The 43,708-nt window shown below is 58.4% G+C and carries 38 protein-coding genes and 1 pseudogene (1 of these 39 running past the window's edge); 28 read left to right on the top strand and 11 right to left on the bottom strand.

The annotated features are described in order from the left end of the window. Positions 1–204: 204 nt before the first annotated feature. From ACFSYH_RS14925 to ACFSYH_RS03810, 14 genes and pseudogenes are all read left to right on the top strand, one after another. A pseudogene (locus ACFSYH_RS14925) lies at positions 205–1,059 on the top strand (hypothetical protein); the annotation flags it as partial. A 111-nt stretch (positions 1,060–1,170) separates the two neighbouring features. Beyond that, entirely contained in the window at positions 1,171–2,022 is an 852-nt protein-coding gene (locus ACFSYH_RS03870) for a hypothetical protein (protein ID WP_377465212.1), read from the top strand. 1 nt (position 2,023) lies between these two features. Continuing rightward, positions 2,024–3,040 carry an HAD-IIA family hydrolase gene (locus tag ACFSYH_RS03865; RefSeq protein WP_377465211.1) on the top strand — a complete coding sequence of 339 codons (1,017 nt, stop codon included), beginning with the start codon at positions 2,024–2,026 and terminating at the stop codon, positions 3,038–3,040. 76 nt (positions 3,041–3,116) lie between these two features. Continuing rightward, positions 3,117–3,266: a hypothetical protein gene (locus ACFSYH_RS03860; RefSeq protein ID WP_377465210.1), complete on the top strand. Its 150-nt coding sequence runs from the start codon at positions 3,117–3,119 to the stop codon at positions 3,264–3,266. Positions 3,267–3,284: 18 nt separating this feature from the next. Next, positions 3,285–4,283 (top strand): TlyA family RNA methyltransferase, encoded by a 999-nt coding sequence (locus ACFSYH_RS03855; protein ID WP_377465208.1) that lies wholly within the window; start codon positions 3,285–3,287, stop codon positions 4,281–4,283. A gap of 15 nt (positions 4,284–4,298) precedes the next feature. Beyond that, a complete protein-coding gene (locus ACFSYH_RS03850; RefSeq protein ID WP_377465206.1) occupies positions 4,299–5,267 on the top strand; it encodes an NAD kinase in 969 nt (322 codons plus the stop codon). Positions 5,268–5,269: 2 nt separating this feature from the next. Beyond that, on the top strand, positions 5,270–7,006 hold the full coding sequence (gene recN, locus ACFSYH_RS03845; RefSeq protein ID WP_377465205.1) for a DNA repair protein RecN: 1,737 nt from the start codon (positions 5,270–5,272) through the stop codon (positions 7,004–7,006). A gap of 5 nt (positions 7,007–7,011) precedes the next feature. Continuing rightward, complete coding sequence (gene steA, locus ACFSYH_RS03840; protein WP_377465204.1) at positions 7,012–8,199, top strand: putative cytokinetic ring protein SteA; 1,188 nt, start codon at positions 7,012–7,014, stop codon at positions 8,197–8,199. Between the two features lie 48 nt (positions 8,200–8,247). Continuing rightward, positions 8,248–9,297, top strand: coding sequence for a copper transporter (locus tag ACFSYH_RS03835; RefSeq protein WP_377465202.1), 1,050 nt, complete (start codon positions 8,248–8,250; stop codon positions 9,295–9,297). Next, positions 9,294–10,151 carry a hypothetical protein gene (locus tag ACFSYH_RS03830; RefSeq protein ID WP_377465201.1) on the top strand — a complete coding sequence of 286 codons (858 nt, stop codon included), beginning with the start codon at positions 9,294–9,296 and terminating at the stop codon, positions 10,149–10,151. Before ACFSYH_RS03835 ends, ACFSYH_RS03830 begins: the two co-directional genes overlap by 4 nt. Positions 10,152–10,153: 2 nt before the next feature. Next, entirely contained in the window at positions 10,154–11,845 is a 1,692-nt protein-coding gene (murJ, locus tag ACFSYH_RS03825; protein ID WP_377465200.1) for a murein biosynthesis integral membrane protein MurJ, read from the top strand. 9 nt (positions 11,846–11,854) lie between these two features. Beyond that, a complete protein-coding gene (locus ACFSYH_RS03820) occupies positions 11,855–12,940 on the top strand; it encodes a glycosyltransferase (RefSeq protein ID WP_377465199.1) in 1,086 nt (361 codons plus the stop codon). Positions 12,941–13,000: 60 nt separating this feature from the next. Continuing rightward, positions 13,001–14,707 carry a CTP synthase gene (locus ACFSYH_RS03815; RefSeq protein ID WP_377465197.1) on the top strand — a complete coding sequence of 569 codons (1,707 nt, stop codon included), beginning with the start codon at positions 13,001–13,003 and terminating at the stop codon, positions 14,705–14,707. 9 nt (positions 14,708–14,716) lie between these two features. Continuing rightward, positions 14,717–15,355 (top strand): NUDIX domain-containing protein, encoded by a 639-nt coding sequence (locus ACFSYH_RS03810; RefSeq protein WP_377465196.1) that lies wholly within the window; start codon positions 14,717–14,719, stop codon positions 15,353–15,355. A 495-nt stretch (positions 15,356–15,850) separates the two neighbouring features. Here ACFSYH_RS03810 and ACFSYH_RS03805 read toward each other — a convergent pair whose 3' ends face one another. The 5 genes from ACFSYH_RS03805 to ACFSYH_RS03785 all read right to left on the bottom strand — a co-directional run bounded on the left by ACFSYH_RS03805 (position 15,851) and on the right by ACFSYH_RS03785 (position 21,355). Next, the gene (locus ACFSYH_RS03805; RefSeq protein ID WP_377465195.1) at positions 15,851–17,392 is read right to left on the bottom strand and encodes a choice-of-anchor A family protein; all 1,542 of its coding nucleotides are present in this window, start codon (positions 17,390–17,392) and stop codon (positions 15,851–15,853) included. A gap of 383 nt (positions 17,393–17,775) precedes the next feature. Next, a complete protein-coding gene (locus tag ACFSYH_RS03800) occupies positions 17,776–18,366 on the bottom strand; it encodes a DNA-3-methyladenine glycosylase I (RefSeq protein WP_377465194.1) in 591 nt (196 codons plus the stop codon). Between the two features lie 227 nt (positions 18,367–18,593). Then, positions 18,594–19,523 (bottom strand): COX15/CtaA family protein, encoded by a 930-nt coding sequence (locus ACFSYH_RS03795; RefSeq protein WP_377465193.1) that lies wholly within the window; start codon positions 19,521–19,523, stop codon positions 18,594–18,596. A 75-nt stretch (positions 19,524–19,598) separates the two neighbouring features. Next, positions 19,599–20,372, bottom strand: coding sequence for an ABC transporter permease (locus ACFSYH_RS03790; protein ID WP_377465192.1), 774 nt, complete (start codon positions 20,370–20,372; stop codon positions 19,599–19,601). 5 nt (positions 20,373–20,377) lie between these two features. Next, entirely contained in the window at positions 20,378–21,355 is a 978-nt protein-coding gene (locus tag ACFSYH_RS03785; RefSeq protein ID WP_377465191.1) for an ABC transporter ATP-binding protein, read from the bottom strand. A 328-nt stretch (positions 21,356–21,683) separates the two neighbouring features. Here ACFSYH_RS03785 and ACFSYH_RS03780 point away from each other — a divergent pair, with 328 nt between their 5' ends. The 8 genes from ACFSYH_RS03780 to ACFSYH_RS03745 all read left to right on the top strand — a co-directional run bounded on the left by ACFSYH_RS03780 (position 21,684) and on the right by ACFSYH_RS03745 (position 28,749). Then, positions 21,684–22,505 (top strand): helix-turn-helix transcriptional regulator, encoded by an 822-nt coding sequence (locus ACFSYH_RS03780; protein ID WP_377465190.1) that lies wholly within the window; start codon positions 21,684–21,686, stop codon positions 22,503–22,505. A gap of 24 nt (positions 22,506–22,529) precedes the next feature. Continuing rightward, positions 22,530–23,975: a Fe-S cluster assembly protein SufB gene (gene sufB / locus ACFSYH_RS03775; RefSeq protein ID WP_377465189.1), complete on the top strand. Its 1,446-nt coding sequence runs from the start codon at positions 22,530–22,532 to the stop codon at positions 23,973–23,975. Next, the gene (gene sufD / locus ACFSYH_RS03770) at positions 23,975–25,210 is read left to right on the top strand and encodes a Fe-S cluster assembly protein SufD (RefSeq protein WP_377465188.1); all 1,236 of its coding nucleotides are present in this window, start codon (positions 23,975–23,977) and stop codon (positions 25,208–25,210) included. Before sufB ends, sufD begins: the two co-directional genes overlap by 1 nt. Beyond that, positions 25,207–25,548, top strand: a complete 342-nt coding sequence (locus ACFSYH_RS03765) for a non-heme iron oxygenase ferredoxin subunit (protein WP_377465187.1) — start codon at positions 25,207–25,209, stop codon at positions 25,546–25,548. Before sufD ends, ACFSYH_RS03765 begins: the two co-directional genes overlap by 4 nt. Positions 25,549–25,562: 14 nt before the next feature. Then, positions 25,563–26,324, top strand: a complete 762-nt coding sequence (gene sufC / locus ACFSYH_RS03760; protein ID WP_377465185.1) for a Fe-S cluster assembly ATPase SufC — start codon at positions 25,563–25,565, stop codon at positions 26,322–26,324. Positions 26,325–26,477: 153 nt separating this feature from the next. Further along, positions 26,478–27,800, top strand: coding sequence for a SufS family cysteine desulfurase (locus ACFSYH_RS03755; RefSeq protein WP_377465183.1), 1,323 nt, complete (start codon positions 26,478–26,480; stop codon positions 27,798–27,800). A gap of 33 nt (positions 27,801–27,833) precedes the next feature. Next, positions 27,834–28,328, top strand: coding sequence for a Fe-S cluster assembly sulfur transfer protein SufU (gene sufU / locus ACFSYH_RS03750; RefSeq protein WP_377465182.1), 495 nt, complete (start codon positions 27,834–27,836; stop codon positions 28,326–28,328). Positions 28,329–28,413: 85 nt separating this feature from the next. After that, on the top strand, positions 28,414–28,749 hold the full coding sequence (locus ACFSYH_RS03745; RefSeq protein WP_377465181.1) for a metal-sulfur cluster assembly factor: 336 nt from the start codon (positions 28,414–28,416) through the stop codon (positions 28,747–28,749). 180 nt (positions 28,750–28,929) lie between these two features. Here ACFSYH_RS03745 and ACFSYH_RS03740 read toward each other — a convergent pair whose 3' ends face one another. The 3 genes from ACFSYH_RS03740 to ACFSYH_RS03730 all read right to left on the bottom strand — a co-directional run bounded on the left by ACFSYH_RS03740 (position 28,930) and on the right by ACFSYH_RS03730 (position 31,997). Continuing rightward, positions 28,930–29,340: a hypothetical protein gene (locus tag ACFSYH_RS03740; protein ID WP_377465180.1), complete on the bottom strand. Its 411-nt coding sequence runs from the start codon at positions 29,338–29,340 to the stop codon at positions 28,930–28,932. A gap of 639 nt (positions 29,341–29,979) precedes the next feature. After that, the gene (locus tag ACFSYH_RS03735) at positions 29,980–30,690 is read right to left on the bottom strand and encodes a hypothetical protein (RefSeq protein ID WP_377465179.1); all 711 of its coding nucleotides are present in this window, start codon (positions 30,688–30,690) and stop codon (positions 29,980–29,982) included. 224 nt (positions 30,691–30,914) lie between these two features. Further along, positions 30,915–31,997: an NYN domain-containing protein gene (locus ACFSYH_RS03730; RefSeq protein WP_377465177.1), complete on the bottom strand. Its 1,083-nt coding sequence runs from the start codon at positions 31,995–31,997 to the stop codon at positions 30,915–30,917. Positions 31,998–32,148: 151 nt separating this feature from the next. Between ACFSYH_RS03730 and ACFSYH_RS03725 the strand changes: the two genes are divergently transcribed. The 5 genes from ACFSYH_RS03725 (at position 32,149) to ACFSYH_RS03705 (ending at position 39,429) form a co-directional block, all read left to right on the top strand. Then, complete coding sequence (locus tag ACFSYH_RS03725; RefSeq protein WP_377465176.1) at positions 32,149–33,600, top strand: hypothetical protein; 1,452 nt, start codon at positions 32,149–32,151, stop codon at positions 33,598–33,600. Between the two features lie 73 nt (positions 33,601–33,673). Continuing rightward, positions 33,674–35,128, top strand: coding sequence for an aspartate ammonia-lyase (locus tag ACFSYH_RS03720; protein WP_377465175.1), 1,455 nt, complete (start codon positions 33,674–33,676; stop codon positions 35,126–35,128). 237 nt (positions 35,129–35,365) lie between these two features. Beyond that, positions 35,366–36,331, top strand: a complete 966-nt coding sequence (locus ACFSYH_RS03715) for an asparaginase (RefSeq protein ID WP_377465174.1) — start codon at positions 35,366–35,368, stop codon at positions 36,329–36,331. A gap of 141 nt (positions 36,332–36,472) precedes the next feature. Continuing rightward, positions 36,473–37,135 (top strand): NrtR DNA-binding winged helix domain-containing protein, encoded by a 663-nt coding sequence (locus tag ACFSYH_RS03710; RefSeq protein ID WP_377465173.1) that lies wholly within the window; start codon positions 36,473–36,475, stop codon positions 37,133–37,135. 338 nt (positions 37,136–37,473) lie between these two features. Next, complete coding sequence (locus ACFSYH_RS03705) at positions 37,474–39,429, top strand: heavy metal translocating P-type ATPase (RefSeq protein WP_377465172.1); 1,956 nt, start codon at positions 37,474–37,476, stop codon at positions 39,427–39,429. Between the two features lie 39 nt (positions 39,430–39,468). Here the strand turns inward: ACFSYH_RS03705 and ACFSYH_RS03700 are convergent, their stop codons facing one another. After that, positions 39,469–40,146: a hypothetical protein gene (locus tag ACFSYH_RS03700; protein ID WP_377465171.1), complete on the bottom strand. Its 678-nt coding sequence runs from the start codon at positions 40,144–40,146 to the stop codon at positions 39,469–39,471. A 189-nt stretch (positions 40,147–40,335) separates the two neighbouring features. Beyond that, positions 40,336–41,295, bottom strand: coding sequence for a hypothetical protein (locus ACFSYH_RS03695; protein ID WP_377465170.1), 960 nt, complete (start codon positions 41,293–41,295; stop codon positions 40,336–40,338). Between the two features lie 307 nt (positions 41,296–41,602). Between ACFSYH_RS03695 and ACFSYH_RS03690 the strand changes: the two genes are divergently transcribed. Further along, positions 41,603–43,186, top strand: coding sequence for a replication-associated recombination protein A (locus tag ACFSYH_RS03690; RefSeq protein WP_377465168.1), 1,584 nt, complete (start codon positions 41,603–41,605; stop codon positions 43,184–43,186). Positions 43,187–43,191: 5 nt separating this feature from the next. Here ACFSYH_RS03690 and ACFSYH_RS03685 read toward each other — a convergent pair whose 3' ends face one another. Next, positions 43,192–43,708, bottom strand: the 3' portion of a protein-coding gene (locus tag ACFSYH_RS03685) for a carbohydrate kinase family protein (protein WP_377465167.1). The gene runs 347 nt beyond the window's last position; only the last 517 of its 864 coding nucleotides appear in the window; its start codon lies beyond the right edge, outside the window; its stop codon occupies positions 43,192–43,194.

Here is a 43,708-nt window from a genome sequence, read left to right as displayed (position 1 = left end):
GGGTCAGGCTCGTGCCAGGTTCACGGCCGTGGTCTTCAGAACGATCACATGTCTTTGAGGTGCTTTTGTCGAGGCTGACAAAAGGTAATGACATGCACTCCATCTATATCTGCTACACAATCCACCAACCTTGCGTCCACTCTCCTTTCGCTGTGTCCAAGGACATGACTGTATCCTTCGATTTTCTTAGCACAAGGTGCGAAAATGGGATGTACATTGACATCAAAAAAGGGAGCTCACGTGAGCGGCGAAGATTCACGACGCAACGGCGGTTACGGCCGGGACTTTAGGGAAAACGGCAGCAACAACGAGCGTCGTGACGACAACCGTGGCTACGGAAACGACCGACGCGATGACCGTCGGGACGGTGGGTTCCGTGGAAACCGCGATGACCGCGGACCACGCAACTTCGACCGACGCGACGATCGCCGCGATGACCGCGGACCACGCAACTTCGACCGACGCGACGATCGCCGCGATGACCGCGGACCACGCAACTTCGACCGACGCGATGACAACCGTGGCTACGGAAACGACCGACGCGACGATCGCCGTGATGGCGGCTTTCGTGGAAACCGCGATGACCGCGGACCACGCAACTTCGACCGACGCGATGACAACCGTGGCTACGGAAACGACCGACGCGACGATCGCCGTGATGGCGGCTTTCGTGGAAACCGCGATGACCGCGGACCACGCAACTTCGACCGACGCGATGACAACCGTGGCTACGGAAACGACCGACGCGATGACCGTCGGGACGGTGGGTTCCGTGGAAACCGCGATGACCGCGGACCACGCAACTTCGACCGACGCGACGATCGCCGCGATGACCGCGGACCACGCAACTTCGACCGACGCGATGACAACCGTGGCTACGGAAACGACCGACGCGATGACCGTCGGGACGGTGGGTTCCGTGGAAACCGCGATGACCGCGGACCACGCAACTTCGACCGACGCGACGATCGCCGCGATGACCGCGGACCACGCAACTTCGACCGACGCGACGATCGCCGCGATGACCGCGGACCACGCAACTTCGACCGACGCGACGATCGCCGTGATGGCGGCTTTCGTGGAAACCGTGACGATCGCGGACCACGTCCAGAACGTAGCGAAAGCACACGCTCGAATGCCCCAGAGGTTCCCGAGCACATTACTTACAACATGTTGGACCGCGAAGCCCGTGCACGCCTGCGTACGCTGAGCAAGGACAATGCGGAACTCGTTGGATTGCACCTAATCATGACGGGCAAACTTCTGGACACCGATCCAGAGTTGGCCTACAAGCACGCCCAGGAGGCACTGCGCCGTGGCGGACGTGTTGACATCGTCCGTGAGGCAGCAGGTCTGGCGGCCTACTACACCGAACGCTACGCGGAAGCTCTCCGCGAGTTCCGTACCGTTCGTCGTCTGAACGGTTCAAGCGAGCACCTGCCACTCATGGCTGACTGTGAGCGTGGTCTTGAACGTCCAGAGAAGGCAATCGCTCTGGCGCAGTCTGAAGAGGCCGCGACCCTATCGATTGACGGTCAACTTGAACTCGCCATCGTCGTGGCCGGAGCCAGGGTAGACCTCGGACAAAACGATGCGGCCCTAGCGCACTTGGAATCCATTGAGGTTCCAGCGAAGCGCCGTGACCTTGCCGTCCGTCTTATCGGTGCCCGCGTAGCGATCTTGGAACTACTTGGTCGATCGGAAGAAGCTGAAGAGCTTCTCTCGCACCTCTCTCCAGCGGAAATCGAGTCGATCGAGGAGCCTCTCGGCGAGGTTGATGAAGACGTACTCGTGTACGACCTCGTGGATGACTTCGTTGATGCTGATCCAGAAGACATCGACGACACCGAAGAAGACGCAGAAGCAGCCGAGGCTGACGACGCGGAAGATGATGAGCCAGAGGCAAACCAAGACGGCGCGGACAGCGCCGACGAAGGGCCAGAAGCCTCGGCTGAGGAATCCGTACACGAAGCAGTTGAGGATGTAGAGGATTCCGAACCAGAGAACTCGCAAGAGGACTGAGATGTCGGAACTGATCATCGGTAGTGAGCAGCCTCTGGCCGCAAGTTACCCTCTGGCTTTAGTCGACCTCGATGGAGTGGCCTATAAAGGTCCGCTTCCCATTGAATACGCTGCACACGGTCTGAACTCTGCACGCGCAACGGGCATGCAGTTGGTGTTTGTCACCAACAATGCATCGCGCGAACCTCAAGAGGTGGCAGACCAACTGACCGGCTTGGACATCCCAGCCGACTCGTCGGAAATCATGACCGCAGCGCAAGCCTGCGCGCGCCTCCTACAGGATCACGTGCCCGCAGGGGCACGCATCCTGGTCGTGGGAGGCGCAGGGCTTATCACCGCCGTGCGCGAAGCAGGCTATGAACCGGTGTTCTCAGCCAATGACGACCCGGTCGCGGTCGCGCAGGGCTTCCACCCGTCCCTTGGATGGGAGCACCTCGCGGAAGCTGCCTATGCCATCTCGAATGGTGCCCAGCACTTTGCGAGCAATCTCGATTTGTCGTTGCCAACTGCACGTGGATTCGCTCCGGGTAACGGTGCGCTCGTCGGTGCGGTGCAGAGCGCGACCGGAGTTGCTCCATTGAGCGCTGGTAAACCATCACCTGCTATGTATCGCATGGCAATGGAGAAAGCCGGAGTCACAGACGCTCTCGTTGTTGGAGATCGGCTCGACACAGACCTGGCGGGCGCGCGTGCGGGTGGATTGCATGGATTGCACGTCCTCACGGGGGTGAATTCTGCGCGAGATGACATTCTCGCTGCACCGGAAAATCGTCCTCACTTCATTGCGCGAGATCTGCGCGCATTGCAGGAGACCCAGCCTCGGCAGGGCCGGGAAGAAACGTGGTTTACCAGTGGAAACGCTGCCGTTACCGTGCGGGATAGCAGGCTTGTCATCGCGGAGCATGACGGCGTGGACGAACTCGATATCGTGCGTGCAGCATGCTGCGCAGTATGGTCCCACGTTGATGTGGGTGGTGAGTTCGACTCGTCCACAATCCCTAACTTTGTGACGCTGTAACCGTACACTTTGTTGACCAGCACGACCTCGAAGGTGCCCGTACTGCGGGCACCTTCATAGTTCTAAAGGCACACGCATGACTACGCACTTTGACCCTACCGTCCCACCAACTCCCACAGAAGACCTTCTTGGTCTGGGTGATGCCCTAGATGTGGCAGACGTTGAAGAACACACTCCGATCTTTGAATCCTTGATCGAAGAACTCAAGATCGAACTGGATCTCTAAAAGGAAAACTGAACTACTGTGAATAGGCTCGATAGCGAAGTCGTGGCTCGTGGACTAGCACGATCGCGAAACCGCGCGGCGAGTCTCATCCACGATGGCCGCATCACCGTCAACGGTGTGACTGCCCACAAGCCGTCCTTCAAGGTGAATGCAGTCGATGATGTCAAGGTAGTCGGCTCATCGGACCAACAGGATTATGCTTCGCGGGCCAGTTTCAAGCTGTTGCGAACTCTTGAAGCAATCGCACGAGAGACCGCGCCTTCACACGAGCGCGCGGATTCTCGTCCGCTCTTGGCGCTCGAAGGTAGCAAAGCTCTTGATGTTGGCGCGTCCACGGGAGGCTTCACCGACGTGTTGCTCCGTCATGGTGCACAACACGTTGTAGCACTCGATGTTGGACACGACCAGCTAGTTGACGAGTTACGCAGGGACACCCGCGTGAGCGTCGTGGAAGGTTACAACGCGCGCGAACTCAGACCGGAGGACCTGCCGTACACGCCGGACCTGGTGGTGTGTGATGTCTCGTTCATCTCGATCACTTTGATTCTCCCAGCATTGCGCTCGATCGTGGACGGGAAAACGAACCTGCTTCTTATGGTGAAACCGCAGTTTGAGGTTGGCAAGCACAACCTTGGTCATGGCGGAGTCGTCCGGAACAAGCAGGGTCATAGTGACGCACTGGTGCGCGTGCTCACTGCCGCACAGCAGTGCGGATTTCAACCGCAGGCGATCATCCCCAGCGCGTTACCGGGGCCGAACGGTAACCGGGAGTTCTTCGTATGGTTGACACTGGACGCTTTGCGCCAGCCGACACGACTGGGTGCGAGCGACGTGCTCATGAGCACCGAAGAACAGGAACTTGCCCTTGAAGTTGTGGCGGTCGTGCAAAGAGCTGTGGATAATACCCCTGATCTGTCGGTGGAAGGTGACATGATAGAGGAGCGGGGAAATACGCTGTTGGGTAAGGGGATTCCTGCCCCAGCGAATGTGCCCGCGACTAGCGTCTATTGGGTTTAGCTGGAGGTATCGAAGTTGTCGAGAAGTGTCCTGCTCGTTACCCACAGTGGACGTCAAGAAGCGCTTGACGGTCTGGCCGCGACGATTCCTGCTCTTCGAGAGTTCGGTTTCGCCGTCTATGTTGTGGATTTACCTGGGCGGTATGTCGAGCAGTTCGGTGTGGAGGTGTTCAATCCGCTTGAGTCTGGCGCGGGAATGCGCATCAGCGACTTCGAGATTGTTATCGTTCTGGGCGGCGATGGAACGATTCTGCGGGCTGCCGAACTCGTGTTCGGCACCGATGTTCCGGTAGTCGGAATCAATCTGGGCCACGTTGGTTTCCTTGCGGAGAGCGAACGAGAAGACCTGAATGAGGCTGTCCGACGTATCGCCATTGGTGACTATGGCGTTGAGGAACGCAGGGTCCTGCAGGTCTCCATCTTCCGCCCGGGTTTCTCCGAGCCGGTTCGCGACTGGGCCTTGAACGAGGCCGCCGTTGAGAAAGCGGAGGCGGCGAAGATGGTTGAGGTTGCCCTGTCGGTTGACAACCGTCCTGTGTCTTCTTTTGGATGCGACGCGATCATTACCTCTACGGCTACTGGCTCCACTGCACACGCATTTTCCGCAGGTGGTCCGGTGGTATGGCCGGATGTCGCCGCAAAGGTCGTGGTGCCCGTGGCTGCTCACGCGCTGTTCGCGCGCCCACTCGTGGTGGGTCCCAATTCAGATGTCCTCATTGATGTCTCGCCAAACTCATCAGTTGCGGCAATCCTCATCACGGATGGACGCAGGCAGACTGCGCTTCCTATTGGCTCGCGCGTTGAAATCAAAACGAGTTCCACCCCGATCATCTTCGCCCGTTTGAGTATTTCGACGTTCACAGATCGCCTGGTCAGCAAGTTCAGGTTGCCCGTTCAAGGCTTCCGAGACGGTAAGACGCCAAGCGCGATGGAGTCAGCCGATCTACATCCACGTGCCAGTGAACTTCCAAGCCCTAAGGAGTAATTGTGCTCGAGGAAATCTCAATCGAGAATCTCGGGGTCATTTCGCGAGCCTACGTTGACCTTGCAGGTGGGCTGACCGCTATCACCGGGGAGACCGGTGCGGGTAAGACGATGGTGTTGACGGGCCTCTCTTTGCTTCTCGGTGCGAAGGCAGATCCGGCCACTGTCCGTGCAGGTGCGAAGTCTGCAACCGTTGAGGGCAGGATATCTGCCATTAACTCGACGGTACTGGAGATGGTGGATGACGCCGGTGGGGTGCTTGACGACGATGGAGCGCTTATCGTGTCTCGTTCCGTTGCGTCGGCGGGGCGTTCGCGCACGTTTCTTGGGGGTCGTTCCGTTCCGCAGCAGGTTCTCAGCGATGTGGCGCGAGAGATTGTCACGATTCACGGGCAGTCAGAGCAGATTCGGTTGAAGACCGCTTCCAAGCAGCGAGCTGCCTTGGACGAGTTCGCCGGAGTTGAGCATGAGGATTTGGTGGCCACCTATCGTTCGGTGTGGGCGGAGCGGGCTGACGTTGAGGCCCGATTGGATAGATTGGTTTCGCAGCGGCAGGAACGCTCCCGCGAGGCTGAGTTGTTGAGGCTTGGTCTGGCTGAGGTTGAACGGGTGGAACCGCAGCCGCACGAGGATGCGGAACTTGCGGCTGAGGCACTGCGACTGAGCAACGTCGAGGAGTTGCGTGCTGGCGCGCAGGAGGCTCACACACGTTTGAGCGGCGGCGAGTTTGGCGATGGTGAGGTTCCAGCCTCGATCATTGAGTCGTTGGACGCCGCTGCTCGTGCGATTTCCGGTATTTCGCAGCACGATAGTTCACTCGATTCCGTGGCAACCAAAATGCGTGAGGCTCAATATGCACTGGAGGATATCGCAACGGAACTTGCGAGTTACATCGACGGGTTGGATGCGGATCCGGCTCGTCTTGAGGTTGTCGAGGCGCGTCGTGCAGAACTGTTTAACCTGAGACGCTCATACGGCGACACGATTGAGGCGGTTTTGGCGTGGGCCAGTGAAGCAGGCTTGCGCCTTATGGATCTTGAAGATGACAGTGCCACCGTTGAGCTTCTTTCCGACGAGTTGGATCGTCTGGGAGAACGCCTCACCCAGGTGGCCGCTCAGATTACGGCGAGCCGTCAGAGGGCGGCTCGGAATCTGGGCGAAGCCGTCAGCGCTGAACTTGCAGGTTTGGCCATGAAGGGCGCCTCGATTGAGGTGGTATTAGAACCGCTCGAAGAACTTGGTCCATGGGGAGCGGAATCGGTATCCATGCTGCTGGCCGCTCACCCGGGGGCACCTGCCCGCCCATTGGGCAAGGGCGCCTCTGGCGGAGAACTATCCCGTGTCATGCTCGCTCTCGAAGTTGCATTGGCCACAGCCTCACAATCTGGTGCTCGCAGCATCCCAACGATGATCTTCGATGAGGTGGATTCCGGGGTGGGTGGACAGGCCGCCATTGAAATCGGCAAACGCCTAGCTCTCCTGGCCAGAACCTTCCAGGTCATCGTCGTCACCCATCTGCCTCAGGTTGCTGCTTTCGCAGATCACCACCTTGTCGTGACCAAGGGCGTGCCTGAAGACGCGGCTGATGACAATGCGGGCATCACACAGTCTGGACTGTCCACCGTGACCGGTGATGAGCGAGTGTCAGAACTCGCTCGAATGCTTTCTGGACAGGTTGAATCCGCCTCAGCGCGAGAACACGCACAGGAACTGTTGAACCTAGCGGCTGTGAGATCATGAGATCGATGAAGTTTACGAGAAATAATAAGAACGCCTCGGAGAACGACGGAAGTCTGGCTGGTGTCGCAAAGGTCGATCGGCGAACGAAGGACCTGACCAAGCGGCTGGAACCGGGGGATATCGCGGTTATCAACCACACGGACATCGACCGCGTTGCTGCCGACTCACTGGTTGCAGCGAAACCCCGTGCTGTGTTGAATGCCGCAAAGTCGATTTCGGGGCGATACCCCAATCTCGGGCCGGGGATTTTGGTTGACGCTGGAATTCCGCTGATTGATGATCTGGGCCCTGACGTTATGTCCCTCAAGGAGGGAAAACGTATCCGGATCGACGGCAATGCCGTCTATCTGGGTGAGCAGTTGGTCGCAGAGGGCGAGATCCTGGATCAGGAGATTATTGACCTGCGGCTTGAAGAGGCTCGAGAAGGACTTTCCGTCCAACTTGAGTCGTTTGCCGCAAACACCATGGACTATCTGCGCCAAGAGCGTGAACTCCTCCTCGATGGCGTGGGCGTGCCAAAGATCAAAACCAAGATCGAGGGCCGCCAGGTACTGATCGTTGTGCGGGGCTACCACTACAAGGAAGACCTGAAGACCCTGCGCCCCTACATCAAGGAGTATCGTCCGATCCTGATCGGCGTTGACGGTGGGGCAGACGCAATCCTAGAGGCAGGCTGGCAGCCGGACCTCATCGTCGGTGACATGGACTCTGTCTCAGACAAGGCGCTGCGTAGTGGTGCCGAGATCGTTGTACACGCTTATCGCGATGGGCGCGCACCAGGTACAGAACGCCTGAGTGCGATAGGGGTTGAGCACATCGTGTTCCCCGCGACCGGAACGAGCGAGGACATCGCGATGCTCCTGGCAGACGATCTGGGCGCTGAACTGATCGTTGCCGTAGGCACGCATGCAACGCTCGTGGAGTTTCTGGACAAGGGGCGGGCTGGAATGGCATCGACGTTCTTGACTCGCCTCCGCGTTGGCGGAAAGTTGGTGGACGCCAAAGGCGTGTCGCGACTGTATCGCCAGCGTATCTCCAACGGACAACTCCTGCTTCTGGCGGGCGCTGGACTGATCGCCGTGATCGCCGCGCTCGCCTCAACGACCGTCGGTCAGGCACTGTTCGGTATCTTCGGAGCCCGCCTCGATGACCTCTGGTCATGGTTTGGCTCGCTCGCATGGTGGACCAACTAGTTTGCCGTTGAAAAGACTTATCTCGACACACAGAAAGCACACAGATCAGTGATTGACTTTCGGTACCACATCGTCTCCCTCATCTCAGTGTTCTTGGCACTGGCCGTGGGTATCATCCTGGGTGCTGGCCCGTTGAAGGAGACCATCGGTGACACCCTGACCGGACAGGTTGAGCAGTTGCGCGCAGAGAAAGAGGAGATGCGTGCTGCCCTTGACCGCGAGTCTCAGGAACGCGCACACGTTGACGAATACGTCTCTGCGGCTTCCAAACGTGTCGCAAAGGGCGCTCTCGACGGACGCCGCATTGGTGTGATTCAACTCGGGTCAGTCAGCGACGAGCGATTTGAGAGCATTGAGCAGCAGGTCACCTACGCGGGTGCCACCGTTTCGAGCCGAATCACGGTCAACGATCTGTGGACAGACGGCGAGCAGGCTGCGACTCGGGTTTCCCTTGCGAATACCTTGACCGACCTGCTCCCAGACGACAAAAAGGAACTTCCCTCCGAAAAAATTCTCGCAGCCGCGCTGATCGTTGCACTCGGAGAGAAAAACCCAACGGACGCCGACGACATGTCCGCAAACGCTGAACTTGCGCTGTCAATCCTGGAGGAGGCGAAGCTGATCGGCCTGGACCGCCACACGCCAACTCCCGTTGACGCGATCATCATCATTGACGGCTCGAACGATGTGACGGGCGTACCTGAAGGTGAGTCAGCGGATTTCACTGACGCGACCTCATTGCAGATGAACATCGCTGAGGAAGCCGCGCGCTCCACGGAAGGGGTCGTTGTCACGACCGAACACGTGGTTGACACGGATCTTGTGTCAGCTATCCGCGCAAGCGCCTCCCTGCTCAAACTCGTGGCCACCGTCTCCGATGCGGACACACCCGTTGGCCAACTGAACACGCCACTTGCCCTGTCGGCTGCGATTGGCCAGAAGATCGGCCACTTTGGATTCGAGTCGAACGCCACCGCACTCGTTCCTGCGGCAGTCGTTCTACCGGAACCTGACCGTTCAACCGTTGATCCCGAAACTGACGTTGACCTACCTGATACTGATGAGGGCGAGGCCGACGAGGACGGTTCCGAGCAGTGAACACGCTAGGCCGGGTAATACTTGGAACAGTTGCTGGCGCCGCAATAACCGCAGGTGTGCGTCGTCTCCTTGAAGACACGCAACCCGGTGGACGTGATCGCTGGACTCGGACCAATCACCGTGGTGAGCCGATCACGTTGCTTGAGGGCCCCGCTGTTGCTGCTGGCATTACGGCAGGATCGCTACTGTTTGGTGCCAAGCATCCACGACAGCGACTAGCACAGACAATTGCTAGCGCCGGAGCTGGTGCGTTTGGTGTCTATGACGACCTTGCTGAGGACACCTCCGTGCGGTCAAAAGGTTTGAAGGGGCACTTAGGCGCACTCGCACAGGGGCAGTTGACCACTGGTGGACTGAAGGTTATTGGTATCGGCGCAACGGCGTTTGCGTCTGCGCTGTTGAGTGCCCAGTCCCGTGAGCAGGCCAAAGCGTTCGATGTCTTACTCGACACAGTAGTAATAGCCGGCTGCGCAAACCTCATGAACCTCCTTGACCTGCGCCCAGGCAGAGCACTCAAAGTCTCGACAGCGGCAGCGACATTCGGGCTGCTCCAAGGTAACTCCGCAGGGGCGGTCATCGCAGGCAGCGCCGCAGTGTCATTTCCTGAAGACCTGGGGGAACGTGCGATGCTCGGCGACGGGGGAGCGAACGCCATGGGTGCACTTCTTGGTGCCTCGTTCGTCCAACATGCGCCGCGCTCGGCACGACTGGCATGCGCGGTGGGAATCGTAGGGTTGACGCTCGCAAGTGAGAAGGTAAGTTTCTCGCAGGTCATCGCGAACAATCACTATCTGAACACGGTCGATATGTGGGGTCGCAGGCCCGCACACGTCGAGTCCGAATCGGCCAGTTAGCCTTGAACACGAGGTTCTCCGCACGGGTCCAGTCCCTTGCAGGTGCAGCAATCCTCATCAGCGTGGTGACACTGCTGAGCAGACTACTAGGCTTTGCCCGCTCAATTGCCCAAGCTACGTGGGTTGGCACGGGGGGCGTTGCAGAGCCGTATGCGATCGCAAACCAACTTCCAAACGTTCTGTTTGAGGTCGCCGCCGGTGGTGCGCTTGCGGGGGCTGTTATCCCGCTCTTGGCGGGCGCGTTGTCTCGCGATTCCAAGGTTGATCTGTCTCGCATCTCATCCGCGTTACTGACCTGGACGCTTGCTGTTCTGGTGCCTATCGCACTCGTGGTATTCCTATTCGCTTCCCCTATCGTTTCCGCGATGGCGCACATGCGCACGGAGGAACTGCACACTACTGCGGTGTTCTTCCTTCGCGTCTTCGCACTGCAGATTCCGCTCTATGGTGTCGGCATTCTGTTCGGTGGCATCCTTCAAGCCCATAAGAGGTTCCTGTGGCCAGCGCTCGCGCCGCTGTTCTCCTCGCTCACCGTCATCGTGACCTATTTCGTGTTTGGTCTGCTCGCTGACGGCAATCAAAGTGACGTCTCGCAGTTAACCGTCCAAGCACTGCAGGTACTTGCCTGGGGTACGACGGCGGGTGTTGCGGCCATGGCGCTCACAATGGTGGGGCCTGTGCGAAGCCTGGGGCTCAAGTTCCGGCTGTCATTTCGTTTTCCGCATGGACAGGGTACTCGTGCACGTGCCCTCGCATTTGCCGGGGTTGGCGCTCTTGTCGCGCAGCAGTTCACGATGCTCGTGGTGATGCGTATGGCATCACACTACGGTCAACCGGAAACCTTCAATCTGTTCCAATACTCGCAGGCGGTCTACGTACTCCCGTATGCAGTTCTAGTTGTTCCCATCGCAACGAGTGCGTTCCCACGGATCGCAGAGTTTGCATCGCGCAAGATGCATGCCGATTTTGCGCGTATGGTGTCCTCGACAACACGAACGATCATTGCGCTTGCGGCATTGTCGAGCGCGATTCTGATCGCAGCTGCAGAACCGCTCGAAGCTTTCTTCGCGACCTTCACCCGCGGTTCGGTCGACTTCATGGCTGAGACCATCGCGAGCGCTGCTCCGGGACTCGTTGGATATGCACTGATTCTGCAACTCTCACGTGTGCTGTACTCCGTGGATCGTGGACGCGCAGCCGTGGGTTTCACCGCAGCAGGTTGGTTTGTTGCCGCCCTGTTCTCGGTCATCCTCCCGATAGTCGTGGGCCGCCCGCAGTGGACGGTTGCGTTGTTGGGAGCGGCGCAAGCGATCGGAATGTCCGTTGCCGGAATCGGACTGCTCTATGCAGTGCGTTCCTGCTGCGGTCCGCAGCCTGTTGCGGGAGTGCTACGCACCTCCTTGACGACGATAAGTGCGGCTGGTCTGGCGGGTGCAGCGGGATATCTGGTTGCCTACGCGGTACTTCCCGCAGGCGCATCGCTCCTCGTCTCGATTGCGGTCGGTGTGCTCGCAGCCTGCGTCGCGATCATTGTGTTTGCAACGCTCACTTATGTGTTGGATCGTGCAACGGTACGCTCAGCACTCGCCTCCCTGCGCAGGCGTGGCAATAGCGCCAAGGCAAACGAGGTTCCCAGCCCGGAACCTCAACCAACACAGCCGCCCGCATCCTCACACACCCCACAGGGTCACTAGGAGTCGCACATGCGCATCATGCAATTACTTGGTTCAAGCGCTGGGGGAGTATCCCAACATGTCGCTCAGGTGGCGCGTCTCCTAGACGACGCACCGGGTCTCGAGGTCATCGTCGCATCGCCTGGAAACCTCGCTGAGAAATTCAGCCCGATCACGCAGCATCGAACAGTTGAGATCACCGATAGGCCATCCCTGGGGGATGCACGGGTCCTTGGGCGTATCAAGCAGCTTGTCGCTGACGTGGACGTGGTACATGCGCACGGGTTGCGGGCGGGTGCCATGGCCGGAATCGCATTGGGCTCTATGGCCCGATCACACCGGCCAAAGCTGGTTGTCACCCTGCACAATCTCCCGGTGGGATCCTTCAAGGTCCAATCCGTCACCCAGGTACTTGAACGGATTGTCGCATTGCGTGCAGATGCCGTTCTCGGGGTTTCTTCAGATCTTGTTGATCGCATGCGTGCAAAGCGTGCCAAGGTGCATGGACGCGCGCTCGTGCCTGCCCCCACGCTACGTGAGCCGCACTGCACTCGCGACCAAACTCGTCGTCAACTGCTGGGTGAAAGCGCCGCCCAGACCAAACTTGTGTTGACTGTCGCTCGCCTTGCACCGCAAAAAGGCTTGGACACGGCGATCGAAGCATCCGTGCTCCTCAACGCGGCAGGAGTGGAGCACCTCTGGGTGGTTGCCGGTGATGGACCCCTCGCAAGCGGGCTAGAGGAAAGAGCCGCCCAAGCCGGTGCCGCCGTACGTTTCCTGGGACGACGCACCGATATTCCAGAACTCCTCAATGCGGCAGATGTGGTTGTCAACGCGGCAGTCTGGGAGGGTCAACCCGTTGCAGTTCAGGAGGCCCTGCGGGCCGGGGCGGCGATCGTTGCAACAGACGTCGGCGGAACCCGCGAGACCGCAGGAGATGCCGCCCTCTACGTCCAAGCCTCAAATGCCGAGGCGATGAAGGTCGCGGTCGAACAGGTTCTCACGGTTGACCAGGTAAAGACTGGATTGCAAAAGCGTGCAACGAAACGGTCGCAGCAACTACCTACTGAATCCGAAGTGCTTGAATCGCTCACCACTCTCTACCAAGGGTTATAGGGCGTTAAACGCTACGCATGGCCAATGTCACCCCAGCACATACGTCTGCATTAGTGGCGGATGGTGTGGTTACTGTTAGGATTGAATTCCGTGGTAGATGAAGCGAACAGCACCCCGGTTTTGGACACGATCCAGTCGTCGAGCATCACTCGACACATTTTTGTGACGGGAGGCGTCGCATCCTCCCTCGGTAAGGGATTGACCGCCTCCTCTCTCGGACGAGTACTTCGTTCCCGTGGTCTAAGGGTCACGATGCAGAAACTCGATCCCTATCTCAACGTTGATCCCGGTACGATGAACCCGTTCCAGCACGGTGAAGTATTCGTGACCGAAGACGGCGCAGAAACCGATCTCGACATCGGACACTACGAGCGTTTCCTCGACGTCAATCTTGACCAGGTAGCCAATGTGACCACCGGGCAGATCTACTCGAACGTCATCGCTAAGGAACGTCGCGGCGAATACCTTGGAGACACTGTCCAGGTCATCCCGCACATCACCAACGCGATCAAGGAACGCATGCGCGCTCAGGCAAGCCCTGACGTTGACGTCATCATCACCGAGATCGGCGGAACCGTCGGTGACATAGAATCGCAGCCATTCCTTGAGTCGGCGCGCCAAGTCCGCCACGAACTCGGTCGTGACAACTGCTTCTTCGTCCACGTTTCACTCGTCCCCTACATCGGCCCATCCGGTGAGCTCAAGACGAAACCAACCCAGCACTCGGTTGCCGCACTGCGTTCGATCGGTATTCAGCCAGACGCAATCGTGCTGCGTACCGACCGTGACATTCCAACCCCGGTCAAGGACAAGATCGCGCTCATGTGCGATGTCGACAATGAGGCTGTTGTCACCTGTAAGGATGCGCCATCCATCTACGACATCCCACGCGTCATCCACTCCGAGGGGCTCGACTCCTACGTTGCGCGTCGTCTTGGCCTCAAGGTCAACGACGTTGACTGGACCGAATGGGACGCCCTGCTCGAGCGTGTCCACAACCCGAAATCCCAGGTAGAGATTGCACTGGTAGGAAAGTACATCGACCTCCCAGACGCCTACCTCTCCATCACCGAGGCGCTGCGTGCAGGCGCATTCGCGAACGACGCCAAGATCATCATCCGCTGGGTTGCCGCTGACGAATGCCAAACCCCTGAAGGTGCCCACGATGCACTGGCGGGAGTCGATGGAATCATCGTTCCCGGGGGATTCGGTGTGCGCGGAATCGACGGCAAGATCGGCGCACTGCGCTGGGCCCGCGAAGGGAAGGTCCCAGCATTGGGTATCTGCCTCGGCATGCAGTCAATGGTCATGGAATATGCACGGACCGTACTCGGGCTTGAAGGAGCTTCATCCTCTGAGTTTGATCCAGAGACCGCACACCCTGTCATCGCAACCATGGAAGAGCAGCAGGCCTTCGTCGAAGGTGCGGGCGACCTGGGCGGTACGATGCGCCTGGGCGCATATGATGCAGTTCTGGCCGAAGGGTCCGTAGCCGCAGAGGTATATGGAACTCGCGAGGTTTCAGAGCGTCACCGCCATCGCTACGAGTTCAACAACGCTTACCGCACTCAGATCGAAGAGGCAGGGCTTGTTATCTCTGGTACATCACCAGATGGAGAACTGGTGGAGTTCGTGGAACTGCCAAAGAGCGTCCACCCGTATTACGTTTCGACGCAGGCGCACCCTGAGTTCAAGTCGCGTCCAACCAAGGCGCACCCACTGTTCTCCGGTCTGATTGCGGCGGCCCTCGACTTCCAACAGAGCTGATCCGACAACATGATTCGCGACGAAATTGATCCGCAGCCAGTCACTGAGGCCAGTATTGTCCATGAGGGTCGTATCTTCGACCTAGTACGTGAGTCCGTGAACCTTGGCGAAGCAGGTGTGGTCACTCGCGAGTACATCGATCATCCCGGTGCCGTTGCGGTTATCGCTCTCGATGACCGGGAACGAATCCTGTTGCTGCGCCAGTATCGCCAACCCGTTGGTGCTTACCTGTGGGAACCGCCCGCAGGCTTGCTGGATATTCCGGGTGAACCCACACAGGTTGCAGCGGCTCGTGAACTGTATGAGGAAGCAGACCTGAGGGCAGATTCGTGGCAGGTCCTTGTGGACTACTGCACAACTCCAGGTGGAAACAATGAGGCTATTCGGGTGTTCCTGGCACGTGGTCTCCATGAGGTGTCTGCTGCTGAGCGGCATGTCCGCGAGGACGAAGAGATCGGCATGGAGAGCCGTTGGGTTGAGATTGATGACGCAGTCAACTTGGTGCTGAGCGGTCAGATTCATAATCCTTCCGCTGTCGTCGGCATCCTCGCGGTAAGTGCTGCCCGTGATCGTCACTGGACAACCCTTCGCAGTGTGGATGAAGCGTTCCCATTCCGACGAACGCAGAAAGTCTCGGAACGGATCTAGGTTTCAGGGTCCGGCTTGGGCTTAGGACCAGATCTGGGTTTTGGACGCACTATAAGAGCACACTGCCACGCATGGGAATTACCTATGCGCGGCAGTGTGCTTTTCCGATGGGTTGAAACTGGTCCGATGGCGTATACAAAGGTTATGTACTCGGGTCAAAAACAGCCCATCGAGTGTGCGCTACCAACCATGTTCATCTCGGCCGTCTCGTCGTCCACCAGAATCGATGGGGTCAGATTGGCCCATATACACACACAAAAACCATGCACCTGGACCAGAACCGCCCCACCGACACACCTGAGCCGTTCACACGTTCTGATTGCTCCATGAGCAGTGCAGGCCAACCGACACGTGATCTGTGGGTTGTGTCGGTGTTCGATGGATTCAATACCCACAGAACGCATATACCCTCCTCATTCACCAAATAACGACGGTGGCCCACCAACACAATTGTTGGTGGGCCACCGTCATTCCCTAAGCGGGAAGCTTTAGTCTCTAGTCGCGTGCCATGCGTACCCGCAGTACCATTCCCAGCCCTGCCGCGAGCAATAGCGTGGAGATGATCGCCGCACCGGTTACAGCCGCGCCTGTGACGACAAGTTCATCGGAGTCGTCTGCCTCGTCTGAGCGTTCGATCGTCGTGGCCTCATCGTCCTCATCGGCTTCCACAGTGTCATCCAAGACGCCAACAGATGGAGTTGGCGATGGTTCAGTTGGGTCATCCAACTGTTCCTCCTCCTCATCCAGAACATCCACGGTTGGTTCGTCCGGATTCTCAGGAGATTCGGGTTCTTCGGGAGATTCTGGACCCTGTGGGGTCTCAGGCGTCTCCGGAACCTCAGGCTGCTCTGGTCCCTCGGGGGTCTCCGGCTGATCAGGAGTGTCCGGGGTTTCAGGTTCTTCTGGACCAGGTGTTGGGGTGCAGTCGAATAAGCCGCCACCGATCCAGGGATAGGCATGCTGTTCGTTGCCGCCATTTAGGGTGTTGAGGTCGCCGTTGACCCAGATGCGACCGTTGGTTGCGGATTCCAGGGTGACAACTGCGGTGCCACTTGCTGAAAGAACGGTTCCGAAGAACTGGTTTCCACCCTTGCCCTTACCACCGATGGTGATGTCCTTGAACGAAGAATCGATGTTCCACAGTAACTTCGACGCGAGGTGTGGGAACTCTGGGTCAGTGAAGTCCACATTCTTTGAGTTGGAGAAGAACGAGGAGAAGTTGATGTTGAGTACACCGTTGGTGTCATCGATGACGTTGATGACTAGAGGGCCTGCAACTGCAGCATCGCCAAGGAAATGAACTGCTGAGCCCGAAAGCTGGTTGAGGGCAGAAGCGTTGATTTCCACGGCCTTGACCTCATCCCCGGAAGGGAGGTCGATCTGGTATGGAGAGGGCCACTGCGTGATCACCTGCGAGGGAACGATCTTGCTCAACCGCTGGGATTCACTCGTAATGAGATCAGTTAGGTGCAGCCATTCTCCGACAGCGGCATCTTTACCTATACCTTCTTGGATCTCAGCGGCGTGTGGGTGGCTGCCGGTGCTGATGTGGGTCTTGTGCGACCCTTTAATCTCTCCACCGACCTGAACCTTGCCCCAGGTGACTCCGCCGATTGGGTGCGTAACCTGGACCTCTGCGTCAATGATGAGGTCGCCGCCCACGGCGAGCATGACGCTTCCGGACTCGGGGAGGATGCCCGACCCTACCCCAACGGTTCCCACGTTGAGCAGACCTGACTGGTTCCATGCGTCTCCAAGGACAACGAGTAATCCTTCGGACTCTGCGTTGGTGGATCGATAGTTGCCTCCGACGAATACAGAGACGTTCTCATCGGTGATTGGCGAGGTGGGGTTGCCGACTCCAGGAAGTGAACCCTCTTCGCAGGTGTCGGTGATGGGCTTAGGGGTGTGCAGCGGGGCTGATAAGGCGGGTGTTGCCGCGCCGAATGCGGCAAAGGCGCCGACGGTGGCGACGGCGACAAGCTTCCGTAAGCCCGCGCGAGGGCGCGCAGGCAGGAGGGTGGAGGTGCGAGGCACAAGAACTCCTATGTGGATTGATGCAGTTTTGGTGAGCGGGGGTGTAGATGATCTACATTCCTGTGTTTTGGGCGTTGCGTTTGACTGCCCAAGACCCAGGGTGGCGGACACGGCGAGGTTCGGCGGGATAAATACATGCACGCGCGTGATCCGCAAGGAATCTGTAAGGATTCCTTACTAAGGCTGAGACTAGGTTCTCCCATGCTTGTGCCCCAAGGGGGTGAACTCCCCAATGCCTCGAGGGAGAACAGGATTGTTAATGAAGGCAGCAATATGCGGATGTATTACCAGGTGAAAGGTTATTTCTTTTTGTATGGGGAGTGCGAGCCGGGGAGTTCATTCACTCAAGAAATCTCGCAGACTGGAACAGCTCCGGATGTCTGCTACCGCTCCCAAACTCCCGAGACGCCACGCAGGTGAGAGGTCATGATGTGCGTATCCACGATCCCAACAGCTTCCATCAGCGCGAACATGGTCACCGGACCGACAAACCGAAACCCTCGGCGGCGTAGTTCCTTGGATAGAGCCACGGACTCGGGAGACTGGCTTGGCACGTCAGCCATGGTGTGCGGCATGGGGGTTTGTTCCGGCTTGAAACTCCACACAAGCTCGGCTAACCCACCTTCATCTTCCAATGCCACTGCTGCGCGCGCATTGCCGATGGTCGCTTGGATCTTTGCGCGGTTACGGATGATGCGTGTGTCCTCGAGCAGACGCTCAACATCGAGATCTGTGTAGGTTGCAACCCTGTGATAGTCGAAATCATCGAACGCGGCGCGAAAGCCCTCACGTCGCTTGAGGATGGTGAGCCACGAGAGGCCTGACTGAAATGCCTCGAGGCTCAACCTCTCAAATATCCCCTGATCGGTTGTGACGGGACGACCCCACTCAGTGTCGTAATAGTCGCGTAGTAGCTCGTGGGTTTCGGCCCATGGAGTGCGAATGATCGGTGGGGTTGCGTCGGCTGGCTGCAAGGGGGCCTCCTTGGTCTGGATTGAATGCGTTACCCATTATCTTCTCGATTTCTTCAGCGGAAGACATGCATACCTGGTGCCGCCCTGTGGATTATGTACCCTCAACCGGTTGGAAGCGCCTTGTGGAAACGCGTCCAACCACTGCCATGCAGTAGTTGGAATGAAAGCAAGTGGGCTGGGACCGCAGACTATCTGCAGGCCCAGCCCTGGCGTCGACAAGCTGTAAATTAGCGACGAGTCGCAACAGTCGGACGAGTCAGCAACACCAGGTTGGTGGTCACCATTGCGAACACGCCAACCCCAAGCAGGTGGAAGGTCACCACAACCCAAGGCAGTCCGTTGAACGTCTGGTAGTAACCGACTGCTCCCTGCAACGCAGTAACCGCAACGACCCACCAAAAACCAGTAGTCAGCGGTCGAGGGGCAAGGTCAACGCTCTGTGCGCGTGCTCGATACATGAGGAACGCAAGCACCGCTAGCAGGGCCACAAACACCCAGACAGACAATGCGTGAATGCGAGCCATCATCATGGGGTCAACGCTAAAGCGGTAGCCGACCTCGTCATCGCCGGAGTGCGGTCCCGCGCCGGTCACGATGACACCGAGCACAACGATCGGAAGCATCCACAGTCCCAGCGCTGCCACTACCTGCTTGACGCGAACGGGGATTCGAGCGACATCTGCGCGTTCGCGAGGAGATACCCGGTAGACAATCACCGTTGACAGCGACACGAGCGCCACGGAGATGATCATGTGAATCCCCACGACTGCAGGGTGTAGGTCCACATGGACGGTGATGCCGCCCACAACCGCCTGAACGGCGATAAGGATGATCGGCCACCATACAAGCCTCTTGATTGCCTGAGTACGGCTCTTGTCCAGGAGGACGCTGAGGAGCAGCAGGCCTGCGATCACACTCAGGACACCGGTGAGAGTGCGGTTGCCGAACTCCACAATGGGGTGGAAGGTCATCTCGGCATGAAACTCGGGTGCGAACTGTCCCGGCTCACACATGGGCCAGGTGGAGCAGCCCAAACCGGACCCAGTCAATCGGACCAGACCGCCGGTCACGATGATGCCGATCTGAGCGATCAGGTTGGCGATTGCAAGTGGATATGTGAAGCGTGAGAGAGCGGGGGACTGTTGAGGAGTGTTCACAGAAGTAACCGTATGTCTTTGAAGGCGTTTCAGGGAAGCGGGTTGAGGGTTGTTTCGCTCATGCGAGCAAGTGCGTTAGTGCCACTTGAACAGGCGTGCTGCGCCATAGGACAGGAACACCGCCCATGCGGTCAGCACCGTCAGGGGGAGGGGGGGTAGCGCGCCGTCCAGGAAGACGCCTCTCAGACAGTCGCCGAGTGCACCAGAAGGGAGGTAGGTGGCAATCGGTGCGAGCCATCCGGGTAGTTGAGCGGCAGGAACGACCACGCCTCCGCCCACAATCAACGCAACCAAAATGATGTTGGCCAGGGCGATGACAGCCTCTGCGCGGAATGTCCCCGCCACGATCAGTGCGAACGCGGTAAAGGCAAGGGCACCTAGAACAACCGGAACCAGGGAAAGGGCGAGTGGCAAAACGGAGGTCTGCCACCCCAGCGCGAGTGCTGCGAGGCCCACCAGAACAAGTTGAATGACCGCAATGGTCAAGACCGCACACACTTTTGCTAGGAGCAGCCCGTCTTTCCCGAGAGGAGTCGTGGACATAAACCGCAGCACGCCATTACGGCGATCAAAACCAGTGGAGATCGCTTGAGAGGTGAACGCGCTGGCCATGACTGCCAGTGCCATCACGCCCGGGACCACGAAGTCCAAGCGCGAGTTACCGTTGATGTCAAAATCCAGCACCTCGGTTTTGCCAAGGGCAAACAATATCGCCAGCGGCATCAGAATCGAGACCATGAGCTGCTCGCCGTTGCGCAGCAGGGTACGGGTCTCGAAGAATGCCTGGGTACTGATGCGGCGGGCTGCGGAAGCGGGCTGACCGGCGCCGAGCGGAGGACGTTGAGCCACTGTGCTCACCTCAGGCTCCTTCCTGTGAGATCGAGGAACACATCCTCTAGGTTCTGCACTCCAGACGTTAACGAGGTGATCGTAATGTCGTGACGTGCGCACGCGCCCGCCACCTGAGCTATTGCCGCGGGGATGGGCAAACCGGTGACACGGTAGGCGCCGGACGCAAGCCGGGTCACCTGCCCGGGAGACTCCACCAATGAATCCAGCAGGTCCATCCCAAGCGCGCGATCCGTATGGAAAGTCAGTTGATCGTCTAGGGTCGCACCCAACTCGTGCGGAGCACCCTGCGCGATCACCTCACCACGATCCACTATATAGACCTGATCGCTGAGAGCCTGTGCCTCATCCATGAGATGTGTTGTCAGCAAAATCGCGGCACCCTCATCACGTAGTTGTCGAACCAACTCCCAGACCGCATGCCTACTCTGCGGGTCCATCCCGGCCGATGGCTCGTCGAGGAACAAGAGAGAAGGCCGTCCCACCAAAGCCGCCGCCAAAGCCAAACGCTGCCGCTGGCCGCCCGACAGGCGGCGGACGGTCGTCGAAGCGAATGAATCGATTCCGAGACGTTCAACCAGATCAGAAACATCCCACGGTGAGGCATACATGCGCGAGACATGCTTCAACATGTCGAGTGCCCGGACCGACGTGGGCAAGCCGCCATCCTGCAGCATGACCCCGACGCGAGAACGCAACCGTGCGCCATCGCGTGCCGGGTCCAAGCCGAAGATCCTGATGACGCCGCTGTCAGGGGTGCGCAGACCTTCACAGCATTCAATCGTGGTTGTTTTACCCGCACCATTGGGGCCCAGCACAGCAGTCACATGACCCAGACGAGCCGATAGCGACAAACCCTTGACGACCTCGCGCCCACCGAACGACTTATGCAGGTTGGTAATGGAAAGCGCGACCGGAAGATCAGGGTCGGGCACCGAGTCAGATGTGCCGGGAGCACGCGACGCGACATCGTTGGAGGTCAACTCACACTCACTGACGGTAGGAGAAACAAGACGCCGAGACGGGCGCGGTCAAGAGTTTATGGGTAAAACCTGAGAGAACCATGGAGGAACCCGCGGCAATCATCCGGGACGGTGGCGTGAATCACCCCACGATAGAGGTCGAAATGAGGTTTACCTTGCTTGCCAAACCCCAATTAGGGAACAAAAATGTTTCTTAAATGTTGTTCTAGGTAATGGTGTGTCGAGGGCAGACTGCAACCGCAGGCCTTGCCAGCGGTTTACGGGTCACATCCGGTGCACACCTTCCCAAGAACACACGGTCGATTCGTGAGAAAGGCGGTGACACCACATGGCAACAATCAGCGAAAGTTCGTCCAACACCGGAGCATCAGCCGGGCCAACGCGCGTAGCGCAGCAGCCCACAGGTGCACCAGGCGCACCACGCAACGAGAAACCACAGCACCACGTCGTCGCACAGACCACGCAGTTCGACCAAGCGGGTCATACCCCCACCGATGAAGAAACCACTCGGGAACGAGTGCTCCAACTCATCATCAGTGACGGGCCCATCAACGCGGCAAAACTCGCAGATATCCTCAAACTGACCCCAGCCGGTATCAGACGCCATATCTCCCACCTCGAAGACAGCGGGCAGATTGAGGTCTATACCGACCGGCCAGAAAAAGGCGTCCGCGGCAGGCCGTCACGGCAGTACGTGGCAACCACACGAGCACATGAGGAACTTCCCAGCGCATACTCCGGTATCGCAGCCGAAGCACTCGCGTTCCTCGTGGAGAAAATCGGAGAGGGAGCGGTCGAGGAGTTCGCCGCTCACAGATTCGCGCACTTCGAAGAAAAATACGCGCAAGCCATCACAGCAACCGACCCGCAAGGGCGCGTTGAGCAACTCGCACAGGCTCTCAACGCCGAAGGATTTGCCGCAAGCGTCAGACCGGTTGCCGGCGTGCCAATGCTCCAGTTGTGCCAGGGCCACTGCCCAGTGCAGGACGTCGCAGCCCAATTCCCACAGTTGTGTGAAGCCGAGGCCAAACTCTTCTCAAAGATTTTGGGCACGCACACCCAACGACTCGTGACCCTCGCCGGGGGAGGACACGTGTGCACCACCAACGTCCCCGTGAATCGCCCGCAAGGTCAGCAAGACCGTCCGTAACACACGGAACGTGGAAGGAAAAGAATGAGCGCCCCAACGCAAGCCGCTAATGCGGACGCGCCACGCAGTGACGATGAGATCATCGCCTCCATCGGCTCATATGAGTACGGTTGGCATGACTCAGATGAAGCAGGTGCAATAGCACAGCGTGGTCTCAGTGAAGCAGTCGTACGCAACATCTCCGACCTCAAGAATGAGTCGGAATGGATGCGCAACCAGCGCCTCAAGGCGCTTCGCCTGTTCGAGAAGAAGCCAATGCCAAACTGGGGTTCGGACCTCTCGGACATTGACTTCGACAACATCAAGTACTTCGTGCGCTCCACTGAGCGCCAGGCAACCTCGTGGGAAGAACTCCCAGAGGACATCAAGAACACCTATGACCGCCTGGGTATCCCAGAGGCCGAGAAGCAGCGCCTCGTTGCAGGTGTTGCGGCTCAGTACGAGTCTGAGGTCGTCTACCACCAGATTCGTGAGGACCTTGAGGAACAGGGTGTCATCTTCGTTGACACCGACACCGGTCTGCGCGAGTACCCAGAGATCTTCGAGCAGTACTTCGGCTCGGTCATCCCATCCGGCGACAACAAGTTCGCGGCCCTGAACACTGCCGTATGGTCCGGTGGATCGTTCGTGTACGTCCCACCAGGCGTGCACGTCGAGATCCCGCTGCAGGCCTACTTCCGCATCAACACGGAGAACATGGGTCAGTTCGAGCGCACCCTGATCATCGCGGATGAAGGTTCCTACGTACACTACGTTGAGGGTTGTACCGCCCCCATCTACCAGTCCGACTCGCTGCACTCCGCAGTCGTCGAGATCATCGTTAAGAAGAACGCCCGCGTTCGTTACACCACGATCCAGAACTGGTCGAACAACGTGTACAACCTCGTGACCAAACGCGCGATCGCTGAAGAGGGCGCAACCATGGAGTGGGTCGATGGCAACATCGGTTCCAAGGTCACCATGAAGTACCCGGCCATCTACCTGATGGGCGAGCACGCCCGTGGCGAGACCCTCTCGATTGCCTTTGCCGGTGAAGGACAGCACCAGGACGCCGGCGCCAAGATGGTGCACGCGGCTCCAAACACCTCATCCTCGATTGTCTCGAAGTCCGTTGCGCGTGGTGGTGGACGTACCTCCTACCGCGGTCTCGTCCAGGTACTTGAAGGCGCATCGCATTCAGCATCGACCGTTCTGTGCGACGCCCTACTCGTTGACCAGATCTCGCGTTCCGACACCTACCCATACGTTGACGTGCGTGAAGACGACGTCCAGATGGGACACGAAGCAACCGTCTCACGTGTCTCCGAGGACCAGCTCTTCTACCTCATGTCCCGTGGCCTGGATGAGACCGAGGCAATGGCGATGATCGTTCGAGGCTTCGTGGAGCCTATCGCCCGCGAGCTCCCGATGGAGTACGCACTCGAACTGAACCGCCTGATTGAACTCCAGATGGAAGGATCTGTTGGCTGATGACCAGCACTGAAACTAGCGCAGCCCCACAAGGGCTGAGCACCGATCACTCGCGGGCAACCGCAGATGGCGCACACAGCCACGGCGTTGCCGACAGCGGGGTTCAAGGTTCGCGCGCTGACCGCGTGACGTCCTTCGATCTCAACGTCATCCCGGTGCCGTCGGGCCGCGAAGAGGAATGGCGTTTCTCACCGGTGGCGCGCATCGCTCCGCTGTTCTCGAGTGAACTGGCAGACACCGCAACCGTTGAGGTTGAGGCTGCCCCTGAGGTTCTGGTTGAGACGGTTGAGCGTACGGACCCGCGTCTCGGACAGGCAGGCACCCCGGGTGACCGAACCGCTGTGACCGCATGGAATGGCTTCACCAAGGCCACTGTTGTCACGGTTCCGAAGGAAGTCAAGGCGTCCGCAGCAACGCACATCAACATCTCGGGAGCTGCCGATGTCGCGCAGGCGGCACACGTTCTCGTTCAGGCGCAGCCGCTGTCCGAATCGGTCATCGTGATCGACCACCGTGGCGACGCACTGCTCAATGAGACCGTTGAGGTCGTTGCTGAGGCGGGATCGCACGTGACCGTCGTCTCCGTACAGGACTGGAACGACGGTGCCGTACACACCTCCGCGCAGCGCATCAAGATCGGTCGCGATGCAGTGGTCAAGCACGTTGTGGTCACCTTCGGTGGCGACGTGGTGCGTGTGACTCCTGATGCGGAGTTCACCGCTGAGGGTGGCGACATTGAAATGGTCGGTCTGTACTTCGCAGACGAGAACCAGCACCAGGAACACCGTCTGTTCGTGGACCACGCGGTTCCAAACTGCAAGTCCCGCGTGACCTACAAGGGCGCACTCCAGGGTGAGGGCGCACACACTGTGTGGGTTGGCGACGTACTGATCCGCGCAGAAGCAGAGGGCACCGACACCTATGAGCTCAACCGCAACCTCGTGCTCACGGACGGTGCCCGGGCGGACTCGGTTCCCAACCTCGAAATCGAAACCGGCCTGATCGAGGGTGCGGGGCACGCCTCGGCAACCGGTCGTTTCGACGATGAGCAGTTGTTCTACCTGCAAGCTCGCGGTATCACCGAAGCAGATGCCCGCCGCCTCGTGGTACGCGGATTCTTCGCGGAACTCATCCAGGAAATCGGCGTCGCAGAGGTTGAGGAACGCCTGCTCGCATCGATCGACTCCGAACTCGAAAAGTCCATGACCGTCATTACCGGTGGCAAGGACGCATGACCGCTCAACTCGCTTGTTCCGTAGGCGACGTGCCGCTTGGCACGGCATTGCGCGTAGAGCTTGACTCCGTGGATGGACGGGAAATCGCCGTGGCTGTCGTCCACGACGAAAACGGTGATTTCCATGCCATCTACGACGTGTGCTCGCACGGACAGGTTGCACTGTCTGACGGAGAAGTTGAAGGCTGCCTGATCGAATGCTGGCTGCACGGTTCCCAGTTCGACCTGAAAACTGGCATGCCGATGCAATTGCCCGCAACCCGACCAGTCCCTGTCTACCCAGTAAGCATCGAGGGCGACAACGTGTTCGTTGATGTCGATGCGCCGAAACCTTTGTAAAAGGAGAAATCCACATGTCCACTCTTGAAATCAAGAACCTGCACGTGAGTGTAGAGACCAAGGAGGGCTCGAAGCAGATCCTCCGCGGTGTTGACCTGACCATCAACTCGGGTGAAACCCACGCGATCATGGGCCCCAACGGCTCCGGTAAGTCCACTCTGGCTTACTCGATCGCAGGCCACCCAAAGTACGAGATCACCGATGGTGAGGTTCTCCTCGACGGTGAGAACGTCTTGGAGATGTCGGTTGACGAGCGTGCTCGCGCCGGTATGTTCCTTGCCATGCAGTACCCGGTTGAGGTTCCAGGTGTCTCGGTATCGAACTTCCTGCGCACCGCCAAGACCGCGATCGACGGCGAAGCGCCCGCTCTGCGCACCTGGGTCAAGGACGTCAAGTCCGCTATGGCTCAGTTGCGTATGGACGACTCGTTTGCTGAGCGTTCCGTGAACGAGGGCTTCTCCGGTGGTGAGAAGAAGCGTCACGAGATCCTCCAGCTTGAGCTTCTCAAGCCAAAGTTCGCGATCCTCGATGAGACCGACTCCGGTCTGGACGTTGACGCGCTGCGCATCGTGTCCGAGGGTGTCAACCGCGTCAAGGACAACACTGACGCCGGTATCCTCCTGATCACCCACTACACTCGTATCCTGCGCTACATCAAGCCTGACTTCGTGCACGTGTTCGTTGCCGGACGCGTTGCCGAAGAGGGTGGCCCAGAGCTCGCTGAGCGTCTTGAGGCTGAGGGTTACGACCGTTACCTCCAGGGCGCCACCGCCTGAAAGACGTCGGCCGGGTTGTTGATTTTTGATTGACGACGATCCGTCCGGGTTCACCCCTCGTGTTGCGTAGGGGTGGGCTCAAGATTTTCAGGTGCGCTGCCATCGTGCCGCATGGCGGCAGCGCACCTTTCTTTTCCGACCTGAGGAGTCGAGATGTCTCAGCTTTTTGATGATGGTTCCGCCCGTGCGGGACACGGTGAAAGCGTCCTGAGCGCAACGGAGCTGGCTGCTGTACGTGCGGACTTTCCACTGCTGATGCGCACTGTGCGCGACGGTAGGCCTCTTGTCTATTTGGATTCAGGTGCGACAAGCCAGAAACCTGATCCGGTACTTGACGCTGAGCAAGACTTCTATCTACAACGCAACGCCGCTGTACATCGTGGCGCGCATCAGTTGGCCGAGGAAGCCACGGATGCGTTTGAGTACGCGCGCGAGCAGGTAGCGCGGTTTGTCGGTGCGGACGTTGACGAGATCGTGTGGACCTCAGGGGCCACTGCCGCCCTGAACCTCGTCGCCTATGGTTTTGGCAATGCTACGCTCGGGCGTGGGGGAGACGCCGCACGACGGTTCGCGTTGAGCGCAGGCGATGAGATTGTGGTGACCGAGGCTGAACACCACTCGAACCTCATCCCGTGGCAAGAGCTTGCGGCGCGCACGGGAGCGACACTCAAGTGGATTCCCGTCCTGGACAGTGGGCGGCTCGATGTCTCCGCATTGGCCACCGTGGTCACCGAACGCACGAGGATCTTGGCGTTCACCCACGCCTCCAACGTGACCGGTGCGATCACCGACGTCGCCGCCTTTGTGGCCCGCGCCCGTGAGGTTGGCGCACTCACCGTGCTTGACGCGTGCCAGTCGGTTCCAAATATTCCGGTGAATCTCCACGAGCTCGGCGTGGACTTCGCGGCGTTCTCTGGACACAAGATGCTCGGACCTACGGGCGTTGGCGCGCTCTATGGACGCCGGGAACTCCTTGAGGCTCTGCCACCCGTGAGTTTTGGTGGCTCCATGGTTGAGGTGGTCACGATGGAGTCGTCCACCTTCATGCCGCCACCGCAGAAGTTTGAGGCGGGAACGCAGATGGTCGCCCAGGCCGTCGCCATGGGTGCGGCCGCCCAGTATCTGTCCGAACTGGGCATGGCCGGTGTTTACGCGCACGAACGCGAACTTGCGCGCGAGATGCTGACGATCGGCTCGATCCCGGGAATCAGGATTATTGGTCCGACGGATCTTGAGAACCGCCTGGCCGTGGTGGCGTTTGTCGTAGAGGGAGTCCATGCACACGACGTGGGCCAGATTCTGGACAATGACGGTATCGCGGTGCGAGTTGGACATCACTGTGCTCAACCGCTGCACCGCAGGTTCTCTATAGCCTCAACGAGCAGGGTGACGGGCTCGGTCTATAACACCGTTGCGGAGGTCCGGGCGTTCCGGGAATCTTTGACCGGTGTGCGGGCGTTCTTCGGATTGGAATGATTTTCTCTAGGTTGTGCGCGAAAGGCAGATACGTTGAGTAACTCAATGGAACAGCTCTACCAGCAGGTGATCCTGGATCACTCGAAGCATCCAACAGGTAAAGGGCTGGTGGAACTGTTGGAGGGTATCGGCGCGGAGTCGCATCAGGTGAATCCGACCTGCGGTGATGAGGTCACGATGCGGGTCTCGTTTGCTGGTGATGAGTCATCGCCTACCATCTCCCAGTTGACCTGGGACGGTCAGGGCTGTTCGATCTCGCAGGCTTCAGTGTCGGTGCTCACCCAGTTGGTTGAGGGCAAGACCGTTGAGGAGGCAGAGCAGATCGCGGAGATTTTCCGTGAACTCATGGACACCCGCGGTAAGGGGTTCGGCGAATTGGATGAGGCGGCTGAGGCCAAGGAGGATGCCCTTGGAGATGCAACGGCGTTCACCGGAGTCTCGAAGTTCCCGGCGCGCATCAAGTGTGCCTTGCTTGGATGGTCGGCTTTGAAAGACACGTTTGCCAAGGCTGGCGTGCACGGCTCGTAAGTCTTGGTGCCACGGTATAGGTTTGTAAGGAAGTTGGAGATGTGCGCAACTTGTCGCAGGACTCCACGTAATTGAAGGAGACGCTATGAGCAGCGATACCACTGCAGAAGCGCCGTTCACAGTCGCTGACGTCGAAGAAGCGATGCGTGACGTGATTGACCCGGAGTTGGGGATCAACGTTGTCGATCTTGGTCTTGTGTATGGGGTCTCGATTGAGGCGGATAGCACCGTTGTCATCGATATGACCTTGACCTCTGCGGCCTGCCCTTTGACCGACGTGATCGAGGACCAGTCGGCTCAAGCGCTTGAGGGCTTGGTCGATTCGTTCCGTATCAACTGGGTATGGATGCCACCGTGGGGTCCAGAGCACATCACTCAGGATGGACGAGACCAGTTGCGGGCACTTGGCTTCAACGTCTGAGTTAGTGAGTTACGTCTCGGTTCGCTGAGGCTGATATAGGCTGGCACAACAAAAGGGACGGTTTCCTCGTTGAAACCGTCCCTTGGTCGTGGCTGCAGCACAGTCGAGCAATGTAGGAGTGTGCTGCGGTATCCCACATCGACGCGGGCCGTGGAAAGAAGGCGGGGGTGAGTAGAGGGTTTAGGCGTCGACGGTCTCGGCGAACCTGGCAACCTCAGGTAGGCCACCGCGGCGTGAGGCGCTCATGACGACAATGGCGTCGGTGAGTTGGTCCATGAAGTGTTCTGCGTGTTCAGGAAGGCGATCCTCGTAGTATCCAATCGCCTGGAGTCCGGCGTACTGAACTGTCTTGGTCAGGTCTGCTTGGTAGCCGTCCCCGAGGGCTGGAGGGAATGAGAAGCGCATGGCTTCAAGGGCGGTGATGCCTTTGACGTGTAGGCGCCCGACCGCACGGTAGTGGTTGATCGTGAGAAGTACCTGATCAATAAAAGAGTCCACAGTTGTGGCCAATACGTACTCCATAAGGATCTGATCCTTGGTGTAGGCACCGGAGAACGTGAGGCCTGAGTAGTCGGGAGTGGGGGTGGTCATGTTGTTTATCTTAATCTTCAAACATTGGAAGTCAAGGGATTTCAGAACAAAAACTATCCACTTGGAAATGTGATGTGCGTCAATATCGCCCAGATTCGGTATACCGCCTTTCCATCGGGAAAGTAAGTATTATTTAATGCCGCACTTAACGGGTCCGTGTCTTCGAGGCTATCATGAGTGCAGCGCTTGATGTGTTGATTTGCCTAGGTGTTGTTGTGTATGGGGACGAGCGCCGCTGTTGTGTCAGGAACCTGTCATCGGTTTCCCCGTGCGTTAAATAAATCGACTCGGGGCCGGTCTAATTAATTATGTCGTTGAACAATTTAGGATCGAGGATGTAATTTCCGGTTGATAGCCAACACCTTCAAATATGTGTCCACGCTGGATATTGTGCTAATCAATTTGGAGTTCAATGTGCGCGGCCACACGCTTTTACCAGCGTATTTGATATGTACCAAGGGTGCTATAGAGGCCCATTGAACTGCCTTGATGCACCCTGTTTGTCTCAGGGTTCATGGCGAACAGTCGCGGCATCAGGCTCTATGCAGGCGTTTTCGTACGTGCGTTGTCTTCCGTGCCCAGCGCTGCACGTCGAGCTGGATGTGGATTGGTGACACATGCATGCAGTGCTCCTCGCCACTAGCGTTCCTCGTCTTGAGCGTAGGCATCGTAGTCGAGCATCCGCCAGCCCTCGGCTCCATGTCTGACCTCGAAGAAGCCCGGGAGTTGTTGATCCACCGTGTACCGCAGGAATGGGGCACTCCCCGGCGACGAATAGTAGGTATGTGTCATGGTGGCGTCAAAGTGATAGTGAGCATCACCGAGTTCGGTGGCCTGAAGAGCCTCGGAGGGGAGTACTGATGAGAACTCGACTGGGAAATCTGCTGATACTGCGGCGTTGATTGCCATGATGTCTGCCAGGCATATCTGGCATTCTCTTCCAGCGAGTTCCATGACTGTTGAGGTGTCCAAGGTCTCGACAGCTTCAAGCAGGGATAGAAAGTAGAAGGTGGCAAAGGCGAGTCCACCATCCACGTCCCGCTGCCTCATCACCTTGGCGCGAGTCTCTGGATCGCGCGGGATGCTGGTTTCCGCAGTGGGCGATTCAGTTTCTGAGGCGCTGGGATCCAACCGTTCAGGACTGCCCGTGGATGTGCTCTCAGAGGAGCGAGGATCGTTGCCTTCAGAACGATCTGCTGTCAGTGGCTCTGCCCCTGCCGCTGCTCCCGCGACAGCCGCAGGGTTTTGCATGGTGGGTGGATGCTTGAGGGATACTTCACTCCCGGGGGAACAAGCTGTTGAGATGAGCAGAATCAGCGAGAGCAGGCAAAGCGCCGAGATCTTCTTCATGAGGTGACCAATCAAACTGTGCGGATGAGTTACGCGGTATGCGCGTATTCATCACACACGGTCCTCACAAGGCATAACCAGCGAGTGGCACGATCTGTGGACGAAACACTCAGGTGCGAGTCCTGTGGAAACAACGACTGCGGTATGTGGGTGCAACAGTGAAGGCAAAAAGAAATGGGGCGGCCCCTCTTAAGAGGGAACGCCCCATTCACCTGGCAGCCTAGTCACTGCAACAGGTCGATCTCTTCCCAGAACGCCCAGCGCAGGGTACGGCGCACGCTTTGTAGGTAGGTGTCCTGTTCACCGATTGCCTGCGCACAGTCTTTGAGGAGTACCCGGTCAATGTCCGGTGGCAGCAGTGGACGATCAGCGATGATTTCGGAGAGCTCGGCCTGCGTGGTCGAGTTGTACCAGGTGCGAGCAACCGATGTGCCGATGCGCCGAGCCGTCTCAATGACCTCCTGTTCATGAGCGGTGGCTCCAACGTATCCGCTCATACCCTCGCTCGTCATACCTGTGTGGGACGAATACACGAGAGCCGCAACTTCCGCCTGCTGCGCAGGAGCCGACTGGGTGGTGGTCTGAGCGAGTCGTGAAGCGATCTTCGCAGGATTCGGAACACCCGGCTTTGGCACGGCAGAAGCTGACTCAACAATCGGCTCCTCACTCGCTTCGACAGCAACCACCTCCGGTGCGGGGCGTACCTCAGCCGAAGCAATCGCAGATGCGGTCTTTGCCCGCTCGTCGTCAGCCGTATACGTGCGCGTGAACGTGGAGTTCAGTAGATCTTCTGGAATCGACATAATCGAGTCCACGGTGACCGCAAGGTGATCTGCAACGGATGAATAACCGAGACGAGCACTCTCATCGGGGATTCCAAGCAACACGACCTTCAATCCGAGTGACTGGGCCTCCTCGACCGCTTCGGTGAGGTCGTCGTCACCGGAAATCAGGTATGCGGTACGTACCGAGCCAGTCCGAGCCAACCCCACGAGGTCGAGTGCAAGACGAAGATCCACACCCTTTTGCTCCCCAAAGTAGTTCAACCGACCAAGACGCACCTTTACGTCGGGAATCATCGCGATCTTCTTCTGCTCATCGGTGAGCAGACCATCGCGCGACGCGTCGTACCAGTACGTGCGCAGGTTAGTCGTTCCCGAGTGAACCTTCACCTCTCGTGTCAGGCCTTTGATAAGAGTTGAATATTGGACCTTCACAGCGTTTCTAAAAGTGGTATCAGCCACACGGTGACCGCCGGCGGACAGTAGAAAGCCAGCATCGACAAATATGGCAGTTTGATTAATCATGTCGCAATGTTACGTGGTGAAGTTGGAAGCCCGCTGCATTCGGGGAGGTAGCACCACGCAATTACACAGAAATCCGCCACTGCGACTGTAAAGTCCGCTATCAGTCACACACAATCTTCACGTACGGCTGGGTTCAAGGAAGGCTAGCGTCATGACACGATCAATCATTAAGACACTCGCAGCAGGCCTCATCGCCACCTGTGCGGCTACCGCCGCTATCGCGGCAGCACCACCCGCAGGAGCACTGTCCCTGTCCGACCCCACCGAGGTCCCAGCACAAGTCACCACTTGGTTTGCGGAGAATTCCAGTCGGCTTGTCGACGAGTCGGACCGCTCGGGTGTGCTGGGCACCCCTATCCCACACTACGTCCTCGACACCTCAAGTATGTCCTTCCTCGAGACGTACCCAGACTCATTCGGCGCACTGTATCGAGGCGATGGCGTCTATTGCGCACCCATCACACACCACCCAGAAGATGACACCTCAATACAGGGTCAGACTTCAATGCAGAGTCAGACCCCAACAAACACTGAAAACCCAGTGGCGCTCGCAGACGACTACCTGTGCACCGCAGTGACCGTCTCCGAGGCCGGGGAAGCCAGTCAAGGAACAACCGCCCCACACATCGTCACCATTGAACGCGAAAACACCGGCTACACTGGACAACCCAAACTACTCGTCACCTACCAAGGTGCACTATTCACCGAAAGCCCACCCGAAAACTCGAACGGCGGCAAAGTCCACGCCCTCAACGACAAAGCCCTCGCACTATTCGGCACACCACACGCACCCGCAGATACCTTCGGAACCTGGCTACTCTCCGTCGGGCAACTCCCACTCGAAGCACCCAAGTACGTGACCGACTGGTTCACCAACCAGGCACCCAAACTCATCAACGAAGCCTATACAGGATCAGTAGGGATGACACTCGACGGCACAAACACCGTAGAAATAGCCCACGTCATACCCCTCGCATACGAAACCGCGCCAGACATAAACGCCATGAACGGCGAACCAAACACCTGGCTCACCCTCACCGACACCCCAACCTGGGACCCAGAGGTTCACACCTACTGCGCCCAGCTCATCATCGACTCAGCCCTCAGTAACTACTACCAATGCGCCCAAACAGCCGCCCCACAACCCGACACACACCAGCCACCTCTCGAACTGACCCACCTGTTCGAAGCCGACTACTCGTCGCCAAGCAGCACCTACACCGCCCCACTCATCCTCATCAGCGCCAACGGCGCACCCGGCTATTACACCTACCAAGCCGACCACACCATCTACGCCCTCGAAAGCTGGGCAAGAACCTACCTCGACGGCTACACCATGAGCGCCGACACCTACCTCGCCACAACCCAATACAGCAACGCCATCATCGAAGAACTCACCCGAATCAAACAAGACCCACACAACCGAGCACTCACAGGAGCCAACACCCTCGAAGTAAGCCACCACCAAACACTCCTGCGCGAAGGCATCGCCAACTACGGACACATCAAACTCGCCACAGGCATCGCCATCGGTATCACAACCACCCTGCTCCTCACCTGGGCCACACACCGCTACCGCACACGGACAAAAACCAGCCACTAACCAGAGGACAACAAGCCGAAACGCACTGCGGCTGTCAGAATAAAAGAGACACCGGAAAACAAGGAGCAAAACAGTGCGACAGGAGAAAGACCTCCTCGGCTACCGAGACATCCCCGCAAACGTCTACTGGGGCATCCAAACCCTACGAGCCGTCGAAAACTTCCCCATCACGGGAACCCCCATCTCGCACCACCCCAACCTCATCAAAGGACTCGCCGCAGTCAAAATGGCCTGCGCCCAATCCAACGCCGAGCTGGGGGACCTCGACCCCGCCATCGCAAGCGCCATCATCGGAGCCTGCCAACGCATCATCGACGGCGAACACCACGACCAATTCATCGTCGACGTCATCCAAGGCGGAGCCGGAACCTCCACCAACATGAACGCCAACGAAGTCATAGCCAACCTAGCCCTCGAAATCACCGGACACGAACGAGCCCGCTACGACATCATCAACCCCAACGACCACGTCAACCTCTCCCAATCCACCAACGACGCCTACCCAACCGCCCTCAAAGTCTCGCTGCTCTACTCCATCGAAGACCTCAAAGCAGCAATGCGCCACCTCGAAAACACCTTCGAAGAAAAAGCTGACCAGTTCTACACCATCCTCAAAATGGGGCGCACCCAACTCCAAGACGCCGTCCCCATGACCCTCGGACAGGAGTTCAAAGCCTTCGCCATCATGATCGGCGAAGACCGCGCCCGCATCGACGAAGTCGCAACCCTCCTCACCGAAATCAACCTCGGCGCAACCGCCATCGGAACCGGCATCAACGCACCACACGGATATGCGGCGCTCGCAGCCAACTACCTCAGCGCGGTCAGCGGATTCAACGTTGTGACCGCGGCGGACCTCGTCGAGGCAACGCAGGATGTCGGGTCGTTCGTACAGCTGTCAGGAACGCTTAAACGAGTAGCGGTAAAACTCTCCAAGATCTGCAACGACCTGCGTTTGCTGTCCTCGGGGCCACGCGCCGGGTTTGGCGAGATCAACCTTCCCGCAATGCAAGCTGGGTCCTCGATCATGCCGGGTAAGGTCAATCCGGTCATCCCGGAGGTGGTCAGCCAGGTCGCCTATGAGGTGATTGGCAATGACGTCACCATCTCCATGGCAGCCGAAGCCGGGCAACTGCAGCTCAACGCATTCGAGCCCATCATCTTCCATAAACTCGATTCGGGAATTGCGCACCTCACCGCCGCCTGCCACACGCTCGCAGACCGGTGCGTTTCCGGTATTAGCGCCAACCAGGAACGGCTGCGCGGCATGGTCGAGCAGTCGATCGGTCTGGCGACCGCCCTCAACCCGCTACTCGGATACTCGGTGGCCACCTCGATCGCTGCCGAAGCTTTGGCATCGGGGAGGGGAGTCGCCGAGATTGTCCGGGAACGCGGGCTCATGACCCAAGCCGAACTTGATCTGGTGCTCAGCCCAGAGCGGCTAGCAAATCTTCGGCCACGTGTTGGAGACGCCGAGGAACGCGCGCAGGTAAGCAAGGAACAACTGTTTGAGGAGCCACAGCCGTAGGCGCACACGTCACGTTTGGAGGCTTCACTGATTGACGTGCGGGATTTGCGACGAACTGGCCAGTCACCCACACCCGGCCCGACCCAGCGAGGCTGGGTCAGATGATTGCGTGATGAGGTGTGGAATCGTCGCCAAGCAGGAACTTCCTAACTGTGCGAGTGCGACTACTTTAATGTGGCCAAAACGGCACCCGCCTGGTGCGCCTAGCCGGTGGCTGCGGTGAGAGGATGTGGAATTGTGAACACGCAGTTACCAGAACACCAGCCACTTGTTTCCGTTTCCCGCGGAGGCGTCATCGAATCCGTCCACTATGGGTCACTGACCGTTATCGCAACTGATGGCAGCCAGATCACCCGTATTGGTGGTCCTGGTGCACCGATGTATGCGCGGTCCTCACTCAAGCCCCTTCAAGCTCTGGCGATGGTGCGTGCTGGTTTCACTGGGACCGAGGAACAGGTTGCACTTGCATGCGCGAGCCACTCCGGTGAGCAGTTCCATCTGGACACCGCGCTCAGCGTACTGCACGCGCACGGCCTCACCGAAGCACACCTGCAGAACACCCCAGACCTTCCTATCGGCGTGCATGCTCACCCCGCGGCAATCAAGGCTGGGAACGAGAAGAGCTCGTTGCAGCAAAACTGCTCGGGGAAACACGCTGCGATGCTCGCGACGTGTGTGATCAATGGCTGGTCGCTTGAGGACTATCTCGATCCACAGCACCCACTACAACGCCAGATTCGAGCGACTATCGAAGAGGTCTGTGGAGAAGCGGCCAGTAACGTCACGATCGACGGCTGTGGGGCTCCGTTGTTCTATCTGTCGTTGGATGCGATGGTTCGGGGATTCGCTCATATTGCAACGACCGCGCAGAACGCACCAGATTCCGCCGAAGCCGTCGTGTACACGGCAATAAGCAGTCGCCCAGAGCTTGTTGGTGGAACCGATCGTGATGTCACGGACATGATGCGCGCGTTCCCTAGGCTCATCACAAAAGATGGGGCAGAGGCTGTTCAGGTGGGTGCATTTGCTGACGGACGTGCATTTGCACTCAAGATCTCTGATGGGGGAGCACGTGGTCGCACTGCTGCGACGCTCCGGGTACTTGAACTCCTTGGACATACGGACAAGGAACTGACCGAGAAACACTGGCCCACGGTTTTGGGACATGGCGAACAAGTTGGAGAGGTCGCAGCGCTGTTCTGACGAGTGCCTTCCAGGACTCTAGTCAAAGGCGCTGAGATGCGCGTTTTCGGCCAAAATTACGATCGGGATCGAACAGGTGTATCATTAGCGCAAAAGCGCGCAAACTCGCCTTGGACAATTTTCTCGAAAGGTCATCGTCGCGTGGACAGCACAAATATGCCCAGACAGGGGCCAACCGTTGCCGTGGCAATGGCTGCTCTTACCGTGACCCCCGAGCAGAAACTTGCTGTGATTCTGTGTGAAGCAGAGGGTCTACTGATGCTCCCCCGTGCGGAGGTTGGCTCAGGGGAGCGCCTCAAACACGCCGCGCGCCGGGCATTGTATACGGTGCAATCCTCAGAATCCGAAGGCGGGGGTTCATCAGAGTCGGGATTGAACGCGGGGCCAACCACGTTTCAGCAACTTCAGGTATTTGAACGCCCCGAGGACGGTTGGGCACTGACAGTCTCCTATCTGGCGGCCTTCCCATACGACAGTATCGACCTCACGGAGGACTTTCGCGTGGTTCCGGTGGAATCGGAGATTGCGCAGCGCATCGTTCAACCGGATCGCGAGATTGTGGAGCATGCGACTGGATTCCTACGACGTGAATATCAATTGCGGCCCGACCCATATTGGTTCCTGGAATCTGACGAGGTGACGCTGCTTGACCTGCGGGCACTTCATCAGACTGTTGCCAACAGGGTGATCCTGAAGGACTCGTTCCGCAGGCGAATGCTTCCGCGCCTTGTCGCAACTGGTGAAGTCACCCAGGGGCGACTCGGTAAACCTGCCCAAACCTACACGCGTAAACCGTTGAGTTAGTATCGCCCCTCCCGATCCTGTGTGCCTGGACAGAACACGGTGATTTTCCGGGATGAAGGTGTTTTTTCTTGGGACTTGATTCCGGAAAATCACCACGCGGCTGGGTGGAGCGCGCCCAGTAGCGTTCGATGGGAAGTGCGCGAGGGTGAAATCCACTCAACGAGAGCTTGAGAAAATTTCATGACGCTACTTCCGTCAGAGTCCGAAACACCACGAATCCCGTGGTTCTTAGGGTCGTCTGATTTAGGCGAGCCATACTTTAGAAATGGCTGAATTAAGCCATTTAGGTGTCGCTTACCTTCCTTGCCTAGGTCGCATACTAGGCGCATGGTGTTTATATGACACGGATGCAGGAACTCTCGCGGAACTACCCATGGCTCGTTACCACCATCGGTATCGGACTCCTCGGTGCGCTCTTGGCCATGAGCGGTCAGCAGATATCTACGCGCTGGATCTTCGTGTTGTACGCACTTGTCGTGGTCGCCGTCCAAGCCGTAGGCATGATCAAAGACATGATCGCCGGAAAATTTGGCCTCGACATACTTGCTGTCGTCGCTATCATCGCCACGTTGCTGGTGGGTGAGTACGTGGCCTTGATGATCATCATCCTGATGATTACCGGGGGAGAGGCTCTCGAAGACTACGCTTCTAGGCGGGCGAAGAAGGATCTGTCCGACTTGCTCGACCACGCGCCGCGTGAGGCCCGAGTGGTCACCAGCGACGGTATCCGTATAGTTCCATCCGAGCACGTCAAACCTGGTGATGTTGTACTGATCCGTCCCAAGGAAGTCGCGCCGGTCGATGGTGTGCTCTCTTCTGCGCACGCTGCCTTCGACCAGTCCACGCTCACAGGTGAATCGATCCCCGTGGAGAAGTCGACCGGCGATCCTGTCTACTCCGGTACCGTCAACGGGCAGCAAGCAGTTGAAGTCACCGCCACTCACACCGTGGCAACCAGCCAGTACCAGCAGATCGTGGACTTGATCAAGGGTGCCGAAGAAGACCAGGCACCAACAGTTCGACTGGCCGACAGGTTTGCCGTGCCGTTCACGATCCTCTCACTCGCGATTGCGGGAACAGCCTGGGCCATCAGTGGAGACCCCACCAGGTTTGCCCAGGTACTCGTGCTTGCAACCCCATGCCCGCTTCTCATCGCAGCACCCGTTGCGTTCATCAGCGGTATGAGCCGCGCGGCACGAAACAAGGTGATCGTTAAGAACGGCGGCGTGCTTGAAGAACTCTCCCGCGCACAATCGGTCTACTTCGACAAGACTGGAACCCTGACGCAAGGACACCCCACAATCGTGGACGTGCGTCCAGCCGATGAGTTTTTGAGCGCACGTGAACTCCTGCTTCTCGCCGCCTCCGCCGAACAATACTCCTCGCATGTCCTCGCAAATGCCGTGTTGGAAGCCGCGAAACGTAGGAGGCTTCCATTGCTCACGGGCGATCACGCCCGTGAAGAGGCGACCAACGGCGTGACGGCAGTTCTGCAGGGACGAGAGGTGATCGTCGGCAAGTACGAATATGTGCGTGAGCATGCATCAGATGCTCGTGCTGCACACACCCAGCCCGGTGAGGTTGCCATCTACGTTGCTGTTGACGGGCGATTTGGCGGTGTCATCGTGGCACGTGACAAGCTCAGGGCTTCAGCTCGGGCCACGGTTGAACACCTACGCGAACTGGGTGTTGCACACACCGCACTCGTCACCGGTGACGCGCACGCCACCGCCGACTACATCGCCGCGCAGGCCGGAATCGAGACCGTCTACGCTCAGTGCCTACCCGCCGACAAGGTTGCGATTGTCACGGAGGCAACGCCACGGCCAATTGTGATGATTGGCGATGGTATCAATGACACCCCAGCCCTCGCCAAGGCCGATGTGGGTATCGCGATGGGTGCCCGTGGCGCCACCGCAGCGTCCCAAACCGCTGACGCCGTTGTCCTCGCAGACGATATCGCGCCGGTCGCGGCCGCTGTGCACATCGCACAGGACACGATGCGGATTGCGCGGCAGAGTATCTGGGTTGGCATCGTGCTTTCGGTCGTGCTCATGCTCATTGCGGCATTTGGCGTCATCCCTGCGACCGCAGGCGCACTCACACAAGAAATCGTGGATCTCGTTGCGATCCTCGCTGCACTGCGCGCACTCGGTTCGCGGAAACAGGATGGCAGGTTCGGCGGGCCGGGTTCCGTTCGCAGTGGAGGATTCCTGCTTTCCGACGAGCCCTCCACCGCCCACCCCGGCCTACGTCCTGGCGTGTCCGCTTGGCGGTTGACCGGTCTGCCGTAGCGCTGGACCCGGTGTTATCCGGCTTAGACAGGCTGGGTGTTACCAGCGTCGGATCGGTGGCTGCTTGGTGGTGAAGGCTGAATGGCGCTCATCAACCAGGTTGGTGCTTGGTTGAGTCCGCACACGCTGCTCAAGGGCGCGGTACCTCCGGTTGTTCTCACGCCAGAAAACAACCGTGCCTATCCACGGGACCACAATCATGACCCCGAAACAGGTTAAGGCCAACGCTAAGTTGAGCATGTGCGAGGAGATGAACCAGGCGAACGGAACCCACGCGAACCAGCCCACATAGAACACGACTCGTGCGCGATTTAGCGAAGTCTTGTAGCGCCTGGCCTGGGCTGCATTTTCAAAGCGCTCAAGTTTTTCTAGGTCTTGCTGTAGCACGCGGTCGATACTGTGACGCCGTTGAGCCAGCAGTTCCGCATACTCGCGTTGCGCAGCGTTGAACTGGGGATTGATTTTGGTTGATGGAGGCGGGAATTGCGAGGGAACCTTGGGTGAGCCGGGTGGTGTTTGGTGTACCGGTATGGCTGGCATCACTGGTTCATCCGCTGGCACCGGTGGTGTATCAACCGGTACAGCGGGCGTGGGAGGAGCGAAGCGAGCTTGCGGGTCAATGCCTCCGAGCGTTTCGCCGGGGAAGATCTGCGGCTGTGGTTCGTCGGTGCGTCGAGCATTTTGAGGTGCAAAACGCTCATATTGCGGATCGGTCATGCGCTATAGCACCTCCACGCTCTCAACGCTTTAGTTAGCGCTGCGGGTAAACACACTTACAAAAGTTTATCGGCAGGTTTCGGTTAGGCGTATAGGTTTTTTCTTGTGTGTGAGTGGTACAGACCCTCACACACAAGAAAAAACCTATACGCCTCATTGAGTCCTGCGCTCTAGTCATACTTCAGCACGTCAAGGAACTTGTCGCCCACCTTTGGCAGGAACCGAATAGTTGTGGGACGTCAGTCGATGCCTGACCTCGATCATGAACCGTTCAGGATTATTCAAATGCCTGCTCGTCACGCGCACCACCACGAAACCCGCAGCACGTAGCGCGTCTTCACGTTGCTTCTCCTTGAAGAGCGCGCGTGGATCGTCACTGTATTTAGACTCACCGTCATACTCGAACAGTAACGGCGTATCCTTAACCCACATGTCGGCATAGAAAGTGCCTAGTTCAGTGTCAACACGATACTGAGTCTCAACGTTTTCCACCCTCGCTTTATACAGCCAGTAGCGGCATTCACTCTCCTTGGCGGAATCTGAATTGTTCACACTCAGGCCGATCAGGCGCTGTACTTTGGCACGGCCGCGAACCAGGGTTTCATCACAGACTGTGCGGAGACTCATGGCACTTGCGCCGATGCGTTGTGCATGGTCAAGGTAGGCGAGCCCGACGGATGGGTGCGATGCTGCCGCTAAATGTACGACTGTCTGCTCGAGATTTGTCAATGTAATGCCATCGGGCGTTGTCACCAAATATGGTTTGTTGATGCTGGTGTGGATGGCAGTTCCGGTTCGTGGTAGGCCTTTGCAGTCCGTGCGCAAAATGTGGACCCTTGTGTCAGTTCCGTACCAGGGCAGGTCCCAAGCAATTCCGGCACTCCAATGGCTGAGCGCCTCATCTTCGCGAAGCCCGACGATCCCTGCCGCAAGTTGCAGCTTGGCGCGTTCGTTTACCTGCATATATGTGGGTAAGTGTGCTGACGGAAGTTGCGTGTCCTCTACATAACAGCCGGGTAAAAGCTTCACGAACGCGCCAGACGCTGCGCCAGCGTGCAAGCGGTTTTTACTGATGGATTGGGAGGTCAAGACCCGAGGCAATTGGTTCAGATAGCGGGCCGTATATTGCTCGCGAGACAGTACATTCATGCCCCCAGTGTTACCTGTCGCCTCTGTACCTCATCGAGCGAGTTGTAGATTCTGCGGATAACTGCGGCTAAAACCTACCCAGTAAGTCCGTGGAAACAGGGGAAGCGTGGCTAGGTGTGGTTAGGGTTATAGGTTTTTTCTTGTGGATGAGTCCCCTGAGCACTCACACACAAGAAAATCCTATACACCTAATTTCTGGGGCGTGGATGCGAGGCAGTGCGGGTAGAGAGGAACAGGGGGAATGTGATCAGGGACGGATTCGAACAGGAGTGCGAATCGTCGGCTCCAACGCGCTAGGCTTGTGAGCATGGATTTGTTCGAATCGATTGGCCAAACCTCGGCTGGCGTCCCCAAAGTCACGGAACACGCACCACTCGCCGTGCGCATGAGGCCACGCACCGTCGAGGAGGTCACCGGTCAAGGTCACCTGCTCAAACCCGGTTCCCCACTACGCAGACTCCTCGAACCAACCACAAGCACCCACAGAGCGGCACCAGGCTCCATCATCTTATGGGGGCCACCCGGCACGGGAAAGACAACCCTCGCATACCTGATCGCATCCAACTCCGGCCGACGATTCGTTGAACTGTCCGCCGTAACAGCCGGTGTCAAAGACGTACGCCAAGTGATCGAAGACTCCCGCCGTAGACTCACCGCCAGCGGTGAAGAAACGGTCCTGTTCATTGATGAGGTCCATCGTTTCTCCAAATCCCAGCAGGACGCCCTGCTCCCATCCGTGGAAAACCGGTGGGTGACCCTCGTGGCAGCAACGACCGAGAACCCCAGTTTCTCTGTCATCTCACCGCTGCTCTCGCGTTCCCTGCTGCTCACGCTTCAACCGCTTGAAGATGAGGACATCGACCAACTCATCACACGGGCATTAGCCGATGAACGCGGGTTGGGTGGAGAAGTGGACCTCGACGATGATGCGCGCGAACATCTCCTACGGCTAGCCGGGGGAGACGCTCGAAAGTCGCTCACGATCCTCGAAGCAGCCGCGGGTGCCGCTCTCGAGAAGCACTACGATGTGACCTCGAACGAAGCACTAAGTCCAATCGGTGAAGTGGTAGGCGAGCAGAAAACACCTGACCCTCAGCCCATGCCAGCCGACACCGAAAGTGGGGAAGAGGGAGAGAAGGAGGGGCTCGTCGGCAATCAGGAAACAGAAAATGAGGCGGCTGAAACCGACCCAGCAGACACAGAGCCAGTTCAAGGCGCGAGGCACCCGAAAATCGACCTCACCACGATGGAACAGGCCATCGACATCGCCGCGGTGCGCTACGACAAGGACGGCGACCAGCACTACGACGTGATCTCGGCGTTCATCAAATCCATGCGTGGCTCCGATGTGAACGCGGCGCTGCACTATCTCGCGCGCATGATCGTCGCGGGGGAAGACCCACGGTTCATTGCGCGGCGCGTTGTGATCTCTGCATCGGAAGATGTGGGAATGGCGGACCCGAGTGCTCTGCAAACCGCGACCGCTGCCGCTCAGGTAGTGCAACTCATCGGAATGCCGGAAGCGCAGCATGCACTTGCCCAAGCCGTCGTCCATATTGCGACAGCCCCCAAATCCAACCGGGCATACAGCGCACTCAACGCGGCAATACAGGATGTACGCACGGGCCGGATTGGAACGGTGCCCATGCACCTGCGCGACGGCCACTATGCCGGAGCCAAGAATCTTGGTCACGCCATCGACTACAAATACGCGCACGACTATCCGCATGCAATCGCGCCGCAGCAGTACCTGCCGGACGTCCTCGACGGAGCAGAATATTACGAGCCATCGGACCGTGGGTTCGAGCGTAGTGTCACGCAACGGCTCGAAGGGATCGACCCGATCCTGCATGCCTACCGCAATGAGGCGGGCCGTAACCAGAAGAAGTAGCGTCGCTATGCTTCCGCTGTAAAAGCCTCGGCGGAAGGGTGCAGATGCCGGGATGTCAGCGCGCCGTGAGTGTGCAGCGCCGCGAACTCAAGAGCCTCACGGATGTTCGCGCCAGCCAGAATCCGGGTGAGCGCTCCGGACATGAATGCGTCTCCAGCACCGTTGGTGTCAATCACCGACACGGGTGCGGCGGGAACCTCAACCACGCCCTCGCGGGTTGCAGCCACTGCACCGTCTGAGCCGAGTGTGCAGACAACCAGTTCCTTGCCTCGCCCGATCATGGAGTGCATGAATGGGATCGGGTCCGGCAGGCCATCGGCGTTCATGAAGATCACCGGCGCGGCGTCTATGAAGGGCTGATGGAACTGCGATGTTCCATCGTAGTCGTGAATATCCGTCCAGATGGGCTTACCTGTACTGATGGCGAGTGGAAGCAGCCGAGCAGACTCGGACGACAGATCCATGACCAACACATCGGACTCCTCCATCGCCCGCATGATTTCCAAATCGCGCGAGCCATCT

The organism is Populibacterium corticicola (assembly GCF_042683685.1).
In the GTDB taxonomy this organism is placed as follows: Bacteria; Actinomycetota; Actinomycetes; order Actinomycetales; family Cellulomonadaceae; genus Timonella; species Timonella corticicola.
This window is presented reverse-complemented; position numbering and strand designations above follow the sequence as displayed.

What these genes read in the sequence shown, in the direction of transcription:
- ACFSYH_RS03870 (WP_377465212.1), top strand. Translation starts at nt 1,171, where the DNA reads ATGTTGGACCGCGAAGCCCGTGCACGCCTGCGTACGCTGAGCAAGGAC.
- ACFSYH_RS03865 (WP_377465211.1), top strand. Translation starts at nt 2,024, where the DNA reads ATGTCGGAACTGATCATCGGTAGTGAGCAGCCTCTGGCCGCAAGTTAC.
- ACFSYH_RS03860 (WP_377465210.1), top strand. Translation starts at nt 3,117, where the DNA reads ATGACTACGCACTTTGACCCTACCGTCCCACCAACTCCCACAGAAGAC.
- steA (WP_377465204.1), top strand. Translation starts at nt 7,012, where the DNA reads ATGAAGTTTACGAGAAATAATAAGAACGCCTCGGAGAACGACGGAAGT.
- ACFSYH_RS03820 (WP_377465199.1), top strand. Translation starts at nt 11,855, where the DNA reads ATGCGCATCATGCAATTACTTGGTTCAAGCGCTGGGGGAGTATCCCAA.
- ACFSYH_RS03815 (WP_377465197.1), top strand. Translation starts at nt 13,001, where the DNA reads ATGGTGTGGTTACTGTTAGGATTGAATTCCGTGGTAGATGAAGCGAAC.
- ACFSYH_RS03810 (WP_377465196.1), top strand. Translation starts at nt 14,717, where the DNA reads ATGATTCGCGACGAAATTGATCCGCAGCCAGTCACTGAGGCCAGTATT.
- ACFSYH_RS03780 (WP_377465190.1), top strand. Translation starts at nt 21,684, where the DNA reads ATGGCAACAATCAGCGAAAGTTCGTCCAACACCGGAGCATCAGCCGGG.
- sufB (WP_377465189.1), top strand. Translation starts at nt 22,530, where the DNA reads ATGAGCGCCCCAACGCAAGCCGCTAATGCGGACGCGCCACGCAGTGAC.
- sufD (WP_377465188.1), top strand. Translation starts at nt 23,975, where the DNA reads ATGACCAGCACTGAAACTAGCGCAGCCCCACAAGGGCTGAGCACCGAT.
- ACFSYH_RS03765 (WP_377465187.1), top strand. Translation starts at nt 25,207, where the DNA reads ATGACCGCTCAACTCGCTTGTTCCGTAGGCGACGTGCCGCTTGGCACG.
- sufC (WP_377465185.1), top strand. Translation starts at nt 25,563, where the DNA reads ATGTCCACTCTTGAAATCAAGAACCTGCACGTGAGTGTAGAGACCAAG.
- ACFSYH_RS03755 (WP_377465183.1), top strand. Translation starts at nt 26,478, where the DNA reads ATGTCTCAGCTTTTTGATGATGGTTCCGCCCGTGCGGGACACGGTGAA.
- ACFSYH_RS03745 (WP_377465181.1), top strand. Translation starts at nt 28,414, where the DNA reads ATGAGCAGCGATACCACTGCAGAAGCGCCGTTCACAGTCGCTGACGTC.
- ACFSYH_RS03740 (WP_377465180.1), bottom strand. Translation starts at nt 29,340, where the DNA reads ATGACCACCCCCACTCCCGACTACTCAGGCCTCACGTTCTCCGGTGCC.
- ACFSYH_RS03735 (WP_377465179.1), bottom strand. Translation starts at nt 30,690, where the DNA reads ATGAAGAAGATCTCGGCGCTTTGCCTGCTCTCGCTGATTCTGCTCATC.
- ACFSYH_RS03730 (WP_377465177.1), bottom strand. Translation starts at nt 31,997, where the DNA reads ATGATTAATCAAACTGCCATATTTGTCGATGCTGGCTTTCTACTGTCC.
- ACFSYH_RS03725 (WP_377465176.1), top strand. Translation starts at nt 32,149, where the DNA reads ATGACACGATCAATCATTAAGACACTCGCAGCAGGCCTCATCGCCACC.
- ACFSYH_RS03705 (WP_377465172.1), top strand. Translation starts at nt 37,474, where the DNA reads ATGACACGGATGCAGGAACTCTCGCGGAACTACCCATGGCTCGTTACC.
- ACFSYH_RS03700 (WP_377465171.1), bottom strand. Translation starts at nt 40,146, where the DNA reads ATGACCGATCCGCAATATGAGCGTTTTGCACCTCAAAATGCTCGACGC.
- ACFSYH_RS03695 (WP_377465170.1), bottom strand. Translation starts at nt 41,295, where the DNA reads ATGAATGTACTGTCTCGCGAGCAATATACGGCCCGCTATCTGAACCAA.
- ACFSYH_RS03690 (WP_377465168.1), top strand. Translation starts at nt 41,603, where the DNA reads ATGGATTTGTTCGAATCGATTGGCCAAACCTCGGCTGGCGTCCCCAAA.